The sequence below is a fragment of the Candidatus Manganitrophus morganii genome (genome assembly GCA_021651055.1).
Taxonomy (GTDB): domain Bacteria; phylum Nitrospirota; class Nitrospiria; order SBBL01; family Manganitrophaceae; genus Manganitrophus; species Manganitrophus morganii.
The window spans coordinates 2,706,388-2,763,010 of the sequence record JAJHOH010000001.1 but is presented as its reverse complement, the minus strand read 5'-3'; the positions used below and the strand labels follow the sequence as shown (position 1 = coordinate 2,763,010).

Sequence of the window (56,623 nt, the reverse complement as noted above, 5' to 3'; positions counted from 1 at the left end):
GCAGCGGCGGGGTGCCGAACTGGCCGAAGAGAAACCAGGTCATTCCGCGGATGCCGGCCCACCCGAAGACCGCGAGTGAAAGGGTAAAGACAATCCCCAACCGGAATTGCTCTCCGGTCTGCTGGGCGATCCAGGGGGTCACCGCGTCGACCAGCTCGCGGTAGAGGAACATCACCTCGAAGAACATCACGAAGATCTCCACCAGAACCATCTGAATGATAAATTTATACTCCCGCTTCTTCACGGCATCGACAAAAGCCTGGATGCAGGCAAAGCTTCCGAGAATCAACAGGAGGAGAAAAAGGTAGAGGGCCGCCCCCATCGATGCAGGAGGCTCCACGCCGACCAGATCGGCCAAAACCTCCGAGACGGTCGGGGTGAGCGTATACGTGAAGATGACCGCCTCCAGCAGACACCAGAAAATCAGCATGATAAAGGCGATCCAGGGGACCCCCGGCTGGAAGTAACTCTGGGTCATCTTTCCGGTCATGGTAAAAGGAAGAAGGAGAATCTGTTTGCCGCTCTCGACCAACAATTTGACCGCCAGCCGGGTCACCGCAAAGAGCCATCCGAGGATTACCCCCGTGACGCGGAAGAGCCCGATCCAATAGAGCCAGACCGCCCGGGCGGCATCCCACCAGGCCAGCAGCATCATGGAGATGAATTGAAGCCTTCCGGAGCGGAACGGAAGGGTGTAGAGCGACAGCTGCGTGCACCAGATCGCGGCGATCCAGAGCAACAGGGGGAAGAGGAGCAGGACGATCTTGGCCACGAGGATTCCATTCGAGGAAGACTCGAAGAAGAAATCGGCCAGCCACTGCTGCATCTGGGGAATCCACTCCAGAGGGCTGAGCAACATGATGACAAAATCCTGCCACTCCATCGGAGCCATCTCAATCAATCGTTCAAACATAATGCCTCCTTGCCTTTTTTGATTGCGTGCACCCTATCCTGAATCGGGCTACGCACAAGATAGCACCGGAAAGAACGCTGTCAAGAAAGATAAAATACCAATGTAGTCTGAATACAGAGAATCTGGAATTCATCGGGACGATTCATCTGTGCGCCGGCGGAAAAGGATGTAAGGGTGCACCATTCTTCAATGATCAGGAGGGTATGAGTCGAGAGAAAAAGGACCAGGATGAGGGAATTTCTCCGGTAAAGAGGAGAGCGAACGATCTACCTGTCGGCTATCGTCGCTTCAACTTCGCTTCAGCTTCGCGCTTCAGCTTCGATTGATGCGCCATACAGAAACCGGCGCTTTTTCGATCGAGGTCGTCCAGGGCGTTGGAGAAGGACATGACGCACTTCGGGTTCCCGCAATGCTCGAGCTGATAGGTATGCCCCAGCTCATGGACCGCCTCTTTGAGAACCCGCGTCCGGAAACGGAGATCCTCTTCGGGAAGCGCCTCCGTTTCCGGATGAAGGGAGGCGAGGGAGACCACGGCCACCCGGTCGACCGGATCGGCCTCGCCGAGGACCCGGTCCGATTCGGGATTGTAGAGATCGACATTGACGATGCCGAGCCGCCGCTCCGTCTCTTGCCGGTCTTCATCCTGCCGTTCCTCCTCAAGCCGGCGGAGGAAAAGCGACGAGCGGTATTGATTCCGGTTCCGGTCGAAAGCCCCTTCCGGGATCGGCTCGGCGGCGGAGAGCCGCACCTCCGTCCCGAAACGGAAGCCAAGTTCCTCCGTCAGAAAATCGAGCAGCGTTTTCGGAACATCGCCGAACGGCACGATTACGATCGAATGCACGGCCGCTCCTCCGAACTCAAAGGGTCACCCCCACCATGAAGAGCTCACTCTCCTGCGCCGGCTCCTCCCGGACCTTTGCCGCATCGCCGGCGTTGAGCGCTTGTCCGTTCAGAGAAACGGCCCCGGAGATAACGTAAAAGTAAATCCCGTCGCCCGGCTCCAATCGGTGATCGATCCGATCCCCGGCCGTCAGCGCGGCCGCATAGGCCTCGGCATTCTGCTCGATCGGAAGCGCCCCGGGAGAGCGGTTGGAGACCACCGGTAAAAATCGATGGAGCCGCTCCTCTTTCCGAATATGCCGCTGCTCCACATGGGGGGTTAACCCGCTCTTCCAGGGGAGAATCCAGACCTGGATGAAAGTCATCGGATTTTTGTCGGAATGATTGATCTCCGAATGCTCGACGCCGCTTCCCACCGTCGTATGCTGGACGTCTCCCGGCCAAAGGACACCGTCCTGGCCAAGGCTGTCGGCATGCTCGAACGCCCCCGCGACGCAATAGGTGATCACTTCGATATCTCGGTGGGGGTGCATCGGCCAGACGGCGCCGGGAATCAGCGTATCGACATTGAAGACCCGCAGCGTTCCGAACAATGTGTTTTCCGGGTCGACATAACCATCGAAGGAAAAGTGCCAATCGGCGGAGAACCACTCCTCCTCGACATGGAAGATCTCTTCTTTCCGTCGGAGTTGAATCATCGACTCCTCCATAAGGCGCGAGGTTCGGTCGGGGCGTGATTGATCACGCCCAACCTGAGGGCGCAATAAATTGCGCCCCTCCTAAAACAAACACCCCTCATTCCTCACTTTCCCAATCATGCCGCTTTCGGCTGATAGGTCACGACCCGGCCCCAGAGGCTCTTCGTTCCCCAGATCCCCGATCGGAGTGATTCGAGCTGGACGATCTGGCTGTGATCGACGAAGAGGTTCACATCCGGGCCGTAGTTCTTGATGTACCAGGCGAAGACCTCCGGGTCGGCCGCTTCGAACATCGGCTTCTCCAGCCCCAATGCGCGGACGATCTTGGCGACGACATCGGTCCGCCAGGTCGGGACATTTTCGGTAATCCCCTCCGACTCGATCATGATTTGATACGCCCCGGCGTCGATGAACCGCTGCGCCTGCATAATGGCCCACTCGGGATCGCGGGTCCCCTCCTCCTGAAGCTCCGCCGAAGCGGTCGCCCCGCCGGCGCCGAACTGAATCCCGACCTCCGGCTTCGCTTTAAGCCCCGCCTTCTGGACCTTCTCGACAAGACGGAGAAGATCGTCGGTCGGAACGACGATGAAACCGCTGGAGATCTCGACGATGTCGAACCCGAGCGCCTTGCACTCTTCGATATACCGGTCGACCGCCTGCGGGCCTTGAGTGAGAACATATTCGATGAAGCCGCCGGTGGAGACGACGACGTTGTGCGAATGGCACAGATCGAGAAGTTCTTTGACGGCCCGCCGGGGCATTAAGCTGAAAGAGCCCCCCGCGAACTTGAGCGCGTCGACATAGCTCCCCATCGTCTCCAAGACATCTTCAAGGTAGCGCTTCCCCATCGGCGTATAATAAGGACCGCGGATCTCGGTAATACCGCGCGTGCGCGGCTTTCCTGCGCGTTCGTTCATCCGGATAAACGAGAACGCCCGCTCCTCTTTTTTCGGCTGTGCTTGAGCCATCTCCTTCTCCTCCGCGACATAAAAGATTCTTTTTTTATTGTGCCATAGAAAGAGCGCGCGCTACAATCTCCCCAATCCGACCTATTGGAGAAAAGCGGCAGGGAGGCGTAAAATGAATCAAGTGAAGTCGACCATTCATTTAAAAAACACCGAGCAGAAGAAGAAAGCCGCTCAGCTCGTGGCTGAATTAAAAAAGCTCTATCCCGAGGCGAAGACGGTGCTCCGCCACGCCGATCCCTGGGAGCTTTACATCGCGGTGGTTCTCTCGGCGCAGACAACCGATAAAAAGGTCAATGAGGTGACCGAGCGGCTTTTCAAGAAATACAAAACGCTCGACGACTACGTGAATGCCGACCCGGAAGCGTTCGAGCGGGAGATCAAGTCGGTCAACTTCTACCGGAATAAAGCGAAGAGCATCCTAAGGGCGGCCAAAATCGTGAAGGAGCAGTTCGCCGGGAAGGTCCCGCGGACGATGGAGGCGCTCCGGACCCTCCCCGGTGCGGGGCGCAAGACGGCCAATGTGATCCAGGCGCAGGCCTACGGCGTGGCCGAGGGAATCGCGGTCGATACCCATGTCAAGCGCCTTGCCCGGCGGTGGGGGCTGACGAACGAGACCGACCCCGATAAGATCGAGCGGGATCTGATGGCGATTTTACCCGAAGAGGAATGGGTCCATTTCAATTTTCGCGTCGTCGATTATGGACGGGACTATTGCCCCGCGCGGCCTCATCCTCACGAGGCCTGCCCGCTGAGCCGGTTTGGTTAGGAGCCGATGCGTGGAAGAGTTCCTCCGGCTCGCTGCATAAGAGGACGGCGCCCGTCCAGAAATACCCTCCGGTGAAATTCCTGTTTTGAATATCCTTCCAACCAATCTGCGATCGCCATATAAAAATATTTTATTTAGTGGATGACAATTTCGATTTTGTATCTTATAATTTCAAACTTATAATCTGTGTCATGAGCATTGCAGCTGCAACTTTCACCCTCCACCTGCAGGGAGCTTCCAGAGAATGACCATCCGAAGGGGGATCGTTCTTCACCACGTCCGGCGCATTCTGGCGGAGGCGCTCTTTCTCACGGTGGTTCTGCTCCTGATCGAAAACCGGCCCCTCGCCTGGGGTCAAGAAGTCTCCCACGCCACAAATTCCCAAGACGCTCTCACGGAACTCAGTCTCGAAGAACTGATGAACGTGGAGATCGTCACCTACTCCAAAAGTCCGATCAAATGGTTCAATACCCCGGCGGCGATCTTTGTGATCACGCAGGAAGACATCCGCCGCTCCGGCGTCACCTCCGTTCCGGAGGCGCTGCGGATGGCCCCCGGCGTTCAGGTCGCCCGGATCAATGCAAATCAGTGGGCAATCGGGATCCGGGGATTCACCAGCCGGCTCTCCCGATCGATCCTGGTATTGATCGACGGGCGGAGCGTCTACAATCCCCTCTTTGCCGGCGTCTACTGGGAGGTGCAGGATCTGCTGCTGGAAGACATCGAACGGATCGAAGTGATCCGCGGGCCGGGGGGGGTCATCTGGGGGGCGAACGCGGTCAACGGGGTGATTAACATCATCACCAAACACTCAAAAGAGACCCAGGGGGGATTGGTCACGCTCGGAGCCGGGACGGAAGAGCGCGGCTTCGGCGGGGTTCGTTATGGAGGAAGGTCCGGCGAAGAGCTCCATTACCGGGTCTATGCAAAATACTTCGATCGGGATGCCGGCTTTCATCAAGACGGAGTCGATTTCGACGACTGGCGGATGGGCCAGGCGGGGTTTCGCACCGATCTCGATATAACGGACCGCGACGCCTTCACCCTCCAAGGAGATTTTTACACCGGGGAGGCGGGGCAGCGGACCACGTTCGGAATCTACACCCCCCCTTTCTCGCAAACGGTCTTAAGAGACGCCGATCTCTCCGGCGGGAATCTTTTGTTCCGCTGGGGCCACGTCCGGAGCGAGCGGTCCGACTGGACGTTGAAGGTCTATTATGATTATACGAACCGGGAAGAGGCGAACTTCGAGGAAGAGCGGCACACCCTCGATTTTGATTTTCAGCACCACCTTCGATTGATCAAAAGTCAGGCGCTGAATTGGGGGGCCGGCTACCGGCTTAACTCGGACGATACAAGCGGCGTCGAGACGGTGGAATTTATCCCCGCGGACCGGACCGATGCGATCTATAGCGCCTTCGTCCAGTACCAGATCGGTTTTATCGATGACCGGGTGGTTCTGACCCTCGGCTCCAAGTTCGAGCACAACGACTACAGCGGGTTCGAGCTCCAGCCGAGTGGAAGAGCGCTTTGGAAGCCGACCGAAACACAGGTGGTCTGGAGCGCCGTGACCCGGGCCGTCCGGACCCCGACCCGGCTGGAGCATGATTTGGCGCTCTCCGGCATCCTGGATCCGGCCACGAATACGTTTGGCCGCGTCCTTCCGAACGAGTCATTTGAATCGGAGACGATGATCGCCTATGAGCTCGGATATAGGGTTCAACCGCAGCCCCGGCTCTCTTTTACTTCGACCACATTCTATAACAAGTATGCGAACCTTTCGACCCTGGAGATGGGGGCCCCGTCATTCACCGAGGCGGCCCCTCCCGGCCCCGACAGGGTGATCGTCCCGTTTTTCTTCACCAATCAGATGGACGGTCATACCTACGGCGTGGAGTTGATGACCGACTGGCAGGCGAAGGAGTGGTGGCGGGTCAACTTCATCTACTCGTTCCTCCAAATCCACCTGAATGCGCAAGCCGGTTTTCCAACCCGGGAAAGCAGCGAAGCGGGAACGGAAGGGTCGAGCCCGCATCATCAGGCGGGGCTCCGCTCGATGATCGATTTGCCGGGGAACCTGGAGTTTGATTGGTTTCTCCGGTATGTCGACCGCCTTCCCGCCCAGGTAGTGAAGCGATATTATAACCTCGATCTCCGGCTCGGCTGGCATCCGACGGAGAAAGTGGAACTCTCGGTCGTCGGCCAAAACCTGCTCGATCAGCAGCATGCGGAATTCGCTCGGGGCGTCGTCGAAGTGCAACGCGGCGTTTATGCGAAAGTAACCGTTCAATGGGAATAAAGGGGGGAATGAAGCGGGGAATGAAGCGCCGATCACTCCTTCAGAGAATTTCAATCTTTATCTTATTGATCGCGATCAGTGTCGCATTTCCGCCGTTCGAGGCCACATCCCAGACGGCGACGGAATATCAGGTCAAGGCGGCGTTTCTGTATAACTTTGCCAAATTCGTCGATTGGCCTGAGGAGGCACTCTCGAATGATCCGGCCTTCGTGATCGGAATTCTGGGAGAGGATCCATTTGGAAGACTGATCGATGAAGCGGTTGCGGGAAAAACCGTTCGAGACAAGCCGATTCTCGTAAGAAGGTTTTCGAGGATCGAGGAGGCGGCCGGGGCCCATATTCTTTTTATCAGCGATTCGGAGGCGGGAAACGCCTCCCGGATCGTGAAGCAGTTGAGCCGGGCGCCGGTCTTGACCGTTAGCGATAGCGACCATTTCGCCGAGCGGGGGGGGATGGTCCAATTGGAAATGGAGCAGAACCGGGTCCGTTTCGCGATCAACGTCGCCGCGGTGGAGCGGGCCGGATTGAAGCCGAGCTCTCAGTTGTTGAAATTGGCCCGGATCGTGCCCGAGGGGGGGGCCTACCGGGAAGTCCCTTTTGATGTCGGCGTTTCGGATCATCCATCACCCGTTGCCGGCATTGTCCGTTTTAATTTCAGAAGCGGTTTTCGATTAACGAATAGCGATTTACGAATAACGTCTTTGGTTCCGGCGATGCCGGACTAGGAGGCGCTCTCTTTGACCCGTTCGAGCTGGTAGGGGAGGTAAACGGTAAAGGTCGATCCTTTTCCATATTCGCTCTCGACTTGAATCTCCCCTTGTAACAAATCGATCAGTTTTTTAACGATCGCCAACCCCAACCCCACCCCCCCGAACTCCCTGGTCGCGCTCGCATCGACCTGATGAAACGCATCGAATATTTTCGGAAGCTCTTCTCGTTTGATGCCGATTCCGGTGTCTTGGATTGAAAACGCAATTCCCCCTCTCTCCGGCCGGTCTTTCACCGAGATCGTCACCCCTCCTTTTTTCGTGAATTTCACGGCATTCGACAGGAAATTGATGGTGATCTGTTTGATTTTCTCTGCGTCGGATTGAATGACCGGAAAGGTCTCCGGGGGATGAAACCGGGCAAAAAGCAATTTTTTCTCAAAGAGCGGCTGCATTCCGGACAGAATGCCCTCAATGAGGGAGGGGATCTCGACCGGTCCGAGACGAATCGCCATTTTGCCCGATTCGATCCGGGAGAGATCGAGCACGTCATTCACCAGATTTAAAAGGTCATTTGCGTTTCGGACCACCCCTTCCAAGGGGGCTTTTTGATCCTGGCCGACGGCGCCGTAGGTCTCGTCCAGCAGCAGCGAGCTATAGCCGATAATGGCATTGATCGGCGTTCTCAGCTCATGGGAGACGTTCGAAACAAAGTCCGATTTGATCCGGCTCGCCTCCAGCGCTTGGATCGTCTTCTGCTTCAGCTCTTCTTCCGCTTCCCGCTGCTGCGTGATATCTTCCGCGATTCCGGCCATCCGGTAAACCCGGCCGGATCGATCGTGAATCGGGAAGCTGCGGTCTCGAATCCAACGGCTCGACCCATCGGGACGGATGACACGGTAGACAATATCGGTCCCCTCTCCGCGGGCTTGCCGCTCCAGAGAGGCCTTCATACGGGGCTGATCTTCCGGGTGAATCGCGTCTACAAAAGATTTCGGCTGCCGATAGAGGCTCTCGCAGCTTCTCCCCCAGATTTTTTCATAGGCGGGACTGATATAAAGCATCTCCTGTTTGAATGTATCGGACATCCAGAAGACTTGATGAATGTTCTCGGCAAGCTGGCGGAACCGGTTTTCAGACTCTTTTAATTGGACCTCGGCCTCTTTCCGCTCGGTGATGTCCGTGATCGTTCCGATGTAGCCCATCACCCCACCCGATTCGTTGCGCAGCGCAATGGCGCTGCCGTAAAGCCAGGTCACCTTTCCTTGCGGCGTTTGGAAGCGGTACTCGGAGGCAAACTCGCGCCCGGCCTTCGCGGCGTCGTACCATTCGTTAAAAACCCGCTCCTTGTCCTCGGGGTGCAACGCGCGCATCCAGCCTTCCCCCTTTGCCTCTTCCGGCGTCATCCCCGCCATGTCGCACCAGCGCCCGTTGACAAAAAGACAGTTCCCCTTGGGGTCGGTCTGAAAAATACCGACCGGCGCATGGCTGGTCAGGGTCCGAAACCGCAGCTCGCTCGCCCCCAGGGCCGCATCCCGGGTCTGGATCTCGTCGAGCATCTCATTGAATCCCTGCACCAGGAGGCCCAACTCGTCCTGGCCGTGCTTCTGCGCCCGGATCGTATAGTCTTTCCGGATGGAGATCGCTTTCGCCGTTTTGGCCAAATGTGAAATCGGCTCGGAAACGACCCGCTGAAACCGGGAGGCGAGCAACAGGGCGACGAAAGAGGCGGCCACGATCAGGCCCGCGGTCACCGCGGTGTATTGTCTGAGCGCCGAATAGAGATCTTCCAGATCGGATTGGATGTAAACCGTGCCGACCCGATCCTCTCCTAAAAAGATGGGGCGAAAAACGACCAGCGCGTTTCTCTCAAAACGGGAAAGGGCCGGTCCAACCGGGGGGGGCTGAAATCCTTCCGGCGCAGGATCCCTGACGTAGGTGGAAAAAACCCGGCCTTCTTTGGTGTAAATGGCGGCGGCAATGACGCGCGGATAGGCCGCCAAGGCCGCCAACGTCTCTTCCCCGGCCTTCGGGTCGTTGAAGGTCAACGCCGCCGTGCTGTTGGTGCCGATGACGGCCGCCAACGTGGAGAGATTATACGTCAAGCTCTGCCGTACTTTGAGGATCTGGTAGCTGATCGAAGCGATGCCGGCCAGCATCAAGACGATGCTGCTGGTCATCAGCGTTAGAAACATCAGCTTGGATTTAATGGACCGATCTTGAAACCGAAGCATTCGACTCCGAAAAATGATCTTCAGTCGTTTCGGGGCGTTTTCTGCATCACACGCCGGCCGGTTTTCCACGCATCGCAAAAACGGAGCAGCCGCTCCTTTGTCGACGACGCATTTTGTCCAGAGTAAGAAGATACCTGACTCTTTGAGGGTATTCAAGACCCTCTCGATTCCACCGGGAAAGTGAAATTAAAGGGATGACAAGGAATATCCAGTTATTGTATAATTCCCTTCCCCTGATCGGCGGGATGATCGCAGCGGTCATTTTCACAGTAGACGTAAAACCTCAGAAAGGGATAGTAATGCAAAACAGGATCGTTCTTCATTTTCAAGACGGAGAGGTCGTCAAGGGAAGCACCGGCGACTTCTCCCCGGAAAAACCTTGGTTCCACCTTACGAAGAAAACCTCGGGAGAAACAATCAAGGTTGACCCTTCGCGATTGAAGGGGATTTTCTTCGTGAAGTGCTTCGACGGAAATCCGACCTATAAAGAGCGGATCGATATGGAGCGGCCGGGGCTGGGTCGAAGAGTGATGGTCTGCTTCAAAGACGGGGAAAATCTCTTCGGCTACACCACGGGCGTCTCTCCCGGAAGAAAGGGATTCTTTCTCTTTTTCTCGGATCCGGAAAACAACAACGAGAAAGTCTTCGTCCTCACCGCCGCTACGGATGATGTGCTGTTAGGGTAGACCGTCTCTGAAAAGAGAAAAGAAGGATGGTAGCGGCGGAGGGCCTCGAACCCCCGACACGCGGATTATGATTCCGCTGCTCTACCAACTGAGCTACGCCGCCATTGGTTTCCAAGAAAAGACAAGCTCCGGTTATATCATTTTTCGCTTTGTGCGTCAATCTGGAAGTACATAAAGTTCAATTAGGAATTAAGAATTACGAATTAGGAATGAACGTCAAAAGAGTTGATTTTCAATTCCTAATTCCCACATTCCTCATTCGTAATTGTCATTTAAACGGGTAGTCGATCTTCATCGCCCGGCGGACTTGGCCCATCGTCTCCTGCGCGACGGCGCGGGCGCGCCGGGTTCCTTCCTTTAAAATCTCATCGATCGCCTTCTCGTCCTGGTCATACCTGGCGCGTTGCTCGCGAATCGGATCGAGAAAAGCGTTCAGCGCTTTTGCCAGCTTCTTTTTCACCTCGACGTCGCCGACCTTCCCTTGGACATAACGCTCCTTAAGATCGGCCACCTCTTCCCTGTCCGGGTTGAAGGCGTCGTGGTAGACGAAAACCGGGTTTCCTTCGATATGCCCCGGGTCGGTCGCGCGAAGACGGGTCGGATCGGTATACATCCGCATCACCTTCGCCTCGACCGCCTTCGCGTCGTCGGCCAGATAAATCGCGTTGCCGAGGCTCTTGCTCATCTTCGCCTGGCCGTCGATGCCGGGAAGCCGTGCAAATTCCCCCACCTTCGCCTGCGGCTCGACCAAAACCGGCGCATAAAGGGCGTTGAACCGCCGGACGATCTCCACCGTCTGCTCGATCATCGGAAGCTGGTCTTTTCCCACCGGCACCAGATCGGCGTTGAAGATCGTAATGTCGGCCGCCTGATGAACCGGGTAGACGAGGAATCCCGCCGGGAGATTCTGCTCGAACCCCTTCTGCTGCATCTCGTCTTTCACCGTCGGGTTGCGCTGAAGGCGCGCGACGGTCACCAGGTTGAGATAATAGACCGACAGCTCGGCGATCTCCGGAATCAACGACTGAATGAAAATCGTGCTTTTGCCCGGATCGATCCCGACTGCAAGATAATCTTTCGTCACCTCGCGGATGTTCTGCTGCAAGATCTCCGGATGCTCGAAGTGGTCTGTCAGCGCCTGGACGTCGGCGATCAAGATGAAGGTCTCATACTCCTCTTGAAGCTTCACCCGATTGACCAGGGAGCCGACGTAATGTCCCAGATGGAGCCGGCCGGTCGGCCGGTCCCCCGTTAAAATCCGTTTCTTTTGATTCATCCTTCCTCCCGTATTACCCGTTCGACCGGACCCTCAAACCGTTGGCGACAGGCCAAGCCCCTTGAACCCCTTCCCAGACGATCTCCGCCAGCAGCGGGTGGATGCCGAAGGGGTCGGCCATCCGGATGGAGAGGGCGGGATCGATCTCCCGGAATTTCTCCACTCTCAAACGAATCCCCTGCAACACTCTCCCGGTAAAAAGAACGCAAGGGAAGACAACGATCGACGTGATCCCCATCCCAAGACAACGGGCAAAGGCGTCCGGCATCGACGGCCAGGCCATCTCTGCGAAGCAGGGAAGAAAATGGACTTGAGGGAGCATCGGCCTTAACTTCGCCGCGAAGTGCTCGACCGCTTCGATCCCCCTGGAGTCGCTGCTCCCGTTCGCCACCAGAAGAAGGGCGGTCCGGTCCTCCTCCGCGGGAAGGGGACCGATCCGGATCTTCGCCAACTCCAGCAGTTTCGGGTGCCGGTGCATCGCCTCCCCGAAGTGGATCGGGACCGCTCGATGCCGCGTCCCCGCCTCGGATAAAAAGCGCGGTAAATCACTGGAAACATGGCGGCCGGGAAAAAGGAAAAGCGGGTAGACCCAGATCCGTGCCGCCCCCTCGGCCGCGGCGCGATCGATCGCCTCCGGGATCGACGGGGCGGTCAGCTCCAGATAGCCGGGGGAAACCCTCGGAAAACCGCTCCACTCCTTGAAGAAAGCGACAAAGCGCTCGAACTCCTCGACCGCCGCCGGATCGCGGCTTCCATGTCCCAGCAGAAGAATCGTGTCGGTCCGGGCATCCGGTTTGGCTCCCCCCATCATGCCCCCGCACTCTCCTTTAGCTTGCGAAGCCCCGCGCCCTCGTTGAGAACCTGCTCCGCCCGCTTCCACCCGTCCACAAGGGTCGGCGCCTCCCCCGCCGCGAGAAGGCCGGTCGCGGCGGTCAGCAGCACCCACTCCCGCACCGGTCCGACCTTTTCTCCGGCGAGAATCTTTTCAATCAGGCCCGCTTGCTCCTCCGGCTCCCCTCCCGGGATATCGCTCCGTTTGGCCCAGGAGAGGCCGAGTTCCGCGGCGGCGATCGAGAGCGCCGCCGCCTCCCCATTTATCGCAAGAAACCCCTTCGTCTCCGAGGTGATCGACGGCTCCGGCCCCCCCTCGACCCCTCGGACGATCAAGGTGCGACGGCTTCCATGCCGCTTCAATACCTCCAGGGTCTTCTCGAAATAAGGGGGATGCGAGATCCCGATGAGGTGCCGGCCGGAATCGGCCGGATCGACCATCCTGCAGACGGCGTTGAAGAGGGTCCGGACGCCGAGCTCGGTCCGCAGCAATTGGAAACGGTGAAGAGGGGGATTGAACTTGGCCACATCGAGATAGAGAAAGCCCTGCCGCTCTAAGATGGTCGATCCCTCCTGCGGGGTGAAATCGACGCAGATCCCGAGCGAGCGCAACACATCGGCCGCCCCCAGCCGTCCCGGGGCGCCGGAAAAGCCGTGCAGCAGGACCGGCCGTCCGGACGCCGCGATCAAAAATGCCGCCGGGATGATCGCATGGAAAAAAATTTTCTTCCCCGCATACACCGGGATATCGAGCGGAACCACTCCCCGCTTGAGCATCAACGGCTTATTGTAATCCCGGCAGACCTCGGTAAAGGCGCGCATCTCCTCATTCGTCTCATTCTTCACCCGCATCGCGATCAGAAGACCCCCCGCCTGGGCCGGCGTCGCCTCTCCGGAGAGAAGCAGCTGCGCCGCCTCGCGCGCCTCCTCGTAAGTCAGGTCTTGGGCCGCCTTCTCCCCCGCTCCGACTTTATGAACCAAATATTGCATCCGTCCCAGCATAATGCCCGTATTATGGAGAGAGATGAAAAGGGTGTCAAGGGAGAAACCCGTTAAAACACGGGAGGAGGGCGGGGGAGAAGTTGCTTGCAAGCCATCCGGCAAAAAGGTATCCTGTTTCTCAATGATATGACCGGAGGCCGCATGGAGAAAAAACTCGAATTAAATCTGACCGATCAGCTAAAAACCTCGGTCGTTCTGGCGACTCCCGAGGGATCGACCTCCCGGGCTGTCCTCCTCTGCCACGGTTTTATGTCGAGCAAGGAGAGCGAGACCAACCGGACCCTTACCCCCCGCCTTCTCTCCAAGCGGATCGCGGCCTGCCGGTTCGATTTCTTCGGCCACGGCGAAAGCGACGGCCCTTTCTCGCGCCTGACGCTGACCCAATGCCTGGAGCAGACTGAGGGGATGATCCGCTGGTTAAACGAAAACGGATATACGGAGGTCGGCCTGGTCGGATCGAGCTTCGGCGGATTGGTCGCCGTCCATACCGCCGCGAAACACCCGGCGCTCTTCGCCGTCGCCCTCAAATGCCCCGTCTCCGACTACCCGCCGATCTGGCGGGCGCAGCTGGGGGAGACCGGAATGAGCCATTGGAAGGAGAGCGGCATCCTCGCGATCGCCACCCCGCATGGAAAGGCCCGGCTCGATTATGCCTTCTATGAAGATCAATTGAAATACGACACCTACCGGGCGGCCGCGCAGATCAAACCTCCCACGCTGATCGTTCATGGCGAGGCCGACGAGTATGTCCCGTTCGATCAGAGCCTCCGCCTCTTCGACACCCTCCGGCTGCCGAACGACCAAAGAGAGATGGAGGCGATCCCCGGCGCCAACCATGAGTTCTCAAAACCGGAAGATTTCGAGCGGATGATCACCCGGATCGAGAAGTGGATCACGAAATAGCCGCGTTTCAGGCGGGCATCCTCTCCAACGTAGTTACTTTCCCCCCTTGTAGTCTCAATAGGCCTGGTGTAGAATCCGCTGCACAAACTTGAAAAAATGTTGCTGAATGACGCTGCGTCCCTGATCTTCCGGACAGCCTCATCTTCATGAAGGAGGAGAAATGCCGCACAAAGTCCTTGCGGTGGATGACAATATCGATACGATCCTCATTCTCTCCGCGGTGCTTGAAAGAGAGGGGTACGAGGTGATCACCGCAAAGGATGGGTTAGAGGCGGTAGAAAAGACCGAGCGTGATCTCCCCGCGCTGGTTCTGCTCGATCTGATGATGCCGAAGATGAACGGCTTTGAAGTCTGCCGGGCGATCCGGGGAAATCCAAAAACCAACCACATCCCGATTCTGATGCTCACGGCGAAAACCGACCCTTTTTCGCGGGAACAAGGACTGGCCCTCGGCGCCAACGAGTATCTCACCAAGCCGCTGAACCCAAAGGAGATCCTCACGAAAATCAGAAAACTCCTCCCGACCGAACCGCCCCCTCCCCCTCCGGGAGCGCTCACCGCCTCTTTGACGGGAGTGATCGCGCTGATTGGGGAATCGATCCGCACATGGGCCGCCTTTCTCGCATTCCGCTCCGCGCCGGCGAAATAAAGCGTTGACATTCGGCTCGCTTTTTGATTAGCTTTGCGTCATGCATTCAAGCATCCTCAAAAAGGGTCAGCCGCTCCGCCTGCTGACCCTCGGTCTGGTTCTTTATCTTTTCCTCTTCTCCGGCTTCGCCCTCTTTCACGCCTATTCCGAAGACGAGTTGGTCGACCCGCACGGTTGCGCGATCGGCCTCTGGGTCCAGAACAGCCAGGCGTCGGTTCCGTTCCTCGCGGCGCTGGCCCTCTTTCTCATCCACCTCACCGGGAACCCGCTTCCGAGGCTCTTCCTCCCGGTCGAGCGGATTTCTTTCCAAAAACCGACCCGCGCCCCACCGTATCTCGCTTCTCTCTGTTAAACCCGCTTAAACCATCATTGGAATAGAATCGCGCAGGAGGTCCCATATCGGACGGGATCTTGCGCGACGATTTCTACCCATCGACATGGAGGAAGCATGATGCGTTCTATTCTGTTCGCCCTTTCAGTTCTGGGGGCGATTCTGGGAATCGTCCCTTCGCTCTTCGCTCAGGAGGGGATCGCCCCGCCGGCGCGAAGCGCCCAGACGTTCAATCCGGAGATTTCACTCGACGGCCTTTTCTCCGCCGCCACCTTTTCCGATCCGGACCATCTTCAATTCGGCGCCCACGATCCGAACAAACGAGGGTTCACCCTTCAGAATCTCGAATTGACCCTCGCCGGCAATGTCGACCCTTACTTTCGGGGCGAAGCCCACCTGATTTTCGGTCTCGAAGACGGCGAATCATTTATCGAAGTGGAAGAAGCCTTCCTAACCACTCTCTCTCTTCCCTACGGCCTTCAGGTCATGGGGGGACAATTCTTCACCCGGTTCGGCCGGCAAAACCCGCTTCATCCGCATGTCTGGGACTTTGCCGATCAGAACATGATCAACACGCTGATGTTCGGCGGCGATGGTTTAAGGAGCCCGGGCGTACAGCTCTCCGCTCTGTTGCCGCTCCCTTTTTATCTGGAGTTGATCGGAAGCGCCCAGAATGCCGAGGGAGAGACGGCGACCAGCTTTCTCTTCGCTCCCGAGGAGACCTTCGCCGGCCGGCCGATTCTCGAGCGCGATGTGCACGATGAAGGGGACCTTCTTTATCTGGGCCGGATCAAAACCTCGCTCGATCTCTCGGAGAGCGTGACCCTTGTCGCGGGGACCTCCCATCTCTTCGGCCCCAACGGAACGGGGGAGAATACTTCGACACGGATTCATGGGGTCGATCTCTTTGTGAAATGGAAGCCGCTCACCGCCGATCACGGCTGGCCGTTTGTCACTTTTCAGGGAGAGGCGATGCGCCGCAGCTACGAAGCGGGAGAGGCCGCCCTGGACGACGGGACCGTGTTGTCCGAGGAGACATTTGCGAATGACGGTTTCTATATTCAGTCGCTCTATGGCTTCGCGCGGCGCTGGGTCGCCGGGATCCGATACGAACAGGCCGACGCCACCGATCCGGTCGATCCCGCTTCCGGAGAGCGATGGCGCGCTTCGTCGAACCTGACCTTCTACCCTTCCGAGTTCTCCAAGATCCGCCTTCAGTATAACTATGACAACTCGGACGATCGGGACGACCCGATTCACGCCGTTTTTATTCAGTACGCATTCCTCATCGGCGCTCACGGCGCCCATACGTTTTGAAGGAGGCGGAGATGAGACCGATCTTTCTTTTCGCATCTTTTCTTTTGACGCTCCAGATCGCCCGGCCGGTCGAGGCCGCTCCGGTCAATGTGGTCACCACCACCGAAGATCTCGCCGCAATTGCAAAAGAGGTCGGCGGCGAGCGGGTGGAAGTGGAATCCCTTGCAAAGGGGGTCCAAGACCCCCACTTCATCGAGGCGAAACCGAGCTTCATGTTGAAACTCTCCCGGGCCGACCTCTTCGTCCAAGTCGGCCTGGAATTAGAGCAAGCGTGGGTCGGGCCCTTGCTGCTCGGCGGACGGAATGGAAAGATCCAGAGCGGGGCGCCCGGTTTTGTCGATGCTTCGAGAGGAATCACGGCGCTGGAGGTTCCGGCGGAGCCGATCGACCGGTCCGCCGGAGACGTTCACCTTCAGGGGAATCCGCACATCTGGCTTGATCCGATGAATGGAAAACAGATTGCGAGGAACATCGCCGAAGGGTTGAAACGGGTCGACCCGAAGGGAGCAGCGGAGTACGACCGGAACCTCGCCGACTTCTCAACTCGGATCGACGCGGCCCTTTCCCGGTGGCAGGAGCGGATGAAACCGTTCGAGGGGGCGAAGGTGATCACCTATCACAACAGCTGGCCCTATTTTCTGAAACGGTTCGGGCTGGTGGCCGCCGGATATATCGAGCCGAAACCGGGGATCCCCTCGTCCACCTCCCACATGAGGGAGGTGATCGCGCTGATCCCGCGGGAGCAGGTGAAGGTGATCCTCATGGAGCCGTATTTCAGCGATCAGGCGCCGAAGTTCCTGGCGGAGAAGACGGGAGCGAAGGTTGTACCGCTTCCCCCCTCGGTATCGGCTTCGGCCGGGATCAACGACTATTTCGACCTCTTCGATCTTTTGACGAACCGCTTGGCGGAGGCATTGCGGTAGGGGCGTATTGCGATACGCCCCTACGAGAACAGAGACGATCAAATATCGATACGAGGATCTGATGCTGTCTTTTCTTTTTTGGCCCTTCATCGCCTGTCTGATTCTGACCGGGATTCACACCTATCTCGGCCTCCATGTGATCCGGCGGGGGGTGATCTTCGTCGATCTGGCGCTGGCGCAGATGGCGGCGCTCGGCGCGACCGCAGCCCTTCTCTTCGGCCGCGACCTGCATGATCCGGCCGCCTACTGGGCCTCCCTCGGGATGACCCTGATCGGCGCCGCCTTCTTCTCCCTCTCCCGATCGCGCGATGAAAAGATCCCCCAAGAGGCGATCATCGGAATCGTCTATGTCGTCTCGGCCGCCGCCGCCGTCATCGTCCTTGACCGCGCCCCGGGCGGGGCGGAGCACATCCGCGGACTGCTGGTCGGAAATATCCTCACGGTCACCCCCGCGCAGATTACGAAGACGGCGATTCTTTACACAGCGGTCGGCCTCTTCCACTGGTTCTTCCGAAAAGCCTTTCTACTCATCTCGTTCAACCCCGAGGAAGCCCTCCGCAGGGGATACCGTTTCCGCCCCTGGGATTTTCTCTTCTACGCGGCCTTCGGCGTGGTGGTGACAAGTTCGGTCTCGCTGGCCGGGGTTCTCCTCGTCTTCGCATTCCTCATCGTCCCGGCATTGGCCTCGCTGTTTCTGACGGACGGAATTGTGCCTAGATTATGGATCGGTTGGGGATTTGGAACGGCGGCCAGCCTCCTGGGGCTGGCCGCCTCGGTGACGTTCGACCTCCCGACAGGGGCCTCGATCGTCTGCGCCTTCGGGCTGCTCCTCCTTCTTCCGATCCTTGGAAGATCCCTTTTTCGGATGATCCGGCCCGGAATCCGAGCAACACGGCCCCGCGGCAACCCCCCTAAGGGTGAAAAAGCTTGACAACAAGTTTGAATAGCGCTATGAATAGAGGCATGTTCCGCTTAAGCTACAAAAAGATTCTCTTCCTCTCCTTCCCTGTAATCTATTTTGCAGCGCTCATTCTAGGAACCCTTTGCGCGTTCGACTCCCCCACGGAGCAGAGCCATCACCACGGCCGGACGGTCTCGCACAGCGCCTCTTGTCTCCTCGCCTGCGCAGCCACCGTCACCGACCGGACGCAAATGGTTCCCCTGACCCTCTCTCTGTTATTCATCGGAACGGTTCTTGCCCTTCCGAAAACGCTCCCCCATCAATCCCTTCTCCTGCGGCTTCACAGCCGGGCCCCTCCCCTCTGAACCTTATTTAACATTCCCTGAATGAGCCCGCTCCCGAATGGGGCCATTCTCTTGGTTCACCCGCGATCCGCCTGGAAAGGCGATGCTTCGCACGCTCCTTTAACTTGTGAACACGATGTCCAGAGTGTGGATTAAACAGACCGCCCTTCTCTTTACACTGGTCTATCTTATCTCGACCGGCCTAATCATGGTTCGCGCCGAGGGGCATGCCCTCAGCCATGAGGAGCATGCGGAGGATCATGCCAAGCAGCATGCCTCTTTCATCTGCACCTGGATGTGCGCCGCCTCGACCTTCGTCCACACATCGGGGCAGACCCTCGACGGGCAATCGACCCCTTCTTTTGAAATCCCGACCATTCAACCGGAAGAACCTCCCCGGCCGCAACCCCTCTCCACCGGGACCATCCGGCCTCCTCCTTTTTCCCTTTCCTAAATCATTTCGTTCTTCGTCAAATCATTCATTCGGACGCGCCGCGGAAGTGACCGCCTGCACATTGGTGTTCAGCGTGGTCTCACTCGGCGCGATCCGAAATCACTGAAAAGGAGTTTTCATGCGTCGGATCGTTCTATGGAACATCGGTTTACTCGTCTTACTCGTCGCACTGATCATGATGCTGAGCGCGAAGGTCGCCCTCGCAAGCTGCGGATCGGCAAACTGTTTCCTTGTCACCGGCACCCAAGAGGGAATCGCCACCCCCGGCCAGATTGTCGTCGATCTCTCCTATCGTTGGATCCCGATGGATCAGATCCTCCGGGGCAACGACAAAGCTTCCGAGGCGCTGGTTCCCCGGATCGATTTCGAAAACGGGGTGATCGTCCCGAACGGTCACAGCGAGATCCGGACCAACAATGAGCTGATGCAGCTCGATCTCGGATTCGGGGTCAGCGAGCGGTTTACCCTCACCGCATCGGTCCCCTTCTTTAATCTACGGACCCACGAGCATGCCCATGTTCCCGGCGACTTCAGCCGGTCGGACGGAAGCTCGGGGTTCGGCGACATTCGTTTGATCGGAAAATATGCCCTCCTGGTCAGGACCAAGAATCTCATGGTGGTCGGTTTGGGAGTAAAGACCCCGACGGGGGAATATAAACTCCTCGATCACGACGGCGCAATCAACGAGCCGACGATCCAGCCCGGCACCGGCTCTTGGGACGGCATCGCTTCTCTTTATTATGCCTACCAGATCATCCCGCACGAATTCGACACCTTCTTCTCCACCTCCTATCAGATCAACACCGAGAATCCGCTCGACTATCGCTTCGGCCACACCCTCCTTGTGAATGCGGGCGGCTCCTATCGCCTGATGGAAAAGGCGCTGGTCAGTCTCCAGGTGAATCTTCGCCAGTCTCCGCATGATGAATTCAAGGGAGAAAAAGTCCCGAGCACCGGCGGAAGATGGGTCTATTTGACGCCGGGGGTGACGCTTCAGGCGACCCCCAACACGGCGCTCTATACCCATGTCCAGCTCCCGATCTATCAAGAGGTCAACGAGGTCAACATCGCCCCTCGCTACGGCTTCATCTTCGGGGTCTCTCATGTTTTCTAAAATTGATCAAATCGGAGGAAGTGCCATGAATTTCAAAAAGCAGGTTACTCGTTTTAGATTATTGATCGCCCTATCCACCCTTTTTGCCGTCACCGGATGCGGCAGCCAGTCGAGCCCCCCTTCCAGTCTCTCGCAAAGTGCAGGGGCACCCGCCGGGGTGGAAGCCCGGATCTTAGTCGGAAACACGAACGGGACAGTCTCCGTCATCGAGCACGGCGTTGCAGGAAACACGCTGGTCGAGCCGATCGATCTCTTTTCCAGCGTAGGGGATATGACCTCGTCGAGGAAGAACCACATCTTCATCAACCTGGGGAGCACGAACCAAGTCGCCGCGCTCGATCCGGTGGGGGATATAACCACGTTTAGGAAATTCATCCCCGTCGGCCAGCGGCCCGTCCACATCAATCGCGACCCGGAAGGAAGCCGGATCTGGGTCCAGAATGATTCAGACCCGACGACCGGGATCGACACCGTCACCGCCGCCTGCAACACGGCCCAGACTGGATCGGTCTCCGTGATCCAAAACCATGGCACCGCCGGTCACGACGATGAAGAGGAAGAGGTGAACGCCGGCGAGGTGCTTGCCACGATCTGTGTGGGGAAAGGACACCACAAAACCGCCTTCAGCACACCGACGGCGACCGAGGCTTCGATTCCGCTTCGGGCCTTCATCAGCAACATTATCGACGGAACGATCTCCGTCATCGACAATGATCCTGGAACGGAAGCCTCACCAAACCCCAACTATCTCACCGTGATCGATACGATCGACCTTTGCGATCCGGCGCAGGAAACAGGGGGAACCTGTGATGCCGATATCACCACGCCGAACGAAGCCGGTCCACACGGGATGGTGTTTTCCGAGGTCAGCGGGAAAATCTACAACAACAATGAGGATTATGGAACCGTCAACATCATCAACCCGGCCACCCTCGCAATTGAGACGACACTGGACATTGGATTTGCAGGCGCGACTCACGTCACCCCTGATGGCCGCTTCGTTATCGTCCGAGGCTTCGATTCGTCCACGGTGACGGGCAAACTGACAGTCATCGATGTAACCAACCCCAACGGCGCCACAACGCACGATCTTGTGAATATTAATCCAGGTGCGATTGAATTTACGTCGGACGGGGCAAAAATGTATGTCGCCGGGTCGGGAAGTGCACAGAGGCCGACCCAAAGAAGAGATGTCGTCCTGGCCTATGACATTTCCGCTCTGCCGACCCTGCCTGCTCCGGCCGAGATTACTGTCGGAACAACCACGGCAGGAAGATCGATCGCGATTTTAGAGGAAGGCGGCCAAGCAACACATGTTTTCGCGACCAACCGCACCGAGGGAACGGTGTCGGTGATCGACGCCACCAGCAATGCGGTGGTCGATACCGTTCAAGTCGGCGGAACACCGACCAGCCTTCTGGTCTTTTCACTGGAAGGGGATCTTTCTCATGAATAGAGGTTTCAAATGAAAGACAATCATCAAAAAATAAAAAAGGGAGGGGCTCCCGCCCCTCCCCGCCTTTCCCTTCGGGAAGCCGGCCTCTTCTTCGTCCTTCTTCTCTCTTGGGGAGTCCTTATTGGCATGGGGTCGAAGCCGCCGCAGGTCGGCGGCCCGGCCCCTTCCATTCAAGCCGAAACGCTCAAGGGGAAGACCGTCTCGCTGAACGACTATCGCGGCAAGGTGGTGCTGTTGACCTTCTGGGCCACCTGGTGCGAACCGTGTAAGAAAGAAATGCCGGAGATCCAGGCCGCTTATGAAAGATACGAGAAGGACGGCCTGGTGGTTCTCGCGGTGAATTTCGGGGAGAAACTCGACACGGCAAGCTCCTTCGCGCACCATGGAAAGTTGACCTTCCCCATCCTCCTCGACCGGAGGGCGAACATCGCCGAGCGCTTCGGCGTCGTCAGCCTGCCGGTGACCTTCTTTATCGATCAAGACGGAATTATTCGAGAACGGGTCGTGGGGGGGACATTGACGGAGCAGAGTATCGAGGAAGCTTTTAAAAGGTTACTGAAAAAACCAACGCTCGGGTTGAGCGCTCCACCGCCTACCCTTCACCTCGAGAGTACTGATTCGGAGTAGCCCAATAGAGTGAATTGATCCCTTCTATTCGAAGCGCCTAGAATAAAATCTTGAGAGTTAGAATCAGAGGGAGGAAGAGCGATGAAAAAATGGATTGGATTTTTAGCGGCACTCCTGCTGGCAGTGATGACCGGACCGGTTTTCGCCGATCACATCGAGCCGGTGCAGCCGAAAGGAATTGCGGATGAGGAAGCGAAAAAACACTTTAAGAAAGGGGTCGAGGCTTTTAGGGAAGACAAGTTCGATGAAGCGGTAATCCACTTCCAAGCGGCCGAGCAAGAGGACCCCACCACGCCGGAAACCCATGTCAACTTGGCAATGGCCCTGGCGGCGGCGGGACAAACAGACCAGGCAGAGAAACATTTTGACCAGGCGGCCAATTTGATTGCACAGGCAGAGTCGCCGGAAATGATCCCGCAAGGGTAGCCGAGCGCTTAAAGCAGGACGATCATCCGGATGAAAATTTGCCCCCGCCTGACCTCTTCCACCAAGGGGGGAGGAACAGGCTGGGGGCTTTTCTTTTTATTCAGGTTCTAGAAGAGACCGATCGAACGATCTTCTCCGCCGTTTCCATCCCCTGATGAATGCAATCCGGAAGGCCGACCCCCCGATAAGCGGCCCCGATAAGGTAGAGGCCGCGGTGCTTCGCCCCCTCTTTTTCGACGGACGCCACCCAGTCGAGGTGGCCGACATGGTACTGCGGGTTCGCCTTGATCCAGCGGAAATGGCGGGCCGCCACCGGCTCGGCCTTAATCTTTAAAATCGACCGGAGCTCTTCCCGGACAACCGAGATGAGCGACGCATCGTCCAGACCGACGACCTCTTCCTGATGCGCTCCCCCCAGAAAAGACCGGATCAAAACATGCCCCTCAGGCGCCCGGCCGGGGAACTTGGTGGAGGTCCAGGTCGCCGCCATGATCTTCCGCTTCTCCCGCCGCGGGATCACAAAACCGAAGCCGTTGAGCGGATGGGGAACGTCGGCCTTCCGGAACCCCAACGAGACGGTCGCCGTCGAGACATATTCATTCTCCCGGAGCCGCTTCGCCAGCGGCGCATCCCACCCCTCGATCCAGTCGGCGGCCGTGTGGGTTTTCGTCGTGATCACGACCGCGTCGGCGAGGAGTTTCTCTCCATCGAGAGAAACTTCAAACTGCGTTCCCGCGGGACGGATACCGACGACCTTCCGGCCGGAGAGCAACATCACCTGATCTAATCTTGATCGGATCGCTTCGATTAAACCGGCCAGCCCATCCCGGAGCGAAACGAAGAGACTCCATTCACTCTTCCGGAGCGGCTTTTTAGCGGCATCCCACCGGCGCATCCACATCCCCCAGACGAGGCTCCCATGTTCCCGCTCCATTTGCGCAAATTGCGGAAAGGTCGCCATCATGCTCAACTTCTCGGCGTCCCCCGCGTAGATCCCGGCGAGGATCGGCTCGGCGAATTGCTCGACCGCCGCCTGTCCCAGTCTTCGGCGGACGAATGACGCGATGCTCTCATCCTCCGGCGTCCCTTTTCGCGGGATGAGGAGATCGAGCCCCATCCGCGCCTTTCCGAACGGCGAGACCAGCGGGGAGAAAAGAAACGGCATCACCCGCCCCGGCACCATCAAGTTGAACCCCTCCGGGATCGAGCAGAGTCTTCCCTCCGAGAGGATATAAATCGCCTTCTCCACGGGGTTGGTCTGAATCAGCCGGTCGGTCAGCCCCAGCCGCTTGCAGAGATCGAGCGCCCACGGCTTCTGCGTGATGAACGAATCGGGCCCCCCTTCGATCACAAACCCGTCGACCCGCTCCGTCACCACCTTCCCGCCGAAACGGGCGTCCGATTCGATCAGCATGCAGTCGATCGGAAGAGCGTTCTCTTTCATTTTCTCCTGGAGAAAATAAGCCGTCGAAAGCCCGGTGATTCCGCCGCCGACAATGATGACCTTCTTTTTCTGTTCCATACGGTCCCTACTAGATTTTCCGCCATTCTATGAGAAATAGGAAAAAGATTCAAGAAAGGCACAGAAAAAGACGCAGGGTGAGGCATGCCTCGTCCCGATTCTTGTCGGGTCGGAGGGGCGAAGCCTACGCGATGAATGTCTTGTTGGAAGTCCGGGACAGTGCCCCGAAAAGGCGAGGGAAGGGAATAAAACAGAACGGAATCAGGAGGAGTGTTTCGTTTTCTTTCTTTCTGTCTCTTCTACTTGTCTTTGCTCGTGGATGTCGATTGCATTTCCAAACCACCCCATCAGTTTGCCTTTGAGATTTCGCTCCGGGGCGGTCCGGAGACGATGCCAGCGGTAGCTTCCATCCTTCCTTTTGAGCCGGCATTCGATATCACAATCCTTCCCCACGCGGATGGCTCGGGCCAGTCTGTCAAGACAGTATTGAAGATCGTCCGGATGCAGGGCGGCCGCCCATCTCCACCCTTTGCTCTGATCAAACGTCATCCCGGTGTAATTACGCCACTCTTTATTGATGTGATCGATGGGACCATCAGGCAAGGCCGTCCAGACAATGATCGGCAGCGCCTCCGCCAAGCTTCGGTAACGGTGCCTCCGTTCATTCAGATGGAGAATGTCGACCAGCGGTTTGGGTTGGCTCTCCCGGTTGAAGAGCTCGACCAGCGCGGTCACTTTTGCCCGGACGATCTCCGGATCAAACGGGGTAAAGAGGTAGTCCACTCCGCCGGCGGAGTAGCCTTTTAAAACGTATTCGTAGGCCTTATGGATGGCGCTCATGAAAATAATCGGGATGTGCTGCGCCGACTCCCGTTCTTTGATCAGCCTCGCGGTGGCGAATCCGTTGAGGCCCGGCATCTGCACATCGAGGAGGATCAGTGAAATGGGCTGATTGAGAAGACATCTCAGTGCCTCCTCCCCGGAAAGCGCTTTCACGATGTGATAAGCGGGGGATTCCAGAATCGCTTCCAAGACAAGCAAATTCTCCGGATGGTCGTCCACAAGCAGGATATTTATTTTCGAGGCGTTTCCCATAGTGATTAACATTATAAGAATTTCAGGATGACAATAGCAAGCGAAGACACTCTTTAAGTCTTCGGGGGTAGACCTGTCGGTTTCCCAAAAATAACGTTGTGGTCCCGGTTTTGAGTGTGTATACTCCTCCGCTTGGAGCTCCCCTTCGGAACAGGCTCGAATGCGAAGAAATCTTAAAGAAAAACTCCTTCTGCGGCCCGGCGATCTCAACGCCTTCTTCGGCCTCGTCGTCGACAACATGACCCAGCTGGTCATCATGGCGGCGATCCTGGTCGGCATCTTTCAGTTTCCGCGCGAGATCGTCTATGGCCGGATGATCCCCGGATCGGCGATCGGCGTCTTCGTCGGTGATTTAGCCTACACGATCATGGCGATCCGCCTCGCCCGCCGGACCGGAAGGACCGACATCACCGCGATGCCGCTCGGCATCGACACCCCTTCGCTTTTCGCCTTTACCTTTGGCGTCATCGGCCCCGCCTATGTGGCGACGAACGACGCGGCGCTCGCCTGGAAGATCTCGACGGCGGTGATCATTCTGGTCGGGCTGGTCAAAACGGCGGGGGCGTTCCTCGGCCCGATGATCCAGCGGGCCGTCCCCCGCGCCGGCCTGCTCGGGCCGATCGCCGGGGTGGCGCTTCTCTTGATCGCCTTTCTCCCGCTGCTGAAAATCATTCAGTCTCCCCTTGTCGGCTTTCTCTCATTGATCGTGATTCTCACCTGCATCGTCGGGAAAATTCCTTTTCCCTTCCGGATCCCCGCCGCCTTCGCGGCGGTCGTCTTGGGAATTCTCCTCTCCCACCTGCTTGGTCTTTTCGGACTGGGACACGAAGCGGCGCTCCACGAAACGGCCGCCGGAGCGCTCCCTCTGCCGACGCTGGCCTTCTTAGAAGGGCTTCCTTATGTGTTGACCTACCTCCCGATCGCCCTCCCCTTCGCCATCATCGTCATCATCGGCGGGATCGACGTGACCGAAAGCGCCGCGGCGGCGGGGGATGAATACGATACCCGGTCGATTCTCCTCACGAGCGGGCTCTCGACGGTCGCGAGCGGCCTCTGCGGCGGCGTGGTCCAGACGACCCCCTACATCGGCCATCCGGCTTACAAGGAGATGGGGGGCGGAGCGGGCTATACCTTGGCGACGGCGCTTTTTATCGGGCTCGCCGGAATCTTCGGATTCCTAGGGAATGTGGTCGATCTGCTGCCGGAGACGGCGGTGGCGCCGATCCTGGTCTTCATCGGCCTGGAGATCACCGCGCAGGCCTTCGCCGCCACCCCCCAGGAGCATTACAAAGCGGTCGCTTTCGCCTTCCTCCCGGTAATCGCCGCCGTCATCTTGATCCAGATGAACGGCTTGCTCGGCCATCTCGGAAAGCGCGCTTCCGACCTCCAGGGCGAGACGGCCATCACCTACCAGGCGATGTTGTTCCTCTCAAACGGATTTATCGTCTCCTCGCTTCTCTGGGGTGGAGCGCTGGCGGAGATCATCGACCGGCGGCTTCTCCGCGCGGCGTTTTTTTTCGGCGCGGCCGGGGCGCTGGCCCTCTTCGGCGTGATCCACTCGCCGTTTGAAGATGGACGGCTCTTTTTCCCGTGGGGGATCGAAACGATCTACCCGTTCCGGATCGCGGCGGCGTATGGGCTGATGGCGTTATTTCTTGTCGGGATGGCCGTTGTCCGAAAAGATCATCCCGATCGATTGTAGGGGCGGACCGGTGTGTCCGCCCTGCCCTGTCCCTTCTGGAAAATCACACAATAAAAAAGGGCGCACACATCGGGGCGCCCCTACAAACAATTACAATTTATATCAAAGATGATTTACACCGGCAGGTGCGCGTGGACGACGGCGGCGAGCGCCTGGATGAAGAGCGGGGAGGCGTTGAGCGATTCGGTCCGGCGGAGTTCGATTCCTTTGGATTCCGCCGTTTGTTTGTAGAGGATGTCGATGTCGTAGAGGATCTCGACATGGTCGCAGACGAATCCGACCGGAACGATCAGGAGATTTTTTTCTCCCTGGGCGGTCAGCTCGTTGAGGACGTCATCGACCTCCGGTCCCAGCCATTTTCCCGGCGACATTCCGCGGCTCTGATAGGCAAAGCGGGAATTCACGTTTCCCAGCCGTTTCACCACGCCGGCGACCGTTCCCTCCAACTCCTTCGGATAGGGGTCCCCCTCCGTGAGAACTCGCTCCGGAAGAGAGTGAGCGGTGAAGAGGATCGGAACGGTCGATCGAATCGCTTCCGGATAGCCGTTCAGCCCCTCTTTTACTTTCTTCGCGAAAGCATCGAGCAGCAGCGGCTGGTTGTGCCAGCTCTCCACCGCCGTCATCGGCAGGTCGCTCCCGGCGTCGGCGAGCGCCGTCTGGAGCGCCTGGATATAGGCGCCGACGCTCAGCTTGGAATATTGAGGGGCCAGGCTGAGGGCGATGAGCTGTTGCGACTGATCCTCAATGATCTGCTTGACCGCCTCTTTGATAAAGGGGGTCCAATGGCGCATCCCGATGTAGACGCGGAATCGGGACGACTTTTTGTTCAGCTCCGTCTCCAGGGCGGCGGCCTGCTGCTGCGTGATCTCCAGGAGCGGCGACTTCCCGCCGATCAGCCGATACCGCTCCCGGACCTGCGAGACGATCTCGGGCGAGGGGACCCGATCCTTCATGATGTGGCGGAGAAACGGCTCGACATCGTCGAGCGAATCGGGCCCGCCGTGGGCCATCAAGAGGACCGCCACCTGCTCCGATGGAACCTTCTTCATCGGGTTTCCGTTCCGGGTGATCATCTCGCGCTCTTTCGATGGACCCGCTCTATCACCGCGTCGACGCTCTCAAGCGGGGTCTCCGGAAGGATGCCGTGGCCGAGATTAAAAATATGGCCGGGGCGGCCGGCGGCGCGGCGAATGATCTCATCCACCTGCTTTTCGATTTCGGCCCGCGGCGCGAAGAGGACGACCGGATCGAGATTTCCTTGAACAGCCACATCGTACCCCAGCTGCTTCCATCCCTCATCCAAATTGACCCGCCAGTCGAGGCCGATCACGTCTCCCCCCGCCTCTTTCTGCAGCTCCAGCAACGTGGCGGTGCCGGTCCCGAAGTGGATCAGCGGCACCCCCGCGCTCCGAAGCGAAGTGAAGAGGGCCTTCATGTGGGGGAAGACAAAGCGCCGGTAGTCGTCGGGTGAAAGGGCCCCGATCCAGCTGTCAAAGACCTGAAGCGCCTGCGCCCCCGCTTTAACTTGGGCGAGCAGATAATCAGTGAGAACACGGACCAGCTTCGTCATCAGGAGATCCCAGACCTCCGGCGCGCCGTACATCATCCGCTTGGTGTCGAGGTAGTTCCGGGAATGGCCCCCTTCGATCATGTAGCTTGCGAGGGTGAATGGGGCGCCGGCAAAACCGATCAACGGCACCTTGAGCTCGCGCCGAACCTGCCGGATCGCCTCCATCACGTAGCCGAGACTCTCTTCCGGTTCGACGGGCCGGAGCGCTTCGACCCCCTTTTTATCTTTGACCGGATTGTGGATGGCGGGGCCTTCCCCCTTCACGAATTCGAGCTGGAGCCCCATCGGCTCCAGCGGCAGGAGGATGTCGGCGAAGATGATCGACGCGTCGAGATCGAAACGTTTGATCGGCTGAAGGGTCACTTCGGCGGCGAGCTCCGGCGTTTTGCAGACGGTCAGGAGAGAATGTTTCGCTCGGATCTCGCGAAATTCTTTCATGTAGCGCCCCGCCTGGCGCATCAGCCAGATCGGGGTGCAATCAACCGGCTCCCGCCGGCAGGCTTTTAAGAATCGATCGTTCGTGGGAGACTCCTTCAGTTTAATATGATTTATCAGCGTATTTTATCACTACTAATCACTATCTATCTTTCAACAATCTTAAACAGTACGCTAATCGACTCTATCCTCAACCATCTAATTAATTAGTTTGATTTTTAAAATTCCCGGATTTTAGCATCCTGGGAGGGAGGAGTCAATCGCATAGGACTACTCTTGGTGTCATTCCCGCGCAGGCGGGAATCCAGTGTTTAGATATCTGTTTCTGGATTCCCGCTTTCGCGGGAATGACGAGCTCTAATGATTTGCCCAGATGAGGCTCTTTAAGGGTGATTAAGCGCGAATATGACAGGAATACGGATGGATGAGGTCACCGGATTCTCCCCCCGTCGGGCCGGGAGAAAAGTCCACTTCCTCACCGCCTCGACGGCCGAGCGGTCGAGATCGGTATGCCCTGAAGATTGCTCGATGAGCGCCTCGCCGACTTTCCCGGTTGCGAGAACCGTCACCCGGAGAAGGGCCGTTCCCTCCCTCCCCTCGGCCCGTGCGCGCTCGGGATAGTGTGGCTTTGGATTGGATTGTCCCGCGCTCGGAATGACAAAGCGGGGACCGCTCTGCCCTCCTCCGGCACCCGCGGCTCCTCCGGGCATCGCATCACCGACGGTCGGCTGTGGCGCGCCGTCTCCCGGGGAACCATGGCCGGTGCCCTTAGGCACTGTTGATCCGGTCGATTCTTTTTTGGATCGATCGATCCCTGCCACCCGCCTGAATGCCGGCTCTGTTTCCGTCCGCTCCTCGGACAAGGATTCCTCAACATCTTCCATGGGAGGAAGGTCCGGATCGAAGGAACGATCGGATTCCTCCGGGAACGACATCTCCTGCTCCTCCTGATCGAACGTGGGAGGAGATTGCGCTTCGGCGTCCGGATCAAAGAAGGGCTCGGGCGGCTGCGCTTCCTCCTCTATCGAATCGAAGGTCTCATCAGATCCCATCGGAAAAGCAGGCTGCGGGAGGAGATCGGATGCGCCGGTCGAATCGCCGGTGCGGAGGGGAGCCGACGCTATCTGGCCGAGCGAGACCAATTCGACAATCAAACCCTCTGCTTCTCTCCCGTCGTGATCGGCCCTCGAAAAGAGCCCCAGGACCAAAACAACATGAAACACAAGGGACAGGAGCAATGAAAGACGAATCTTTGATCTCATCGTTTCACCTCCCCGGCGCGATCGAAAGGGGGGTCACCACCGGATAGTGAAGCGTCGGATGAATCGCGACCTCCGCCTCGATGCCGTAGACCCGCCGCAGATTCTGCTCCGTCAGGACCTCCCCCGGCGCACCGTCCGCAATCACCTCCCCCTGATGAAGCAAGATCAAGCGCCGGCAATAACGCGCCGCCAGGTGAAGATCGTGCAACGCCATCACAACGGAAATTCCTTTTTCGACGAGCGAGACAACCAGCTCGATCACGCCGAGCTGATGCTGAGGGTCGAGGTTCGCCGTCGGCTCATCGAGCAGAAGCGTGCTCGCCTCCTGCGCCAGCGTCCGGGCCAGCAGGACCCGTTGAAGTTCTCCTCCCGACAGCTCCGTCACCGGCCGATCTGCTAAAGCGGTCGTCGCCGTCCGCCGCATCGCCTCTTGGGCAATTTCAAAGTCGCGGGAAGATTCCCGCTCAAACCGCCCGAGATGGGCATACCGCCCCATCAGCACCACCTCCCGGCAGGGAAAAGCGGAATCGAGCGACGGGCTCTGCGGGAGATAGGCGACCTGCTGCGCAAGCGCCCGATGGCTCCACTCACTGAGATCTTTCGCGTCGAGGAGGATCGCGCCGTCGGTCGGCGTGAGGAGCTTCATCAGCAGCTTCAGCAGGCTCGACTTTCCCGCGCCGTTCGGACCGATCAGGCCGATCAGCTCTCGGCCCCCGATCTTGAGGTCGATCTGATGCAAGATCGGCCTTCCTCTCCTCGAAAGGGAAACCTTTTGGATCTCGATCCCCCCCGTCTCAGCGCCCGCCATCACGAATCCCTTTATGAAGAAGGTAGAGAAAAAAGGGAACGCCGACCAGCGAAGTAATCGTCCCCAAACGAAGCTCCTCCGGCGAGATCACGGTACGCGCCAAGAGATCGGCGCCGACCAGAAAGATCCCCCCCGCCAGAAACGAGGCCGGCAGCAAGATCCGGTGGTCGGGACCGATGATCAGTCGAACGACATGCGGGATGATCAGGCCGACGAAGGCGATCGTCCCGGTGAAGGCGACCGAGGCGCCGGTGACGAGCGAGGAGAGCAACAGCAGGATTCGCTGGACCGACTTCACCCGCATCCCAAGCGCCGCCGCTCCCTCTTCCCCCTCCAGGGCGAGGAGGTTCAGATCGCGGGCGAAGAAGAGAAGGCCCGCGCTCCCCAGCAGGATCGGAACAAAGGCCACCTTCAAATGAATCCACCCCCGCGCATCAAGCCCCCCCATCAACCAAAAGAGGATCTCGCCGACCACGGCGACCGAGGTGAGCCTGGAAAGGATCAGCGACATCATCGACACCATGAAGATCCCGACCGCCATCCCGGAGAGGAGAAAGGTGGTGACCGGCGTCTTCCCGTCCCTTGTCGCGATCCGGTAGACCAGGAGAACCGTGCCGAAGGCGCCGGCGAAGGCGAAGGCCGGCAGGATGAGATGATGATGAAAGGCAAGTCCCGATCCCAACGCGATCACCGCGCCGAGCGCCGCCCCTCCGGAGAGGCCGATCACCCCCGGATCGGCCATCGGGTTGCGGAAGAGTCCCTGCATCGCCGCCCCCGAAACCGCCAACCCCCCGCCGATCAGCGCCGCCAGAAGCACCCGCGGGAGCCGGACGGTGAGGATGATGATCTCCTGCGACGCCTCCCACCCCGTAAAATGAATAAAGGGAAGTTGATTCAAAATCAGCCGCGCAACCACCGGAAGCGGTACCGCCACCGATCCGACCGCCGTCGCGACGACGATACTCCCGGTTAGGAGGAGAAAGAGCAAGGTCAGCAGACCGGCCTTCGGCCAGAAGGAAGGGAAATCGCGCCGCAGCGGAAGGGCCAACGAAGGAGGCCTCATCGGGAGCGCCCCCCCTCTTTGTTCATCGCCGCCGAACCGGACCCCTCCGGATGGATGATCCGCGTCATCTGCTCGATTCCGTCGACGATATAGTGAGAGACAGTCGAAAGATGCTTCTCTGAAATGGAATAGACCCGCCGGTTCCGAATCGCCGAAAGATGCCCCAATTCCGGATGGGCCATCAGCTTTTGATAGAAATCGTCCTCCTCCGGATTCCACTCGCTCACGATGACGATCTCCGGATCAAGCTGGATCAACCTCTCGACCGACATCTTCTGATGCCCGACCAGTCCCGCCTCCCCCGCCTGATTCCTTGCGCCGATCAATGTAGCGATCTCATCGAAAGTGGTCTCCTTGCCGGCCACCACGCCGGTCGGAGTATAGAAAAGAATCCCCGGCCGCCGCGGAGCCGCCGCCACACGCTCTGCAATCGCCTTAAGCTTCCGATCCATTTCGGCGACAATCTCCTCCGCCCGCCGCGATTCTCCAACCACCTGTCCGACCGTCAGGATGTTCCGCTTGATCCCCTCGATGGAGGAAAAGAGTTCCAGCTTGACCACCGGAAGCCGCGCTTCGTTCAACTGCTTCACGACATCCATCGAGGTGTAGGTCGCCACAAAAACCAGATCGGGCTGCAACGCCACCACCTGTTCCATGTTCGCCCGGATTTTGTTCGGCACACCCTTCGCCGCCTCGGCCACATGAGAGATCCCCGGATCGGCCGCAAGGTAGGTCACCGCCGCGATCCGCTTCGGATCGACCAGGGAGAAGAGAATTTCATCGGTGCCGAGCGTCAACGAGACGATCCGCTGCGGTTTCTTGGGGGGAACGGTCTCCTCTGCCGCAACCCCCAGGGAGTGATCGGCGAAAAGAAGAAAGAGCGCCAGAATCCAAAGGACGGGCCGGACCGTTCTCATCGGACCGCCTCCGCCGCCGGCAAGAGATCGGCAAAAACAAACCCGTCCCGCGTGACGACCTCGCCAACCGTGACGGAGAGCGGATGGCGGAACATCGGCCCCGCGACCGTAAAGCTATGGAACTCCCCCCGCTCCCCACACGGATCGACCTCTTTCGGGAGGTCATCCAGGAAGGATGCGTTGAACGTTCGCCCGGCGAAGGTCGGCGCAAGATGCCGCGGATCGATGCAGGTGATGACGGCAGACAGACCCCCGGCGATCATCTCTTGGGCGAGGCGGTCGGTCGGGATCTGCCAGAGGGGGAAGAGCGGCGTGATCCCGGTGCCGGCAAGCTGCCGCTCCCGGTACGCTCGGATGTCTTCCAGAAAAAGATCGCCGAAGGCCATCTGCGTCACCCCCTCCTGCTTCGCTTCTTCGATGAGCCGGCGCATCGCGGCCTCGTATGCCTCGTTGCTGCATGGAGAAGGGATCGGCACGACGTGAAGGGGAAGCCCCGCCGCTTCGGCCTGCGCCTGAAGGAGGCTCAACCGGACCGCATGCATCGCCACCCGCTGATGCCGCTCGTTCACTGTCGTGACCAGTCCGGTCACCTCGATATCGGGCTGCTGCCTGAGACGAAAGAGCGACCAAGCGCTGTCCTTGCCGCTGCTCCAGGAAAGCCAGGTTTTTTTCTTCATCTATATTTCCTCTTCGCTCACGCCCGGCTGTCCCACAACAGATCGGCGATCCCCCGCTTTTTGTTCTCGTATCGCGCCATGACGAAGAGCGCATCGGAGAGGCGATTCAGATAGGGGACCGTAAAGGGGCCGACCGCTTCGACCCGCCGGAGGGCGATCACCTCCCGCTCCGCCCGGCGGCAGACGGTCCGGGCGACATGAAGCTGCGCCGCGCCGGGCGTACCGCCCGGAAGAACGAAATTTTCGAGCGGCGTAAGCGCTTCCGAAAGACGGTCCATCAACTCTTCAAGCGCGTCGATGTGGCGCTGCTCGATCTTCGGCACATTCATCTTCACCTTATCTTCTTCCGGAATGCAGAGGTCGGAGCCGAGGTGGAAAAGATCGTTCTGAATCCCGGCCAAGGCCTTCATCAGGACCGTGTCGAGCCCGGCGGCCATGGCGACGCCGATCTGGGAATTGAGCTCATCGACCGTGCCATACGATGAAATCCGCGCGGAGTCCTTCGGGACCCGCCGCCGGCTGCCGAGCCCGGTGCTCCCATCATCTCCGGTTCGCGTGTAGACCTTTGTAATTCGCGGCATCAATGAACTCCTTTCATCATTCCTTGAAAAGCTCTCTGTCCGTCATTCCTGAAATGTTTAATCGGGAATCCAGTTTTATTTAAATCAATGGCTTCTGGATTCCCGTTTTCGCGGGAATGACGGCTTAATCTAAACTGCGCTGATGAAGAGGAGCACCCCCACTTCTACCATCTCCGAGAGCGCCCCGAGCGCGTCCCCCGTCCAGCCGCCGATCCTTGATTCGAGAAATCGATTAAAAACCAAAACCGATAAAAAGACGAGCGATACGGCAATCAATCCGATTCCCTTTGAAATCAGAAACGCGCCCGCGAGAGTCATCAGAGTCGCCCCGGCGCATTGGAACCGGCTGATCCGCCCGATGAAGGGCTGCGCCGTCCCGCTCTCTCTGGCATACCTCCCGAAAAAACTCGCCAGGACCATCGCCCACCGGCTGAGGAGCCCCATCAGGAGAAACGCGGTCAGCCACCCCCTACGAATCATCTCACCAAAGAGAGCATATTTCAAGATCAAGACCACCCCCAAACCGATCATGCCGAACGCGCCGATATGTGGGTCCTTCATCACGGAGAGAATTCGCTCCCGGCCCCCGCCCGCGGCCAGGCCGTCGCAGAGGTCGGCCAATCCATCGAGATGGAGCCCGCCGGTGATCAAAACCAAAGCGAGAAGGAGCAGGGCCGCCGAGAGGACCGGCGTGAGAATCAGTCCCAGGAGTTGGGCGAGCCCCATCAAGAAAACGCCGATCGCCAATCCCACTACCGGGAAAAAGAGGACCGAGCGGCCGAGGTCGCGCTCGGTGGCGATCATTGAATGATGGCATGGGACGATGGTGAGGGTGCCGATCGCGGTGAAGAAGCTTCTCATCGTTTCCGCTCCGGACCGGAGACACCCGCCTCATCGAAGGTCGCCATCTCGGTGAGAATGCGAACGGCGCTCTCGACCAATCCCATTCCCAACGCCGCGCCGGTCCCTTCGCCCAGCCGCATGTTCAAATCCAAGAGTGGAACGAGTCCCAGCTTGTCTAACGCGATCCGGTGGCCCGACTCCGCCGAGCGATGGGCGGCGACGAGATATCCGTTGACCTCCGGCGCAATGGCCACGGCGATCAAGGCCGCGGCGGTGGAGATAAAGCCATCGACGATCACCGGGATTCGATTTGCCGCCGCGCCAAGGAGCAAGCCGACGATTCCGGCGATTTCGTACCCGCCGACCTTGGCGAGAATATCGATCGGATCTTCCGGATTCGGCCGGTTGACCCGAAGCGCCTCCTCGATGACGGTCCGCTTCAAACGGAGCGTCGGCTCGTCGATCCCGGTGCCCCGTCCGGTCACCGCCTCCACCGGCGAGCCGGTCAAGAGGGCTGTGATGGCGCTGCTGGGAGTGGTATTGCCGATTCCCATCTCGCCGGTCCCCAATAGATTCGTGCCGCGACGGGCCTCTTCTTCCGCCAGGTCGCATCCGACGGCGATCGCCGACAGCGCCTGTCTCCGGGACATGGCGCGCCCGAGTCTCATGTTCCGGGTTCCCCGATCGATCTTTCGATCGATCAATCCCGGCAATTTCCCAAAGGGGTGGTCGACCCCGATGTCGATCACGCGGACGTCGGCCCCCGCCTGCTTCGCGAGGACGCTGATCGCGGCCCCGCCGTGAAGGAAGTTGTAAACCATCTGCGCCGTGACCGCCTTGGGATAGACGCTGACCTTCTCCTCCACCACCCCGTGATCGCCGGCGAAGACGCAAATGACTTTCTTCAACGGCGGTGAAGGAATCTTTCCGGTCACCTGGATATACCAGGCCGCCAACTCCTCCAAGCGGCCGAGGCTGCCGAGCGGCTTGGTCAGGCTGTTGAGACGCTTCTGAGCAAGAAGGCGTCCCGATTCTTCCAGCGGCTTAATCCGGCCGATAACTAACTGCAGCTTTTTCATCATGCTTCCTTTTGATGGGGACGGCGATTCCCGCCATCATCCAAAAGACTTCATCGGCCTCGGCGGCCCACCGTTGGTGAAGGAGGCCGGAGAGATCCCGGAAGAGCCGGGAGAGGGAATGATCGGTGGGAACAATTCCCAATCCGACCTCGTTCGAAACGGCAATGATCGAGAAATTGACCGATCGCGCCACGCTGACCAACCGGTCGATCGCGCCGAGGATCTTCTCCTCATCTTCCCCAACGGCCGTCAAAAGGTTGGAAAGCCAAAGGGTCAGGCAGTCGATCACCGCCACACCTTTTCCTTGCATTGACTGGAGCCGATCGGCAAGATGCAGCGGCTCTTCCAGCGTCTTCCAGCCCTCCGGCCGCTCGCGCCGATGCCGCTCGATCCGCCGCGCCATTTCCGCATCGGACGGTCGCGCTGTGGCGATGAAGATCTTCTCTTCACCCAGCGTTTCTCCCCGCTCCAATGCAAACCGGCTTTTGCCGGAGCGGGCGCCGCCGAGAATGAGGATCAGACGATTCACCAAGAAGCTCCCGGCACCAGCCGCGCGAAGAATCGCTTCGAGCGCCCGAACACCTCAGCGAGGAGATGAAAGCCGACGACAAACGCAATATAGAAAAAGGGACGGGCCACATACGGCGGATAATATTCAGCCACCTCTACGGCATACTGTCCGAATCCCATCTCCACAAAATACCCGGAGAAAAAATAGAAGCTGACGTTGGAGATCACAAACGCCAGGCTGGCGCTGGCAAACAGCGCCAGGCCCAACGGGATCAGCGTCCGCCAGACGGGACGATACCAACTTACATACCAGCGACCCGCCCACCAGAGGGCCGCATACGTCGGAATCAGGAAAAGATAGGCCGGCGTGAAGCACCAATCGCTTTGGCCCCCCATGAACGCGGCATAATCGATCAGCGCCGCCTCCGCGAAAAACAGAGAGAAGAAGATCGATCGGAGATAGAACCCGGAAAGAAAGAAGACCGCCAGCGACGCATTGTGGAGTCCCACCACCGATCCGATCGAGGGAAAACGGGTCGCGGCCATGAGGATTGCAAGTGAGAGGAAAATAATCAGAGTAAGCTTTTTATTTTCGAACGTTTTCATGATTTCCTCCCCTCAAAAGGTGACCTTTACGCCGCCGTAGCCGGAGAACCCCGCCGTCGCATAGCCGATGACCTCCTCATACTCCCGATCAAAGAGGTTCTCAACCCGTGCAAAAAGTGAGACGTTCCGGTGAACGGCGTAGGTCCCTGAGAGGTCGACGACGGTATAGTCATCCATCTTTCCAGCAAAATCAGAACGATCTCCCACATATCGAACCTGGAGAATCAGGAGGAGGGGATGAATGGGCCGAACTGAGAGATTTCCTCCCGCTTGATAACGGGGTCGGCGTATCAGCTCGCCGCCATCTTCATCTTCGGTATTCAAGAGGGTGTAATTTGCTGACAGGCTGACGTTTTCTGCCGGCCTTGCCGAGATGTCAAACTCCCATCCGTTCATTCTTGCTTTAGCAAGGTTGATCGGAATACTTCGGACGAAGTCAAAAACGATGAGCTGTTCAATCCGATTCTGAAAATAAGTTGCTCCAACCCGGACCCGCTCGTTCTGAAAGGACTGCTCGACGCCAGCTTCATAACTTCTACTTTTCTCTGGATTCAGATCTTCATTGCCACAGCAGGGGAAAAAGAGATCCACAAGGGTCGGGGCATGAAAGCCGGTGCCGTATGCCGCATGGATCTTGCTTGCTGTCGATTTCACGAGATAGGCTCCTTCGATCTTGTAAGTCGTCTCGTTTCCAAACCGGTCGTTGTCGTCGTACCGAACGCCCAGGTTCAGAATAATGGGGGAAAGACGGAACTGGTTAAAGGCGTAAATGGCGTGATTGGTCAGTGATTCCTCTTCAATACCGCCTCGGCTCTCCCCTTCTTGAAGTTCGTATTCGTAGCCGAGTGTCAGAAGCGCTGCGCGGCCGAGGTCGAGATGATGCCTCCAGTCCACTCGCCGTCCCTGCGCTTCAAACTTATAGTTATTGAAAGATGTAACAGGATCTCTTCCCTCCAGCTCTTCAGTGGTGAAAGAAACCTTCAGCTCCTGCCGCCATCCCTCCAAAAGGGTGGTCAACAGAGCGAGAGAGGTTGCTAGTTTTTTTTCGGCTTGGACAAAGTTTCGAATGTCCGTCGGCGGACTATCCAGATCGCTTTCCGAATCGGTATAACGGCCGGTCCACTCCAAGCGTGTCTGTGACGTCAGGTCGATCCCAAGGCGCGAGGAGAGCGTGGTATTCTCATAGCCGTCATCCTCCCGGCCGCCGGCCGCTCTTGAAAATCCTTGGCTGTCGATCCGGCCGGCCGAAAGAGAATAATCGAACCGTTCCGTCGATCCGCTTACCCCCGCCGTCTCCCGAAAGGTGCGATACGCTCCCGCCTCGAATGAAAGAGAACCGGTCGGAGGACCTTGGCCCTTCTTTGTAAAAATTTGAATGACCCCGCCAACTGCGTCCGATCCGTAGAGGGTGCTCTGTGGACCCCGAATGACCTCGATCCTCTCGATATTCTCGACTGTCAGGTTGGCAAAATCGAAAAATCCTGAGAATGGACTATTGACCTGAACGCCGTCAATCAAAACAAGGGTATGATCCGGGTTCGTCCCACGGATGAAGACCGAGGTCGTTCCGCCAAGCCCCCCGCTTTGGACAACGGCAAGACCCGGCACTTCACGGAGGACTTCCTCGACGGTGGTGAGATGTTTCTCCTCAATTGTCTTCTCGTCGATGAGGGTGACGGAAGCGGCGGTCTCCTTCAACGGAACCTCCGTTTGGGTGGCCGTGACGAAAACCGGTGGAAAGGTGGGAATCTCTTCAGGGGATGTTTCTTCTGCGCCGGATACGTTGGTGCCGACTGCAATCAGAACGAGAAATGAGCAAAACGCAATACGCCATTGGAACGGGGTCATCTTCCTCTCCCTTCGAAAGGTGAAATGTGATCCTGAAAGGCCCGGTCTCCTGGCTGAGGGCAACCTACTCCCACGCCTTCCCGGAGAACATTTATATTCTCCAGTGGCCGTTGTGGTTTCGTTCCCATCACAGTTGCGGGGCAGCAGCGGTTTTGCACCGCTTTCCCGATCAACCCTTCAGGTGATTTGATTTAAATTCTGTCCAAAAAAAATCCCCGCCTTTCGAATGGAAAGGAGGGGATGGAATGAGTCCGCCCCCGTCTTGACCATCGAAGACAGGCAGTGCTTTCCATTCAGGCAGGTCTTCTGGCTCTGGGACGATCTTACTCCCGACCCCTTCCCCCCCGGACATTTTATACGGAGAGTGGTTTGGTCGGTTTCGCGTCCCATGACAGCGGCGGGTCCGCTCCCGATTTACACGGGATTCCCTTTTCAATCCCGACATGACGTCGGGATCACCTGAACGGGTTCTTTATCGAACGGGTAATCTATACCAGGGGGGCGGAACGAAATCAACTAAAAAATAAATCGTGAGCGAAGGATGTAATTTTTTGGAGGTCAATCTTGGACGGAGAGGACAAATTCCTGATTGATGTAAACGACGAATTCCGGTTGGATGAGGGTGAAAAAGCGGACCGGCTGATTCAGATAGTCTTTCATCCGGCAGAATCCTTCGGGAAGATTGACGAAGACATCCCCCTCAATCACTTTTCCCAGGACCATCTTCAAAGAAACGGAATATTTTTTCCCCAACGTCATGAGGTCGTCTTTTTCCATCTGCGCCGGGACCTTCGCCACGACGATATGAGACCGATTGAGCAGGAGGGTTCCCCCCTTCGTCCTCACGGGGATGAACTTTTTCTCCTCGTGCAAAAGATCCCCGACCTTTTGAAGCCCCGCATGGTGCGCCTCATAGAGCCGAAGAAAGACCTCCCCTTCGACCTCGCTCCCGTCGGAGAGCTCGAACAAAACCGGACGGTTCTCTTTTTCGATCTTTCGCTCATCCACGGGGTGCCGCTCCTTGAGGGGCCGCTCCCTGCCCCGGCAAAGGGAAGAGGGCCTTGTTTAACGCGAATTTATGCGCCTCTTCCATCGATACCTTCTTCGAGGCCACCAGCGCCTGAAGGGCCTGATCCATCAGCTGCATCCCTTCGGCTTTTCCCGTTTGGATGACCGAGGGAATCTGGAACGTCTTTGCTTCCCGGATCAGGTTGGAGGTGGCGGTGTTCACCAGCAAAATCTCCAGCGCCGCGCATCGCTTGCCGTCCACCGTCTTCACCAGGTTCTGTGCGACCACCCCTTTGAGCGATTCCGCCAACATCGCCCGGATCTGCTCCTGCTGGTTGGTCGGAAAGACATTGATGATCCGGTCGACCGTCTTGGCGGCGCTGCTCGTATGAAGCGTTCCGAAGACGAGATGCCCGGTTTCGGCCGCCGTAATCGCCAGCTCGATCGTCTCCAGATCGCGCATCTCCCCCACAAGGATAATGTCCGGGTCTTCCCGAAGGGCCGCTCTCAGCGCGGCGGCAAACGATTTTGTATCGCGTCCGACTTCGCGCTGGTTGATCAGGCACCCCTGGCTGGTATGGACAAACTCGATCGGATCTTCCACGGTCAGAATATGCTCTTTTTTGGTCCGATTGATGTAGTCGATGATCGCCGCAAGCGTCGTCGATTTTCCGCTTCCGGTCGCGCCGGTCACCAAAACCAGCCCCTTCTTAAATTGAGCGAATTTTAAAACGGTGGCGGGGAGCCCCAGCTGCTCGACCGTTAGAATTTGGGTGGGAATCATCCGGAAAACAGCGCTCATCCCGAGCCGGCCGAGGAAAATATTGGCTCGGAAGCGGGCCTGCAACTCCGGAACCTCGTAGGCAAAGTCGATGTCGTGCGTCTCTTCAAACTTCCCTTTATGGACATCGCTCATGATTTCGTAGAGAAGCTTCTGGTTTCCTTCGTGGGTCAGTTTTTCGGGGGTGACCGAAACCAAATCTCCCGCCGCCCGCATCATCGGCGGGTTCTGCGGCGAGAGATGAAGATCGGACCCTTTTTTCTCTCTTAACGCCTTGAAGAGGACATCGATTTGAGGCATGTGGACTCCGAATTATTGAGAAGCACGGAAGGAAGTTTACCATAGGATAAAAAATCTGTAAGTCGATGAGAACAATGGATGGATTTGGCCTAGGGAGGGAATCAACGACAGGGAGGGCGGGTTTGAAACCCGCCCCTACTTGCCTTCGATGAGCATCAAATCGGGATCTTCCAAATGTTGAATGACCGTGTTCATGAACCGGGCCGCCTCGGCACCGTAGATCACACGATGATCAAAGGTGAGGGAGAGCGGCAGGATCTTCCGGATCACCATCTCACCCGACCGGGCGACCACTTTGTCCTCGATTTTGCCGAGGCCGAGGATGCCGACCTCGGGATAGTTGATGATCGGCGTGCCGTAAATGCCGCCGATCACCCCATAGTTGGTGAGGGTGAAGGTCCCCCCCTTCAAATCAGAAAGATCGATCATTCGGGAGAAGGCCTTCTCAGTGAGGGACGAGATCTCTTTCGAAAGATCGAGCACGCTTTTCTCATCGGCTCGTTTGATGACGAAGACCATCAGCCCTTCCGGCGTGTCGACCGCAATCCCGATGTTGTAATACTTTTTTAAAATGATCTCTTCTTTCTCTTCGTCCAAGGTCGCATTCAAGTAGGGATATTCTTTAAGGCCGGCGACCACCGCCTTGATGATGAAGGGGAGATAGGTCAGTTTAAAGCCGCGCTCCTCGGCCAGGTTTTTCTTCTTGGAGCGGACCTTTTCGAGCGCGGTCACATCGGCATCGTCGGTGAAGGTGACCGCGGCGACCTTCTGGGACGATTCGCTCACCCGCCGTGCCGCGCTTCGCCGAACCCCTCGAAACGCAATCCGCTCCACCGGACCGAGCGGTCCCGTTTCAGCATGGGGTTGAACCGGCGCGGCTTCCTTTCGGGGCTGAGTGGCCCCCTCGACATCCTCCCGCGTGAGACGCCCGTTGGGGCCGGTTCCCCGCACTTTCGAGAGATCGACCCCCAGCTCCTTCGCCCGCGCCCGGACCGAGGGAATCGCCCGCACTTTAAACTCTTCTTCCTCTTGTCCCAGTCGCCCGACGACCGAGCCGGCATCTTTTCTGGTCTCTTCCTTTATTTCAGCGGTCGGTTTTTTCTCCGTCGTCTTCGCGGCGGGCGCTTCCTCCGTCTCCACCGCCACCAGGACCGCTCCGACCTGGATCACCTCTCCCGGTTTGCCGCGCAGCTCGATCACCTTCCCGGTATAAGGCGAGGGAAGGGTCACGACCGCTTTGTCGGTCTCCACCTCCACCAACGGCTGGTCCTCTTTCACCGAGTCGCCCTGAGAGACGAGCCACTTGACCAGTTCCCCCTCGGCAATCCCTTCACCGACGTCGGGGAATTTAAATTCTTTTCTCATCGATTCGTCCCTGATTTGTTTTTTTAGAAATTACGAGCAAAGTCAGAATCCGACGACCTGTTCAGCCGCTTCAACGATCTGATCGACATCGGGAAGATAATACTTCTCATTCTTAGGAAGGGGAATCGGCGTGTCGAACCCGGTCACACGCGCCACGGGGGCTTCGAGTGAGAGAAGCGCCTCCTCGCAGAGACGGGCGGCAATCTCCGCGCCGAGCCCGCAGGTTTTTGGGGCTTCATGAATGATGACGGCGCGTCCGGTCTTCTCGACCGATCGGATGATCGTCGCGGAATCAAGCGGCGAAAGGGTCCTCAGATCGATCACCTCCGCCTCCACCCCTTTCTCCGCCATCCGGTCGGCCGCCTTCAACGTCGGATGGAGCATCGCCCCCCAGGTGATGAGGGTCAGATCTTTCCCCTCCGTCAACAGCCGCGCCTCGCCAAGCGGGATCGCATATTCTCCTTCAGGGACCTCTTCCTTGATGGCCCGGTAGATCTTGGCCGGCTCCAGGAAAATCACCGGATCGGGATCGCGGATCGCAGAGAGCATCAGCCCCTTCGCCTCCGCCGGGGTCGAGGGGACGACGACTTTTAGGCCGGGGGTATGGACGAAGAAAGCCTCGGTGCTCTCCGAGTGATGCTCCGGCGCATGAATGCCGCCGCCGTAGGGGGTCCGGACGACGATCGGGCAGGTGTAACGGCCGCGGGTCCGGGTCCGAAGACGCGCCGCGTGAGAGATCAGTTGCTCCATCGCCGCATAAAGAAAGCCCATGAACTGGATCTCGACCACCGGAGTAAGACCATACGCCGCCATTCCGATGGCGATGCCGACGATTCCCGATTCGGAAAGCGGGGTGTCGACGACCCGTCGCTCGCCGAATTGATCGATTAATCCCTCCGTGACGCGGAAGACCCCCCCGTCGCGCCCGATGTCCTCTCCCATTAAGATAAGATCGGGATTCCGCTCCATCTCATGACGGAGGGCCTGATTGATCGCTTGAACGACATTCAGCTTGCTCACTCTTTCTCCTTCTTCTGCTGAAGGCGCTTGCGAAGAATCTCTTTCTGACGGATCAGGTCGGGGGTCGGGGTCGCATAGAGAAGATCGAACATCGTCTGCGGATCCTGAGGGGGGACCGCTTCGAATTCATGCACCGCGGCGGCGACCCGCTCCTGCATCTGCCGGCGGAGGGCCTGCTCATCGGCTTCCGACCAACGGTACTCCCGCTCAAGAAATGCGCGAAGTCGAACGAGCGGATCCTTTTTTCTCCAAGTCGCCACCTCTTCCACCTTTCGGTAGCGGGAGGCATCATCGGCGGTGGTGTGATCGCTCAAGCGATAGGTATAACATTCGATCAACGTCGGGCCCTCCCCGCGCCGCGCCTTCTCCAGGGCATTCTTTACGGCGGTGTAGACGGCGAAGACATCATTGCCGTCGACCTGAATTCCTTCGAACCCATAGGCGATCGCCTTCTGCGCCAAGGTCGCCGCAGCGGTCTGGCGGGAAAGCGGAACCGAAATGGCCCAGTGATTGTTCTGGCAGATGAAAACGATCGGAAGGCGAAAGACGCCGGCGAAGTTAAGCCCTTCGTGGAAATCTCCTTTGGAAGTCGCTCCGTCTCCGAAGAAGGCCGCGACCGCGACCGGATCTCCCTTGAATTGCGCCGCCCAGGCAGCGCCGACCGCGTGCGGAATGTGGGTTCCCACCGGGATGGCGATCGGGAAGTCGTGTTGATCTTCGGGGATGGCGCTTCCGCGCTCATCGCCCGACCAGTACTGGTAGATCATCCTCATCGGGAGGCCCCGGAGAATGGAGACACCCGGCTCTCGAAAAGCGGGAAAGATCCAATCGGAAGGACGAAGCGCCGCGGCGCTCCCGACTTGCGCCGCCTCCTGACCTTGGACCGAGGCATACGTGCCGAGGCGTCCCTCGCGCTGAAGGTTCAGCGCCTTCTCGTCGAAGGTGCGGATCAGCACCATCGATTCATAAAAACCTTTGATCTCCTTTTCGTCCAGACCGGGCCAGAGGGCGCGATCGACCTGTCCGGCCTCGTCTAAAATCTGAAGAAATTCGATCTTAAATTGTTGAACGACTTTCTTCGGCATCGGTCTCCCTCAATTTTCGTTTTTATTATAACATATCCATTCGAGCGATTGCTCCGGTTGGGGTCGGGCGGGCTGTTTGTCAAAGAGTGATGTGTTATAATGAGCCTTAGGAAAAAGAGGAACGATTTCATGACTCAAAAAGTGATCATCACCAGCGCCGTTCGCACACCGATCGGGGCCTTTCAAGGGGCGTTTAGCCCCCTCACGGCGCCGCAACTCGGAAGCCGCGCCATCGCCGAGGCGATCTCGCGCGCGGCGCTTCGGCCCGATCAAATGGATGAGGTTCTGATGGGCAACGTCCTCTCCGCCGGACTTGGCCAAGCCCCCGCCCGGCAGGCGGCGCTCGGGGCCGGCCTTCCCGATTCGGTCCCCTGCACGACGATCAACAAAGTCTGCGGCTCGGGACTCAAGGCGGTGATGATCGGCGCCCAGGCGATCGCCCTCGGTGATGCGAGCGTCGTGGTGGCCGGGGGGATGGAGAGCATGACAAATGCCCCCTATCTCTTGGAGCGTGCCCGATCGGGTTATCGTCTCGGTCACGGCACCCTGATCGACAGCATTATCAAAGACGGCCTCTGGGACGTCTACAACAACTTTCACATGGGTTCGGCCGCGGAGCAATGCGCGGAGGAGTATCACCTCAGCCGCGAAGAGTTGGACGACTTTGCACTGGAAAGTTATCGCCGGGCGCAAGAGGCGCAACAGCGGGGCGAGTTCAAAAGAGAGATCATTTCAATTGAGATTGCGGGACGAAAGGGACCGGCGGTCCTTTCAGAAGACGAGGAGCCGAAGCGGGTCGACTTCGACAAATTTCGCAAGCTCAAGCCGGCCTTTGAGAAAGAGGGCCGGATCACGGCGGGAAACGCCTCCTCCCTCAGCGATGGGGCCGCCGCCGTCGTGATGATGTCGGCAGAGCAAGCGCAGCGCCTCGGAGCCCGACCCCGCGCCGAGATTATCGGATACACCACCACGGCGACCGCACCGGCCCGCTTTACCGTGGCCCCGGCCGCGGCCATCACCGCGCTGCTCAAAAAAGTCCGGCTCACCCCTTCCGACATTGACCTCTTCGAGATCAATGAGGCGTTCGCCGCCTCTTCGATTGCGGTGATGCGGGACTTGGAAATCGATTCGAAGAAGATCAATCGACGCGGCGGGGCGATCGCGCTGGGACACCCGATCGGCGCCAGCGGCGCCCGCATTCTCACCACCCTGATCCATCTCTTGGAAGACCTCGATCTCTCCCGCGGCATCGCCTCCCTCTGCATCGGCGGAGGAGAAGCGGTCGCCTTATTGATCGAGCGGCCGTCCAAGACCGAATCAAAAAAATCAAATCAGAAAGGACTGTGAGGTAGACCGATGGAAATCAGCATCATCGGCGTGGTCGGCGCGGGACAGATGGGAAGCGGCATCACCCAGGTTGTCTCCACCGGCGGATACCACGTGCTTCTTTACGACCTTGACGCGAAAGTGTTGGAGGCCGCCGTCGAACGAATTACGGAGGGACTCAACACGGCGGTCAAGCGGGGAAAACTAACGGAGTGGGTTCGGGAAAAAACGCTCAAGAACATCAAGCTGACAACCCGGCTGGAAGACTGCGCCCACTGCCACATGATCATCGAGGCGGCCCCGGAGCGGGAAGAGATCAAGATGGAGACGTTCGAGCTCCTCGATTCGATTTGTCCGAAAGAGGTCGTCTTCGCTACGAACACCTCCTCGATCTCGATCACCCGGCTTGCCTCCGTGACACAGCGGGCCGATAAATTCATCGGCATCCACTTCATGAACCCGGCTGCCATCATTGAATTGGTCGAGATTGTCCGGGGGTGGCAGACCTCCGATGAGACGTTTCTCCAGGCGAAACATTTCGTCGAGAAATTGGGGAAGACGGTCGTCGTCTCGAAAGATTTTCCCGGTTTCATCATCAACCGAATTCTGATGCCGATGATCAACGAAGCGATCTTCGCCGTCATGGAAGGGGTCGGAACACCGCAGGAGATCGATACAGCGATGACGATGGGGGTTCGCCATCCGATGGGCCCGCTCGCGCTCGCCGATCTGATCGGTCTCGACACCTGCCTCGACATCATGGAAGTCCTCTTCACCGAATTCGGCGACAGCAAATACCGCCCGGCCCCCCTCTTGCGCAAATATGTGGAGGCCGGCCTCCTTGGAAAGAAAACCGGACGCGGCTTCTACTACTACAAAACGCAGGAATTGCCCCCGTGAATTTGCATTTCACCGAAGAGCAACAGATGGTCCTGGAAACGATTCGGGGCTTCGCTGAAAAAGAGGTGAAGCCGGTCGCCTCCAAAATGGATGCCGCCTCGGAGTTTCCGCACGCGCTGGTCAAAGCGCTGGGTGAGATGGGATTGATGGGAGCCTTTATCTCGACGGAATACGGCGGCTCCGGGATGGATCTGCTGACCTACATTCTCGCCATGGAGGAGATCTCCAAGGCGTGGGCCTCCCTCGGCGTCATCATGACGGTCAACAACTCGCTCGCCTGCGATCCGATCAACCGGTTCGGAACCAAGGCGCAGAAAGAGAAGTACCTCGTCCCGCTCGCGCAAGGCCGTCTCCTCGGATGTTATGCGTTAACCGAGCCGGGGGCCGGCTCCGACGCCGGAGGGATTGCAACACAGGTGCGGCGGGACGGCGGTCACTACGTTCTCAACGGGACGAAGCTCTTCATCACCAACGGAAAGAATGCCGATGTGGCGATCGTCTACGCGGTAACCGATCCGGCGCGGGGAAAAAAAGGGATCTCGGCCTTCATCGTTGAAAAAGCGTTCTCCGGTTTTGTCGTCGGAAAAATCGAGGACAAGATGGGGCTGCGCGGCTCCGACACCACTGAATTGATCTTCCAGGAGTGCCGCGTGCCGCCTGAAAACCTCCTAGGGGTGGAGAACGAAGGATTCAAGATCGCGCTCGCGACGCTTGACGGCGGGCGCATCGGGATCGCCGCCCAGGCGCTCGGGATCGCGCAGGGCTGTCTCGAAGAATCCCTCGCGTATGCCAAAGAGCGGAAGCAGTTCAACCGGCCGATCGGCGACTTTCAGGCGATTCAAAACATGCTCGCCGACATGAAGACCGAGATCGACGCCGCCCGGCTCCTCACCCACCGGGCCGCCTGGAGCCGTCACCAAGGAAGACCGGTCACGGCGATCGCCGCCGAGGCGAAGCTTTATGCTTCGGAGATGGCGAACCGGGTCGCCTACAAGGCGGTCCAGATCTTCGGCGGCTACGGCTTTATCAAAGATTTTCCGGTCGAGCGATTTTACAGAGATGCCCGGATCACCACCCTGTATGAGGGAACCTCGGAGGTCCAGCGGATGGTGATTGCGCGGCATTTGTTACAATCCATGTAGGGGCGTATTGCAATACGCCCCTACGACAGGCATCTGATGAAGAAAGATCTCTCCAAAAGAGAACGAAAACCGAAGTTCAAAAATCTCTCAGACATTGAGATCGATCGGCTCTATACCGATCGAGCCACCCGCTCCCTTGATCCCAACACCGACCTCGGCCGGCCGGGAGCGTTCCCCTTCACCCGCGGCATCTATCCGACGATGTACCGCGGGCAGCTCTGGACGATGCGGCAGTTCTCCGGCTTCGCCTCCGCCGCCGAGACCAATGAACGCTACCACTATCTTCTGAATCACGGCCAGACCGGCCTGTCTGTTGCGTTCGATCTCCCGACGTTGATGGGATACGACTCCGATCATTCGAAGTCGCTCGGCGAAGTCGGGAAGTGCGGCGTCGCCATCGACACGGTTCATGATATGGAACGGCTCTTCGACGGCATCCCCCTCGACCGGGTCAGCACCTCCATGACGATCAACGCCCCGGCGATCGTCCTCTTTGCCATGTACCTTGCCGTCGCCGAGAAACAAGGGGTCTCCTTTAACCAGCTCCGGGGAACCCTTCAGAACGATATCCTCAAAGAGTACATCGCCCAGAAGGAATGGATCACCTCGCCGGAGCCGTCGCTCAAGTTGATCAACGACACCGTCCGGTTCTGCGTCGAAGAAGCGCCCCTCTTTCACCCGATCAGCATCTCCGGTTATCATATCCGGGAAGCGGGCTCGACGGCGGTGCAGGAGCTCGCCTTCACCCTCTATGACGGTCTCAGCTATGTGGAATCGGCCATCAAATCGGGCTTAAAGATCGACGACTTTGCCCCGCGGCTTTCCTTCTTCTTCAATGCCCACAACGATTTCTTCGAGGAGATCGCGAAATACCGCGCCGCCCGGCGGCTCTGGGCGCGGGAGATGAAGAAGCGGTTTCATCCAAGAGACCCCCGATCAATGGCACTTCGGTTTCACACACAGACCGCCGGCTGCACGCTGACCGCGCAGCAGCCGTACAACAACATCGTTCGGGTGGCGCTGCAAGCGCTGGCCGCCGTGATGGGTGGCACCCAGTCGCTTCATACGAACTCGATGGATGAGACCTACGCCCTCCCGACGCAAGAGGCGGTGAAGATCGCCCTTCGGACGCAGCAGATCATCGCCCACGAGAGCGGCGTCACCGACACCGTCGATCCATTGGCGGGATCGTACTATATCGAGTCGCTGACGAACCGGATGGAGAAAGAGGCGCAGCGCTACTTCAAGAAGCTCGATGGGATGGGGGGGATGGTCCGTGCCATCGAGAAGGGCTTTCCGCAGCGGGAGATCCACCGCGCTGCCGTCGCCTATCAGCAGGAGATCGATCGGAAAGATCGGCTCATCGTCGGCGTGAACGCCTTTATCGAAAAGGAAGAACGCCGGATCGAGATCCTCAAGGTCACGGGGGATGTGGAGCGGCGGCAGGTCGCACGGCTGAAGAAGATCAAGGCAGAGCGCGATCCGAAAAAACTCCAACAGACGTTACAACGGCTTACTTCCGCCGCAGAGGCCGGCGCTTATCTGATGCCGTTGATCCTCGACACCGTGCGGGCCTCCGCCACGGTCGGAGAGATCTCCGACGTATTTAGAAAAGTTTATGGGGAGTACCGCGAGTCGGTCTCGTTTTGATATGAAACTCGGCACCTTTGAAATCCAACCCCTTACCGACGGCACCTTTCGATTGGACGGCGGTGCCATGTTCGGCGTCGTCCCGAAGGTCCTCTGGGAAAAACACCATCCGGCCGACGACCGAAACCGAATTCATCTTGAGCTCGGCGTTCTGCTGATCCGGGCACACGGGATGAACATTCTCGTCGACACCGGAATCGGAAACAAAGGAGACGAGAAGTTTAACGAAATTTACGCCGTGAACCGGACGCCGTCGATTGAGGCGTCGCTCGCGAAACACGGCCTCGCCCCCACAGACATCGCGCTGGTGATCAACACCCATTTCCACTTCGACCATGCCGGCGGGAACACCCGGCGGGACGATCACGGCCACATCCATCCGACCTTTCCGAGGGCGACCTACTTCATCCAAAAGGGAGAGTGGGAGTTCGCCAACACCCCGAACGAGCGGACCCGCGGAAGTTATCTTCTCGAAAACTACGAAGTCCTCCCGAAAGAAGGACGCCTTGATCTTTTGGACGGAAACTCGGAAATTCTGAAGGGGGTTTCCGTCGTCCGGACTCCGGGCCACACCGAACACCACCAATCGATTCTGGTCGAATCAAACGGCGAGAAGGCCCTCTTCATCGGCGATCTCATCCCGACCGCTACGCATCTTCCGCTTCCCTACATCATGGGATACGATCTCTTTCCGTTGACGACGATGGAGACCAAGCGGGAACTGCTGGCGCAGGCGCACGAGGAGCACTGGCTTTTGATTTTCCAGCACGATCCGAAAATTCGAATGGGATATTTAAAGAAGAAAGAAGGCCGATACCAATTGGAGGAGGTCCGGGTTGCCTAGAGCAGTCAAGAACGCCCCCGTAAAATCATCGGATCGAAAGAAGCCGGTCGAACGGCGAAAGCGGGTGCTGCTCGCCAAGATCGGCCTCGACGGCCACGACCGCGGGATCAAAGTCGTCGCGCGCGCCCTGCGCGACGGCGGGAACGAGGTGATCTACCTCGGGCTGCACCACACCCCCGCCGAAATCGTCGCCTCCGCGATTCAGGAGGATGCCGACGCCATCGGCCTCTCGATCCACTCTGCCGCCCACATGACCCTCTTCGAAGAGGTCTTAAAACTTCTCAAAAAAGAAAAGGCCACCGACATCGCCGTCTTCGGCGGCGGCATCATCCCCGACGAAGATATCCGCGACCTCAAAAAACAAGGGATCCGCGAAATCTTCACCCCCGGCACACCGCTGGAAGAGATTGTTCAGTTTGTGAAAAAGTTGAAGAGATAAGGATGTCCGGAAAGAAAGGGCGAAGCAGCGCCTCGTCCCGACGCTCAGCACGATGAATAAACTACCTTTCCTTTCTTCAAAACCTTCTCCAGATGATTTACCCCAAAGAAATAAGGCAACCGTTCATAATGTTCTAAATCGAGAATCAGAATATCCGCCTGTTTCCCAACCTCCAAACTCCCGACGACCTCTCCCATCCCCACTGCATGCGCCGCATTAATGGTCGCCGCCGAAATCGCTTCCGCCGCACTCAACTTGAAATCGCGCACCGCCAGATGAATGATCTCCTGCATCGAAAGGGTGGGTGAAGAGCCGGGATTAAAATCGGTCGCCAGCGCAATCGGCACCCCCGCTTCGATCAAGGCGCGCGCCGGCGGAAGATGTTTCGACATGAGAAAGTGCGACACCCCCGGCAAAAGAACACCGACGGCGCCGCTTTGCGCCAAGAGCGGCATCTCCTCCGGCCGGATGTGATCGAGATGATCGACCGACACCGCCCCGAACTCCGCCGCCAGCCGCACCCCCCCCTGATCGGAAAACTCCCCCGCATGAAGCTTGATCCCAAATCCTTCGCCCTTGGCCGCTTCGAGGATGCGCCGGGTTTGGTCATCATTGAAGGCCCCCTCCTCGCAGAACACATCGCAGAACCGGGCCCGCCCCCGGACGGCCGGGAGCATTTCGATGACCTGATCGACATACGCTTCGGGCCGATCCGAATATTCCTTCGGAATCGTATGCGCCCCCAGGAAGGTCGGGACCGGATCGATCGGGACCCGCTTTTTGAGCTGCTCGATCACCTTCAGGATTTTGACCTCGTTTTTAAGATCAAGGCCATACCCGCTTTTGATCTCCACCGTGGTCGTCCCGCACGCCAGCATCTGTCTCAGAAAATGCTCGGCGGTTTCCGTCAGCGACTTCAGTGACGCGGCGCGGGTCGCCTCCACCGTGCTGAGAATGCCCCCTCCCCGCTGGAGAATTTCAAGATAAGGAACCCCGCGCAGCTTCTCGGCCCACTCCCCCTCCCGGCTCCCGGCAAAAACGGCGTGGGTGTGCGGATCGACGAAGCCGGGCAGGACGACTTTTCCGCAGGCATCGATCTCCCGCCGGGCGCGCCCTTGTCGGCGATACTCCCTCTGCGTGCCAACCCAGGCGATCTTTCCACGGGAGATCCCGACGGCCCCGTTTTGAATCAGACCGAGCTCTATCAACTCTGACCGGCGCCTCGGCTCGCGGCGCTCCCCTGCCAACGTAAGGAGCTCGCCGCAGTTCAAAATCGCGAGATCGAACGCAAACGGCATTGCATTGTCCTTTTCTAAATAAGAGGAACGGATTTACTACTTTGGGATTTTGATCTTTTTCTTTTGTGCGGTCTGTCTGGCCAGATCATAACCGGCGTCGACATGCCGGGCCACGCCAATTCCCGGGTCCACGGTGAGAACCCGCTCCAATCGTTGCGCCCGTCGCTTGGTCCCATCGGCGACGATCACCATGCCGGCATGGAGGGAATTCCCCATCCCAACGCCGCCGCCATGATGAAACGAGACCCACGACGCGCCGGAGATGGCATTCAAAGCGAAATTAAGAAGCGGCCAGTCGCCGACGGCGTCGGAGCCGTCGGCCAGCCCCTCCGTCTCACGATAAGGGGAGGCAACCGACCCGCAGTCGAGGTGGTCCCGCCCGATCACGATCGGACCTTTGACCTCTCCCTTTCGGACCAAATCGTTGATGATCAGACCGAACTTCGCCCGGTCCCCATAGCCGAGCCAGCAGATCCGCGCGGGCAAGCCGGTGAACGGAATTTTTCTTTGCGCCAGATCGACCCATCGTTTGAGCGCCCGGTCTTTCGGAAAGGCCCCCTTCAACGCTCGGTCGATCCGATGGATGTCTTTCGGATCACCGGAAAGGGCGGCCCATCGGAACGGCCCTTTCCCTTCGCAGAAGAGGGGACGAATGTAGGCCGGAACAAACCCCGGATACTTAAACAAGCCGTCGGGATTTTTAACCGGCACACCGGCGGCGGCCGCTTGCGCACGGAGATTGTTGCCGTAATCAACGGCAATCGACCCGGCCGACTGCATTGCCAAGATCGCCTCCACATGGCGAGCAATCGTGTCGAGCGATTTTTGGCGATACGCTTTTGGATCGCGCTCCCGAAGCCGGTCGAGCTCGGCGACATCGCCAATGGGGAGATATGAGAGGAGATCGTGCGCGGGCGTTTGATCGGTGACAATGTCGGGGATTTTCCCCCGCCGGACCAGCTCGGGATAAACCTCCCCGGAATTTCCAACGAGTCCGATCGAGAGCGGCTGGCCGATGCGACAGGCGGTGGCAACCCATTCGAGCGCCTCATCCAACCGATCGGTCATCCGATCGCAATACCCCTCCTTCACCTTCCGCTCGATCCGCTCCGGCCGGACTTCGACGTCGAGGATGACCGCTTCGTTCATCGTCGCCGCCACCGGCTGCGCCCCGCTCATCCCCCCCATCCCGGCGGTCAAGATCCATTTTCCGCAGAGCGACTCGGTTTTAAAAGCCTGTTTGGCGATCGCCGCGAAGGTCTCATAGGTTCCTTGCAGAATCCCCTGCGTGCCGATGTAAATCCAGCTCCCCGCCGTCATCTGCCCATACATCATCAGGCCCATCCGATCGAGCCGATCGAATTCCTCGGCGGTCGCCCAGGCCGGAACGAGGTTGCTGTTGGCCAAAATTACACGGGGCGCCTCCCGATCGGTCTTGGCGACATAAACCGGCCGCCCTGATTGAATGCAGAGGGTCTCGTCCGGCGCCAACGACTTCAGCGCGGCGACAATTCGATGGTATTCTTTCCAGTTCCGCGCCGCCCGGCCCGTCCCGCCATAAACGATGAGGTTTTTCCAATCGACCGCCACCCCCTCGTCGAGGTTGTTCATCAACATCCGGAGCGCCGCTTCGGCATCCCAGGTCTTGCAGCTCCGCCGGGTTCCGATCGGGGCATGGATGGGATCGGGGGGTCGGAGTTCCTCGAACATCGGTCGATTCATTATTCTCTCCGCATAAAACCGATCCCCTTCTTCTCCCTCTTCTCCCGCTTGGCCAGCCCCGCCAAGAAATGAAGGATCAGGGCAGCCGCCAGACGGGCGGTTCGACCCTCCTGATCAAAGATCGGGTTTAATTCCATGATGTCGAAGTAGGCCGTTTTCGGATGAAGACCGGCGAGGGCGGCCGCCAGAAAAACCTCTTCGGGGGTGAACCCGTCCGGGGAGGGGGCCGAGACGCCGGGGGCAAAGGCCTGCGCGACCGAATCGATATCGATTGAGCAAAAAATCTTTTCGGCGCCATGGCCGGCGATCTGAAGGGTCTTCTCGATCACCGCACCGATCCCCTTCCGGCGGGTCTCGGAGAGAGAAAAAATCCGCGCCCTCTTGCCGATCAGATAATCGAAGTGCTCCTTGGCGTTGACCAAGCCGTTCCCGCCGATTTCGATGAAGTGATCGCCGGGAACATTTCCTAAGTTTTCGAGAATATTTCGAAAAGGGGTGCCGCTGGTCGGGATGCCGCTCACCGCCTCCCGAACGTCGAAGTGCGCATCCAGGGTCCATCCGCCGACGGTTCCCTCGGTCCGCCGGGAGAGCGCCCGGACGCCGCCGAACGTTAAATCGTGGCCCCCTCCGAGGACGATCGGGATGGCGCCGAGGTCGATAATCGCCTCCACCGCGGCGGTGAGGCGAAGGTGGGTCTGCTCCACCGATTTCTCGTCCGGAACAAGATCACCGAAATCGGCCAAAGGAAGGGTTGAGAGATCGGCGTCCTGTTCGAAGTTGTAGGCGGTGCCATACCGTTTTAATTGAAGCCGGATCGCCGAAGGCCCCTCGGCGGCGCCGGCGCGACCCCCTCCCTGAACGACGCCGGCGTCCGACGGCGCTCCGAGAAGGCCTGCCACAACCGGTTGCCCCTCGTATGGCGGGAGAAGATGCCGAATTCGGATATCGGCACCACTGACGGGCTTTTCATAGATCTGAATTTTAGCGGGCTGGACGTGCGGAATCTTCATCGTCCATCATTATTACAAATCGACGGTCGGATGGCAAGAAGGGAGGCAAGCAAGGACCCGGACGACCGGAGGGATCGAAAAGACGTTTTCTTCAGAAAATCAGATTAGAGGCGGGTGATATCGGATGAAGATTCCTCCTCAGGCTCCGCGCTCTCTTCCACGTTTAAGCCGAGGAATTCTTCGTAACGCTTGATGACCTTTTCAGCATACTTCACAGGGATCTCCTCTCCCGAATGGAGCCAGCGCGCCACGGCCGTAGGGCCGTAATTGTAGGCCGTCAACGCGACGGGAAGATCACCGAATCTCAGGTAGAGCTCCCAGAGGTAATGAATCCCCAATTTGATATTGATGAACGGGTCCAAAAGGGGATCTTTCTCGTGCCAAACGATATTGTTTGTTTCGGCCAATGCTTTTCCGGTCGTCGGAATAATCTGCATCAAACCGACCGCCCCCTTCGGCGACATCGACCAATTATAGAAGGAACTCTCCGTGGAGATGACGGCCATCACCAATTCCGGATCGAAGCCGTACCGATGGCTCTCTTCATTAATGAAGGTCGCCAGCTCCCGCTTTTTATCCGGCCGCAGTCCCGTCTTGAAATTCGATAAGATCTGCAGAACCTTTTTCTCCCGCGCCTTGAGGTCCATTTCCTGAGGAGCCGGCGACAATTCAACGGAAGAGGAATGAATCGGCAAAGAGGCGGTCTGGGAAAACTCGGTCGAGAAAGGATGGAGAAGAAAAAATCCCAACGAGAGGGTAAAAAAGCAAGGTCTCATATATTTTTTCGTTTTTTGTATCATGCGGCGCTACTTTACTAAAATTATCCCGCCGAGTCAACTCCCTCTTTCGAGGGGATCGGCAACCCCTAATAGGGATAATCTAGAAAGGGATAGAAAGATCGCCCTGTAAAAAAAGAAGATCGGGAGAATCCTCTTTGATTTCAGCAGGAAGCGATCATTCTTCCTTCAGGGTAATGATCGTGACGGCATCTCCCCCCTCCAGAAGGTCCCCGGGGCGAAATCGCGCGACGTAGGGCGAGGTTGGTAAATATTCCCGAACGGCCTTTTTTAGCTTTCCGCTTCCATGTCCATGGACGAGGCGGATCTCCCGTTCGTTCCCCAGGATCGCCCGATCCAAAAAACGCTCCAGAATCTCCAGCGCCTCCTCCACCCGCTTCCCGATGAGATCCACGGTGGACTCGGACGACCCCGCCGATTTAAATGCCGGGGCCGTCGGAATCTCTTCTACGTTCTCCTCCAGGACCCCCTCAATGGCATCGGGTGAGACAGAAAGGGTCTGGCTTCCAATCTGAACACGGACTTTTTTTAATCCCTCCGGAGCATCGAGCAAAAAGCCCCGCTTGCCGAGCGGGACGATCTCAACCCGCTGGCCGGCCCGTAACGGCATTGGAGCGGATGAGGGTTCCCTCGGGGCCGCCGTGCCGCCGGCCTTTTTTTCTATTTCCATCAGGAGACTCTGACCTTTCTTGATCAGGGCCGGATCACGCTTCTCCTTTAGAGATGCCACCAGCGTTGCAATTTCGGATCGGGCCTCCGCAACCGCTTCTGCGACTTTTTGACGGACCTTTTTCTGAATCTCCCGCTCGCTCA

General features: G+C 58.3%; 56 protein-coding genes, 1 tRNA gene and 2 riboswitches (2 of these 59 running past the window's edge). Of the genes, 23 read left to right on the top strand and 34 right to left on the bottom strand.

Annotated elements, in window-relative coordinates; translation table 11 throughout:
* From MCM46_12765 to MCM46_12750, 4 genes are all read right to left on the bottom strand, one after another.
* Positions 1–913, bottom strand: partial view of a hypothetical protein gene (locus MCM46_12765; protein MCG3112679.1) — the 5' portion only. 323 nt of this gene lie to the left of the window's left edge; the window shows 913 of its 1,236 coding nt (coding positions 1–913); the start codon lies at positions 911–913; its stop codon lies off the left edge, out of view.
* A gap of 277 nt (positions 914–1,190) precedes the next feature.
* On the bottom strand, positions 1,191–1,754 hold the full coding sequence (locus MCM46_12760; GenBank protein MCG3112678.1) for an archaemetzincin family Zn-dependent metalloprotease: 564 nt from the start codon (positions 1,752–1,754) through the stop codon (positions 1,191–1,193).
* A gap of 16 nt (positions 1,755–1,770) precedes the next feature.
* Positions 1,771–2,451, bottom strand: a complete 681-nt coding sequence (locus MCM46_12755) for a pirin family protein (protein ID MCG3112677.1) — start codon at positions 2,449–2,451, stop codon at positions 1,771–1,773.
* Positions 2,452–2,567: 116 nt separating this feature from the next.
* On the bottom strand, positions 2,568–3,419 hold the full coding sequence (locus tag MCM46_12750) for a phosphosulfolactate synthase (GenBank protein MCG3112676.1): 852 nt from the start codon (positions 3,417–3,419) through the stop codon (positions 2,568–2,570).
* A gap of 112 nt (positions 3,420–3,531) precedes the next feature.
* Between MCM46_12750 and nth the strand changes: the two genes are divergently transcribed.
* The 3 genes from nth to MCM46_12735 all read left to right on the top strand — a co-directional run bounded on the left by nth (position 3,532) and on the right by MCM46_12735 (position 7,209).
* Positions 3,532–4,185 carry an endonuclease III gene (gene nth, locus MCM46_12745; GenBank protein ID MCG3112675.1) on the top strand — a complete coding sequence of 218 codons (654 nt, stop codon included), beginning with the start codon at positions 3,532–3,534 and terminating at the stop codon, positions 4,183–4,185.
* A gap of 244 nt (positions 4,186–4,429) precedes the next feature.
* A complete protein-coding gene (locus MCM46_12740; protein ID MCG3112674.1) occupies positions 4,430–6,484 on the top strand; it encodes a TonB-dependent receptor in 2,055 nt (684 codons plus the stop codon).
* 20 nt (positions 6,485–6,504) lie between these two features.
* Positions 6,505–7,209 (top strand): YfiR family protein, encoded by a 705-nt coding sequence (locus MCM46_12735; protein MCG3112673.1) that lies wholly within the window; start codon positions 6,505–6,507, stop codon positions 7,207–7,209.
* Here MCM46_12735 and MCM46_12730 read toward each other — a convergent pair.
* Positions 7,206–9,425 (bottom strand): PAS domain-containing protein, encoded by a 2,220-nt coding sequence (locus MCM46_12730; GenBank protein MCG3112672.1) that lies wholly within the window; start codon positions 9,423–9,425, stop codon positions 7,206–7,208. The genes MCM46_12735 and MCM46_12730 overlap by 4 nt on opposite strands.
* A gap of 299 nt (positions 9,426–9,724) precedes the next feature.
* Between MCM46_12730 and MCM46_12725 the strand changes: the two genes are divergently transcribed.
* Positions 9,725–10,111, top strand: a complete 387-nt coding sequence (locus tag MCM46_12725) for a hypothetical protein (protein MCG3112671.1) — start codon at positions 9,725–9,727, stop codon at positions 10,109–10,111.
* Positions 10,112–10,138: 27 nt separating this feature from the next.
* On the opposite strand, the gene MCM46_12720 is transcribed toward MCM46_12725, so the two are convergent.
* The 4 genes from MCM46_12720 to MCM46_12705 form a co-directional block, all read right to left on the bottom strand.
* Positions 10,139–10,214 (bottom strand) — tRNA-Met (locus tag MCM46_12720).
* A 165-nt stretch (positions 10,215–10,379) separates the two neighbouring features.
* Positions 10,380–11,387, bottom strand: coding sequence for a tryptophan--tRNA ligase (gene trpS, locus MCM46_12715; GenBank protein ID MCG3112670.1), 1,008 nt, complete (start codon positions 11,385–11,387; stop codon positions 10,380–10,382).
* 13 nt (positions 11,388–11,400) lie between these two features.
* A complete protein-coding gene (locus MCM46_12710) occupies positions 11,401–12,198 on the bottom strand; it encodes a sirohydrochlorin chelatase (protein MCG3112669.1) in 798 nt (265 codons plus the stop codon).
* Positions 12,195–13,199 (bottom strand): anthranilate phosphoribosyltransferase, encoded by a 1,005-nt coding sequence (locus MCM46_12705; GenBank protein MCG3112668.1) that lies wholly within the window; start codon positions 13,197–13,199, stop codon positions 12,195–12,197. Before MCM46_12705 ends, MCM46_12710 begins: the two co-directional genes overlap by 4 nt.
* A 162-nt stretch (positions 13,200–13,361) precedes the next feature.
* Between MCM46_12705 and MCM46_12700 the strand changes: the two genes are divergently transcribed.
* From MCM46_12700 to MCM46_12645, 12 genes are all read left to right on the top strand, one after another.
* Positions 13,362–14,123, top strand: coding sequence for an alpha/beta fold hydrolase (locus MCM46_12700; protein ID MCG3112667.1), 762 nt, complete (start codon positions 13,362–13,364; stop codon positions 14,121–14,123).
* A gap of 160 nt (positions 14,124–14,283) precedes the next feature.
* On the top strand, positions 14,284–14,772 hold the full coding sequence (locus tag MCM46_12695) for a response regulator (GenBank protein MCG3112666.1): 489 nt from the start codon (positions 14,284–14,286) through the stop codon (positions 14,770–14,772).
* Positions 14,773–14,812: 40 nt separating this feature from the next.
* A complete protein-coding gene (locus MCM46_12690) occupies positions 14,813–15,124 on the top strand; it encodes a hypothetical protein (protein MCG3112665.1) in 312 nt (103 codons plus the stop codon).
* A gap of 96 nt (positions 15,125–15,220) precedes the next feature.
* Positions 15,221–16,420, top strand: coding sequence for a hypothetical protein (locus MCM46_12685; GenBank protein MCG3112664.1), 1,200 nt, complete (start codon positions 15,221–15,223; stop codon positions 16,418–16,420).
* Positions 16,421–16,431: 11 nt separating this feature from the next.
* A complete protein-coding gene (locus MCM46_12680; protein ID MCG3112663.1) occupies positions 16,432–17,343 on the top strand; it encodes a metal ABC transporter substrate-binding protein in 912 nt (303 codons plus the stop codon).
* A 61-nt stretch (positions 17,344–17,404) separates the two neighbouring features.
* Entirely contained in the window at positions 17,405–18,274 is an 870-nt protein-coding gene (locus tag MCM46_12675; protein MCG3112662.1) for a metal ABC transporter permease, read from the top strand.
* A gap of 32 nt (positions 18,275–18,306) precedes the next feature.
* The gene (locus MCM46_12670; protein MCG3112661.1) at positions 18,307–18,609 is read left to right on the top strand and encodes a hypothetical protein; all 303 of its coding nucleotides are present in this window, start codon (positions 18,307–18,309) and stop codon (positions 18,607–18,609) included.
* A gap of 124 nt (positions 18,610–18,733) precedes the next feature.
* Positions 18,734–19,042, top strand: a complete 309-nt coding sequence (locus MCM46_12665) for a hypothetical protein (protein ID MCG3112660.1) — start codon at positions 18,734–18,736, stop codon at positions 19,040–19,042.
* Positions 19,043–19,160: 118 nt separating this feature from the next.
* Complete coding sequence (locus MCM46_12660; protein ID MCG3112659.1) at positions 19,161–20,156, top strand: transporter; 996 nt, start codon at positions 19,161–19,163, stop codon at positions 20,154–20,156.
* 25 nt (positions 20,157–20,181) lie between these two features.
* Positions 20,182–21,612: a hypothetical protein gene (locus MCM46_12655; protein MCG3112658.1), complete on the top strand. Its 1,431-nt coding sequence runs from the start codon at positions 20,182–20,184 to the stop codon at positions 21,610–21,612.
* Between the two features lie 9 nt (positions 21,613–21,621).
* A complete protein-coding gene (locus tag MCM46_12650; protein MCG3112657.1) occupies positions 21,622–22,239 on the top strand; it encodes a TlpA family protein disulfide reductase in 618 nt (205 codons plus the stop codon).
* Between the two features lie 81 nt (positions 22,240–22,320).
* On the top strand, positions 22,321–22,665 hold the full coding sequence (locus MCM46_12645; GenBank protein MCG3112656.1) for a tetratricopeptide repeat protein: 345 nt from the start codon (positions 22,321–22,323) through the stop codon (positions 22,663–22,665).
* A 100-nt stretch (positions 22,666–22,765) separates the two neighbouring features.
* Here MCM46_12645 and hemG read toward each other — a convergent pair whose 3' ends face one another.
* Both hemG and MCM46_12635 read right to left on the bottom strand, forming a co-directional pair.
* The gene (gene hemG / locus MCM46_12640; protein MCG3112655.1) at positions 22,766–24,187 is read right to left on the bottom strand and encodes a protoporphyrinogen oxidase; all 1,422 of its coding nucleotides are present in this window, start codon (positions 24,185–24,187) and stop codon (positions 22,766–22,768) included.
* Between the two features lie 201 nt (positions 24,188–24,388).
* Positions 24,389–25,234, bottom strand: coding sequence for a response regulator (locus tag MCM46_12635; GenBank protein ID MCG3112654.1), 846 nt, complete (start codon positions 25,232–25,234; stop codon positions 24,389–24,391).
* Positions 25,235–25,382: 148 nt separating this feature from the next.
* Between MCM46_12635 and MCM46_12630 the strand changes: the two genes are divergently transcribed.
* Entirely contained in the window at positions 25,383–26,924 is a 1,542-nt protein-coding gene (locus MCM46_12630; protein ID MCG3112653.1) for a hypothetical protein, read from the top strand.
* A gap of 113 nt (positions 26,925–27,037) precedes the next feature.
* On the opposite strand, the gene hemH is transcribed toward MCM46_12630, so the two are convergent.
* The 18 genes from hemH to pdhA form a co-directional block, all read right to left on the bottom strand.
* Entirely contained in the window at positions 27,038–27,973 is a 936-nt protein-coding gene (gene hemH / locus MCM46_12625) for a ferrochelatase (protein MCG3112652.1), read from the bottom strand.
* A 20-nt stretch (positions 27,974–27,993) separates the two neighbouring features.
* The gene (gene hemE, locus MCM46_12620; GenBank protein MCG3112651.1) at positions 27,994–28,956 is read right to left on the bottom strand and encodes a uroporphyrinogen decarboxylase; all 963 of its coding nucleotides are present in this window, start codon (positions 28,954–28,956) and stop codon (positions 27,994–27,996) included.
* A gap of 356 nt (positions 28,957–29,312) precedes the next feature.
* A complete protein-coding gene (locus MCM46_12615) occupies positions 29,313–30,191 on the bottom strand; it encodes a TonB family protein (GenBank protein ID MCG3112650.1) in 879 nt (292 codons plus the stop codon).
* A gap of 4 nt (positions 30,192–30,195) precedes the next feature.
* On the bottom strand, positions 30,196–30,999 hold the full coding sequence (locus MCM46_12610) for a heme ABC transporter ATP-binding protein (GenBank protein MCG3112649.1): 804 nt from the start codon (positions 30,997–30,999) through the stop codon (positions 30,196–30,198).
* Positions 30,986–32,062, bottom strand: a complete 1,077-nt coding sequence (locus MCM46_12605; protein ID MCG3112648.1) for an iron chelate uptake ABC transporter family permease subunit — start codon at positions 32,060–32,062, stop codon at positions 30,986–30,988. Before MCM46_12605 ends, MCM46_12610 begins: the two co-directional genes overlap by 14 nt.
* Entirely contained in the window at positions 32,059–32,979 is a 921-nt protein-coding gene (locus tag MCM46_12600; protein ID MCG3112647.1) for an ABC transporter substrate-binding protein, read from the bottom strand. Before MCM46_12600 ends, MCM46_12605 begins: the two co-directional genes overlap by 4 nt.
* Positions 32,976–33,656 carry an adenine nucleotide alpha hydrolase gene (locus MCM46_12595; protein MCG3112646.1) on the bottom strand — a complete coding sequence of 227 codons (681 nt, stop codon included), beginning with the start codon at positions 33,654–33,656 and terminating at the stop codon, positions 32,976–32,978. Before MCM46_12595 ends, MCM46_12600 begins: the two co-directional genes overlap by 4 nt.
* Before the next feature lie 17 nt (positions 33,657–33,673).
* Positions 33,674–34,237: a cob(I)yrinic acid a,c-diamide adenosyltransferase gene (locus tag MCM46_12590; protein ID MCG3112645.1), complete on the bottom strand. Its 564-nt coding sequence runs from the start codon at positions 34,235–34,237 to the stop codon at positions 33,674–33,676.
* Between the two features lie 129 nt (positions 34,238–34,366).
* Positions 34,367–35,098 carry an adenosylcobinamide-GDP ribazoletransferase gene (gene cobS / locus MCM46_12585; GenBank protein MCG3112644.1) on the bottom strand — a complete coding sequence of 244 codons (732 nt, stop codon included), beginning with the start codon at positions 35,096–35,098 and terminating at the stop codon, positions 34,367–34,369.
* A complete protein-coding gene (cobT, locus tag MCM46_12580) occupies positions 35,095–36,159 on the bottom strand; it encodes a nicotinate-nucleotide--dimethylbenzimidazole phosphoribosyltransferase (protein MCG3112643.1) in 1,065 nt (354 codons plus the stop codon). The genes cobS and cobT overlap by 4 nt, the downstream gene beginning before the upstream one ends.
* A complete protein-coding gene (gene cobU, locus MCM46_12575) occupies positions 36,125–36,688 on the bottom strand; it encodes a bifunctional adenosylcobinamide kinase/adenosylcobinamide-phosphate guanylyltransferase (protein MCG3112642.1) in 564 nt (187 codons plus the stop codon). Before cobU ends, cobT begins: the two co-directional genes overlap by 35 nt.
* Positions 36,685–37,275 carry a hypothetical protein gene (locus tag MCM46_12570; GenBank protein ID MCG3112641.1) on the bottom strand — a complete coding sequence of 197 codons (591 nt, stop codon included), beginning with the start codon at positions 37,273–37,275 and terminating at the stop codon, positions 36,685–36,687. The genes cobU and MCM46_12570 overlap by 4 nt, the downstream gene beginning before the upstream one ends.
* 12 nt (positions 37,276–37,287) lie before the next feature.
* Positions 37,288–39,123: a TonB-dependent receptor gene (locus MCM46_12565; GenBank protein MCG3112640.1), complete on the bottom strand. Its 1,836-nt coding sequence runs from the start codon at positions 39,121–39,123 to the stop codon at positions 37,288–37,290.
* Between the two features lie 21 nt (positions 39,124–39,144).
* Positions 39,145–39,327: riboswitch (cobalamin riboswitch) on the bottom strand.
* A 74-nt stretch (positions 39,328–39,401) separates the two neighbouring features.
* A riboswitch (cobalamin riboswitch) is annotated at positions 39,402–39,601 on the bottom strand.
* Positions 39,602–39,681: 80 nt separating this feature from the next.
* On the bottom strand, positions 39,682–40,131 hold the full coding sequence (locus tag MCM46_12560) for a hypothetical protein (protein ID MCG3112639.1): 450 nt from the start codon (positions 40,129–40,131) through the stop codon (positions 39,682–39,684).
* Positions 40,124–41,212: a type IV pilus twitching motility protein PilT gene (locus tag MCM46_12555; GenBank protein ID MCG3112638.1), complete on the bottom strand. Its 1,089-nt coding sequence runs from the start codon at positions 41,210–41,212 to the stop codon at positions 40,124–40,126. The genes MCM46_12560 and MCM46_12555 overlap by 8 nt, the downstream gene beginning before the upstream one ends.
* A 135-nt stretch (positions 41,213–41,347) precedes the next feature.
* Positions 41,348–42,577 carry a 2-oxo acid dehydrogenase subunit E2 gene (locus MCM46_12550; GenBank protein ID MCG3112637.1) on the bottom strand — a complete coding sequence of 410 codons (1,230 nt, stop codon included), beginning with the start codon at positions 42,575–42,577 and terminating at the stop codon, positions 41,348–41,350.
* Between the two features lie 42 nt (positions 42,578–42,619).
* On the bottom strand, positions 42,620–43,597 hold the full coding sequence (locus MCM46_12545) for an alpha-ketoacid dehydrogenase subunit beta (GenBank protein MCG3112636.1): 978 nt from the start codon (positions 43,595–43,597) through the stop codon (positions 42,620–42,622).
* Positions 43,594–44,682: a pyruvate dehydrogenase (acetyl-transferring) E1 component subunit alpha gene (gene pdhA, locus MCM46_12540; protein ID MCG3112635.1), complete on the bottom strand. Its 1,089-nt coding sequence runs from the start codon at positions 44,680–44,682 to the stop codon at positions 43,594–43,596. The genes MCM46_12545 and pdhA overlap by 4 nt, the downstream gene beginning before the upstream one ends.
* Positions 44,683–44,811: 129 nt before the next feature.
* Between pdhA and MCM46_12535 the strand changes: the two genes are divergently transcribed.
* From MCM46_12535 to MCM46_12510, 6 genes are read left to right on the top strand one after another with little or no spacing between them, the layout of a single operon-like run.
* Positions 44,812–46,029, top strand: coding sequence for a thiolase family protein (locus MCM46_12535; protein ID MCG3112634.1), 1,218 nt, complete (start codon positions 44,812–44,814; stop codon positions 46,027–46,029).
* Positions 46,030–46,038: 9 nt separating this feature from the next.
* Positions 46,039–46,908, top strand: coding sequence for a 3-hydroxyacyl-CoA dehydrogenase NAD-binding domain-containing protein (locus MCM46_12530; GenBank protein MCG3112633.1), 870 nt, complete (start codon positions 46,039–46,041; stop codon positions 46,906–46,908).
* A complete protein-coding gene (locus MCM46_12525) occupies positions 46,905–48,050 on the top strand; it encodes an acyl-CoA dehydrogenase (GenBank protein MCG3112632.1) in 1,146 nt (381 codons plus the stop codon). The genes MCM46_12530 and MCM46_12525 overlap by 4 nt, the downstream gene beginning before the upstream one ends.
* 36 nt (positions 48,051–48,086) lie before the next feature.
* On the top strand, positions 48,087–49,700 hold the full coding sequence (locus tag MCM46_12520; protein ID MCG3112631.1) for a methylmalonyl-CoA mutase family protein: 1,614 nt from the start codon (positions 48,087–48,089) through the stop codon (positions 49,698–49,700).
* Entirely contained in the window at positions 49,669–50,544 is an 876-nt protein-coding gene (locus MCM46_12515) for an MBL fold metallo-hydrolase (GenBank protein ID MCG3112630.1), read from the top strand. The genes MCM46_12520 and MCM46_12515 overlap by 32 nt, the downstream gene beginning before the upstream one ends.
* Positions 50,537–50,983, top strand: coding sequence for a cobalamin B12-binding domain-containing protein (locus MCM46_12510; GenBank protein ID MCG3112629.1), 447 nt, complete (start codon positions 50,537–50,539; stop codon positions 50,981–50,983). The genes MCM46_12515 and MCM46_12510 overlap by 8 nt, the downstream gene beginning before the upstream one ends.
* A 44-nt stretch (positions 50,984–51,027) precedes the next feature.
* Here the strand turns inward: MCM46_12510 and hutI are convergent, their stop codons facing one another.
* From hutI to MCM46_12485, 5 genes are all read right to left on the bottom strand, one after another.
* On the bottom strand, positions 51,028–52,281 hold the full coding sequence (gene hutI / locus MCM46_12505) for an imidazolonepropionase (GenBank protein MCG3112628.1): 1,254 nt from the start codon (positions 52,279–52,281) through the stop codon (positions 51,028–51,030).
* 36 nt (positions 52,282–52,317) lie between these two features.
* Positions 52,318–54,003 (bottom strand): urocanate hydratase, encoded by a 1,686-nt coding sequence (gene hutU / locus MCM46_12500; GenBank protein MCG3112627.1) that lies wholly within the window; start codon positions 54,001–54,003, stop codon positions 52,318–52,320.
* Complete coding sequence (locus tag MCM46_12495) at positions 54,003–55,013, bottom strand: formimidoylglutamase (GenBank protein ID MCG3112626.1); 1,011 nt, start codon at positions 55,011–55,013, stop codon at positions 54,003–54,005. The genes hutU and MCM46_12495 overlap by 1 nt, the downstream gene beginning before the upstream one ends.
* A gap of 104 nt (positions 55,014–55,117) precedes the next feature.
* Complete coding sequence (locus MCM46_12490) at positions 55,118–55,789, bottom strand: lytic transglycosylase domain-containing protein (protein ID MCG3112625.1); 672 nt, start codon at positions 55,787–55,789, stop codon at positions 55,118–55,120.
* A gap of 178 nt (positions 55,790–55,967) precedes the next feature.
* Positions 55,968–56,623, bottom strand: the end of a protein-coding gene (locus MCM46_12485; GenBank protein MCG3112624.1) for an endonuclease MutS2. Its footprint extends 1,699 nt past the window's final position; 656 of the gene's 2,355 nt are visible here — the last part of the coding sequence; the start codon falls outside the window, past its right edge — the gene reads right to left on this strand; it ends in the stop codon at positions 55,968–55,970.

Excerpts from the sequence above, each read along its gene's own strand:
- MCM46_12755 (MCG3112677.1), bottom strand. The coding sequence starts at position 2,451 with ATGATTCAACTCCGACGGAAAGAAGAGATCTTCCATGTCGAGGAGGAG.
- MCM46_12750 (MCG3112676.1), bottom strand. The coding sequence starts at position 3,419 with ATGGCTCAAGCACAGCCGAAAAAAGAGGAGCGGGCGTTCTCGTTTATC.
- nth (MCG3112675.1), top strand. The coding sequence starts at position 3,532 with ATGAATCAAGTGAAGTCGACCATTCATTTAAAAAACACCGAGCAGAAG.
- MCM46_12740 (MCG3112674.1), top strand. The coding sequence starts at position 4,430 with ATGACCATCCGAAGGGGGATCGTTCTTCACCACGTCCGGCGCATTCTG.
- MCM46_12735 (MCG3112673.1), top strand. The coding sequence starts at position 6,505 with ATGAAGCGCCGATCACTCCTTCAGAGAATTTCAATCTTTATCTTATTG.
- MCM46_12730 (MCG3112672.1), bottom strand. The coding sequence starts at position 9,425 with ATGCTTCGGTTTCAAGATCGGTCCATTAAATCCAAGCTGATGTTTCTA.
- MCM46_12725 (MCG3112671.1), top strand. The coding sequence starts at position 9,725 with ATGCAAAACAGGATCGTTCTTCATTTTCAAGACGGAGAGGTCGTCAAG.
- trpS (MCG3112670.1), bottom strand. The coding sequence starts at position 11,387 with ATGAATCAAAAGAAACGGATTTTAACGGGGGACCGGCCGACCGGCCGG.
- MCM46_12710 (MCG3112669.1), bottom strand. The coding sequence starts at position 12,198 with ATGATGGGGGGAGCCAAACCGGATGCCCGGACCGACACGATTCTTCTG.
- MCM46_12700 (MCG3112667.1), top strand. The coding sequence starts at position 13,362 with ATGGAGAAAAAACTCGAATTAAATCTGACCGATCAGCTAAAAACCTCG.
- MCM46_12695 (MCG3112666.1), top strand. The coding sequence starts at position 14,284 with ATGCCGCACAAAGTCCTTGCGGTGGATGACAATATCGATACGATCCTC.
- MCM46_12690 (MCG3112665.1), top strand. The coding sequence starts at position 14,813 with ATGCATTCAAGCATCCTCAAAAAGGGTCAGCCGCTCCGCCTGCTGACC.
- MCM46_12685 (MCG3112664.1), top strand. The coding sequence starts at position 15,221 with ATGATGCGTTCTATTCTGTTCGCCCTTTCAGTTCTGGGGGCGATTCTG.
- MCM46_12680 (MCG3112663.1), top strand. The coding sequence starts at position 16,432 with ATGAGACCGATCTTTCTTTTCGCATCTTTTCTTTTGACGCTCCAGATC.
- MCM46_12675 (MCG3112662.1), top strand. The coding sequence starts at position 17,405 with ATGCTGTCTTTTCTTTTTTGGCCCTTCATCGCCTGTCTGATTCTGACC.
- MCM46_12670 (MCG3112661.1), top strand. The coding sequence starts at position 18,307 with ATGTTCCGCTTAAGCTACAAAAAGATTCTCTTCCTCTCCTTCCCTGTA.
- MCM46_12660 (MCG3112659.1), top strand. The coding sequence starts at position 19,161 with ATGCGTCGGATCGTTCTATGGAACATCGGTTTACTCGTCTTACTCGTC.
- MCM46_12655 (MCG3112658.1), top strand. The coding sequence starts at position 20,182 with ATGAATTTCAAAAAGCAGGTTACTCGTTTTAGATTATTGATCGCCCTA.
- MCM46_12650 (MCG3112657.1), top strand. The coding sequence starts at position 21,622 with ATGAAAGACAATCATCAAAAAATAAAAAAGGGAGGGGCTCCCGCCCCT.
- MCM46_12645 (MCG3112656.1), top strand. The coding sequence starts at position 22,321 with ATGAAAAAATGGATTGGATTTTTAGCGGCACTCCTGCTGGCAGTGATG.
- hemG (MCG3112655.1), bottom strand. The coding sequence starts at position 24,187 with ATGGAACAGAAAAAGAAGGTCATCATTGTCGGCGGCGGAATCACCGGG.
- MCM46_12635 (MCG3112654.1), bottom strand. The coding sequence starts at position 25,234 with ATGTTAATCACTATGGGAAACGCCTCGAAAATAAATATCCTGCTTGTG.
- MCM46_12630 (MCG3112653.1), top strand. The coding sequence starts at position 25,383 with ATGCGAAGAAATCTTAAAGAAAAACTCCTTCTGCGGCCCGGCGATCTC.
- hemH (MCG3112652.1), bottom strand. The coding sequence starts at position 27,973 with ATGAAGAAGGTTCCATCGGAGCAGGTGGCGGTCCTCTTGATGGCCCAC.
- MCM46_12615 (MCG3112650.1), bottom strand. The coding sequence starts at position 30,191 with ATGAGATCAAAGATTCGTCTTTCATTGCTCCTGTCCCTTGTGTTTCAT.
- MCM46_12610 (MCG3112649.1), bottom strand. The coding sequence starts at position 30,999 with ATGGCGGGCGCTGAGACGGGGGGGATCGAGATCCAAAAGGTTTCCCTT.
- MCM46_12605 (MCG3112648.1), bottom strand. The coding sequence starts at position 32,062 with ATGAGGCCTCCTTCGTTGGCCCTTCCGCTGCGGCGCGATTTCCCTTCC.
- MCM46_12600 (MCG3112647.1), bottom strand. The coding sequence starts at position 32,979 with ATGAGAACGGTCCGGCCCGTCCTTTGGATTCTGGCGCTCTTTCTTCTT.
- MCM46_12595 (MCG3112646.1), bottom strand. The coding sequence starts at position 33,656 with ATGAAGAAAAAAACCTGGCTTTCCTGGAGCAGCGGCAAGGACAGCGCT.
- MCM46_12590 (MCG3112645.1), bottom strand. The coding sequence starts at position 34,237 with ATGCCGCGAATTACAAAGGTCTACACGCGAACCGGAGATGATGGGAGC.
- cobS (MCG3112644.1), bottom strand. The coding sequence starts at position 35,098 with ATGAGAAGCTTCTTCACCGCGATCGGCACCCTCACCATCGTCCCATGC.
- cobT (MCG3112643.1), bottom strand. The coding sequence starts at position 36,159 with ATGAAAAAGCTGCAGTTAGTTATCGGCCGGATTAAGCCGCTGGAAGAA.
- MCM46_12570 (MCG3112641.1), bottom strand. The coding sequence starts at position 37,275 with ATGAAAACGTTCGAAAATAAAAAGCTTACTCTGATTATTTTCCTCTCA.
- MCM46_12565 (MCG3112640.1), bottom strand. The coding sequence starts at position 39,123 with ATGACCCCGTTCCAATGGCGTATTGCGTTTTGCTCATTTCTCGTTCTG.
- MCM46_12555 (MCG3112638.1), bottom strand. The coding sequence starts at position 41,212 with ATGCCTCAAATCGATGTCCTCTTCAAGGCGTTAAGAGAGAAAAAAGGG.
- MCM46_12550 (MCG3112637.1), bottom strand. The coding sequence starts at position 42,577 with ATGAGAAAAGAATTTAAATTCCCCGACGTCGGTGAAGGGATTGCCGAG.
- pdhA (MCG3112635.1), bottom strand. The coding sequence starts at position 44,682 with ATGCCGAAGAAAGTCGTTCAACAATTTAAGATCGAATTTCTTCAGATT.
- MCM46_12535 (MCG3112634.1), top strand. The coding sequence starts at position 44,812 with ATGACTCAAAAAGTGATCATCACCAGCGCCGTTCGCACACCGATCGGG.
- MCM46_12530 (MCG3112633.1), top strand. The coding sequence starts at position 46,039 with ATGGAAATCAGCATCATCGGCGTGGTCGGCGCGGGACAGATGGGAAGC.
- MCM46_12520 (MCG3112631.1), top strand. The coding sequence starts at position 48,087 with ATGAAGAAAGATCTCTCCAAAAGAGAACGAAAACCGAAGTTCAAAAAT.
- MCM46_12515 (MCG3112630.1), top strand. The coding sequence starts at position 49,669 with ATGGGGAGTACCGCGAGTCGGTCTCGTTTTGATATGAAACTCGGCACC.
- hutI (MCG3112628.1), bottom strand. The coding sequence starts at position 52,281 with ATGCCGTTTGCGTTCGATCTCGCGATTTTGAACTGCGGCGAGCTCCTT.
- hutU (MCG3112627.1), bottom strand. The coding sequence starts at position 54,003 with ATGAATCGACCGATGTTCGAGGAACTCCGACCCCCCGATCCCATCCAT.
- MCM46_12495 (MCG3112626.1), bottom strand. The coding sequence starts at position 55,013 with ATGAAGATTCCGCACGTCCAGCCCGCTAAAATTCAGATCTATGAAAAG.
- MCM46_12490 (MCG3112625.1), bottom strand. The coding sequence starts at position 55,789 with ATGAGACCTTGCTTTTTTACCCTCTCGTTGGGATTTTTTCTTCTCCAT.